Source organism: Paenibacillus sp. PAMC21692, from assembly GCF_014303795.1.
GTDB classification, from domain to species: Bacteria; Bacillota; Bacilli; order Paenibacillales; family Paenibacillaceae; genus Pristimantibacillus; species Pristimantibacillus agaridevorans.
On the sequence record NZ_CP060293.1, the window covers coordinates 8,433,333 to 8,491,003 of the forward strand.

A 57,671-nucleotide genomic window follows, 5' to 3' on the forward strand; every position below is an offset into this window, starting at 1 on the left:
ACGGATCGAGTCCATCGTCCTTACGATCTGGATGGTATCCATGTTCTTCAAGATTACGATCTGCTATTACGCCCTGCTTCTCTCTGCCGGGCAGATTCTGCAATTGCGAAGCTACAAGCCGTTAGCGCTACCCGTCAGCCTCATCATCATCATCCTGTCGATCAGCCTGTTCCCCTCCAGCGTCTCCTTCTGGGAATACGTGGGCGACGAGTGGACGCCAAGCGTCTTCCTCTACGGGTTCGTCATTCCGGCGGTCCTCCTTCTGGTCGCGGCCGCGAAAAAGAAACGGGGCAAGATGCCCGCAGCGGATAAGGGCTGAACACTCCTCGTTAATCGCATAACTTGTCTCCCGCGGACATACAATGTTACGACAAATGCGAAGCGTGGAGGAGGATACGACATTGCATGCTGTTCGAGCGGTAACCGTTTGGGAGGAGCACGCCTTTTGGCTGGAAATTTTGCAGGATCATGCTTATTTTGTCTTCGATTTTACAGCATCGTACGAGAAGACGTGGGTCGAGGAGGCCAAACAATTTATCGGCAGGTTCCAGGTGCTTATCGATCGATTGAACACGCTGCCCAGAGAGGAATCCCATGAGTCCCCCCTTATGATTGCGATAGCGAAGGAAATATGGCCGGTGGCTCAGGGCTATTACCTGTTCGAAGGAAGGCTGCAAAGCCTGCGGATCGACAACCAGGTTCAAGTCGCCCTGTCGCCGACCTTTTTTAACGGCACCCTGAGCGAGAATCAGGAATATTTGCGCCAGTTGACCTTTTACATGCAAGGCAAGCTGCCGGACCGGCTGCCGCTCGTGCAGCTGCTGGATCTGTGGCTGGAGGACCAGCTCGGCCACGCCGTACTGCTCCGCAACGCATTGGACCCCATGGAGCTGGAGGCGATCCGCGAGGCGGACCGGTTTACCGACATCTTTAGAGGGTTCATGGTCCAGAACCAGCAGATCCGGGGTTACTTGCGCTTTGCAAGGCCGGGCATCCAGCGCCAGCAGCTGCTCGCCCATCAGGTAGGGCAGGCCGTGCTCGCCATGAACGCCTTTATCCATAAGGTCGTCAGGCTTTATCAAAACACGGAGCTGATGAACAAGACGACACTGCGCTTCCTGGAGCATCACTTCCCGGAGACGTGTTACTTCATCCGCAAGCTGAGCGAATTCGATCCGGCGCTGCTGGAGCCCGCGAGCAAATGCTCGCTTAAGAAGCCGTCCTTCCGCTAAGGGGGACGGCTTTGCTTTAGCCTTGATCACAAGCGGGTCGTTCCCGCTTTCAGTTGCGCAATGACAATGCCAAGGACAGTGTTGGATTGAACCCCATAATTCCGCATCGGACAAGGTCTTGTATGAAGCCGCTCCAACACCGACGGAATCGTAAATTGCTCCGGCGCGAGGCCATCATTCACCTCGTCCCACTCCAAGGGAGCCGCCACCGTGGCCGCTTCCGTGCCTCTGGCGGAATAGGGGGCTATGATTGTTTTGCCGGGCGCATGCTGAATATAGTCGACGTACAGCCGGCCGCCCCGCTTCTTCTTTAGCCGTTCGATCGTGAACAGCGCCGGGAACTTCTGCACCAAATATTCCGCGACGAATGACGTGAACACTCTTGTGTCGTCGTACGTCAGCGTGTTTGCCGGGCCAAGCGGAATGTGGATCTGGATCCCTTTCCCTCCGGATACTTTGGGATAACCCGTTATGCCGAACCGGTCAAGCACCTGGCGAATTTCGATAGCCGCCCGCACCGCGAGCGCAAACTCCTTGCGGCTTGGCGGATCGAGATCCAGCACGATCTCGAGCGGATTCGTTTCGCCGATGCGCTGGAACGGGACATGGAGCTCGATAACCGCCTGATTGCCAAGCCAGACCAGCGTCGATAGATCGTCGCAGACGATGTAGTTAATCCCTGAGGATTCCGAGGTACGGACAAAAGGCGGTGCGTATGCGGGACAATTTTTCTGATAAAACAACTCCCCCGGCACGCCGTGAGGATACCGAATCGAAGTCAATACTCTATTCTGCAAAAAAGGTAGCAGCCTGGGAGCGATCCGGATGAGATAAGCCGCATAATCCTCCTTGGCGATGCCGGCGGAAGCCCACAATGGCTTCTCCGGGTGCGTCAATCCCGCCTTGGGGAGAAGGTCCGCATTGTCCACGATCAGCTTGCTCCAGGTGCAAGTGTCCGCCTTCTCTCCGAATCGGAAGGAACAAAAAGCGGGATGAACAAGATGAACGACCGCCGATTCAAGACCCATCCCGCCATTGTCGCTAGCTGCAAGTCCGTCGAAACCGAGCTCCACGCAAATCCCCGGCTTGGTCCGAACCAGCGTACCCAAACCGCCGTCCTCCTCCCGATTGTCAAGAATCGTCTTGGCGAGCGTCTCCCTCTCCTCCGGCTTCATCCCTTCCCGAAAGGAACCGACTGCCGTCCATTCTCCATTCCCTTGCAACAACCCTGCTATGAAACTGTCTTGCGACCTGTCGTATCCAAGCACGACGAAGACCCCGCGATAGAGTCCGGCTCCTCGTTTAAAGTGCGCCGTCATCCCCGTTATACTGCCGAGATTTGTCATGACCATCTCCTTCCTCTCTTCGATATAGAGGTTGTTCAAAAAGTTCGTTTTTGATCACGAAGTATGCCAGGAAGCGTACTCGACATCGAATATGGAACGCAAGCGAAACTTCCGGTGCTCACGTAGTTCCACTACGCTCCGCTCCTCAGTTTCTACTTGCATTCCATCTTCTCGGTGCTGAAAACCGAACTTTTTGAACTCGAACATATTGTCTGACGTTATGCAGGCCGAATATACCTTCTCGCCATATGCATGGCATGATTGCCGGAGGTATAATGGAAATGTCTGCAAGGTACGGCATACATATCTTTATAAGTGCTTACATAACGGAGCAACAAGACAGACGGGAGGATTGCCATCATGGCGGAAGCTGCAAAGCCGGGGCTGGGGCTGGGGCTGGCGCTTGAGGGCGGCGGCGCCAAAGGCGCTTATCATATGGGAGTGGCGAAAGCGTACCTAGAGGCGGGCCATACGTTCGACGCGGTAGTCGGCACCTCGATCGGCGCGCTTAACGGAGCGGTCATCGCGCAAGGCGACTTCGAGAACGGCTATCGGCTGTGGGAGCGGCTGGATGCCCGCGCGATTTTCGATATTACCGATGAGGAATACCACCTGCTGATGCGGCGCAGGCTCGACACAAGCGCCTTGCGCCACTTGGCCTCGAGAACCCGGAAACTCATCGCGAGCAGAGGCATGGATACCAGGAAGATGCGGCAATTGATCGCATCCGTTGTCGATGAAAGCCGGCTGAGAGAATCCCCTGCCGACTTCGGGCTGGTAACGGTATCCTTGACGGGCCGCGCTCCGCGCGAGCTCTACAAGGAAGATATACCGCAAGGACAGTTGGCGAACTATTTGATGGCCAGCGCTTCCTTTCCCGGCTTTCAAACAACCGTCATCGACAACGAGGCTTTTATCGACGGGGGGCTGTATGACAACTGTCCGATTAATATGTTGGCTCTTAAAGGCTACAAACAAGTCGTCGCGATCAGGACGCTTGGACTCGGGATTACTCGCAAAGCCCGGTATCCCGGTATGACGGTTACGACCATCTCGCCTTCCGAACCGCTCGGCGGCATGATGAGCTTTAATCCCGAGTCGATACGACGCAGCTTGAACATGGGCTACTACGACGCCATTCGGCAGCTTAGAGGGTTACATGGGAAAACGTATTGCGTCGACATCGGCGGGATAACCGAAGAGATGTGCAAAGAGATGCTCGACTCGCTCCCCGAAGCCAAAGTGTCGGGTGTCGGCCGCATGCTCGGCGTTGGCGGACTTCCGCCTCGGGAATTGTGGAGCAAAAGTATCGTGCCGAGGTTGTCCGGCAGCATGCGGTTGCCGGCGGACGCGTCGTCTCTGGCCTTTATCATCGCTCTGGCAGAGACTTTAGCGACAGCAAAGGATGTGCACAAATACGCCGTCTATTCCTTCGCGGACTGGATTCGTACCGCCATAAGCGGTCCTCTACGGAACACCCGCGGTCTCGGCTTCCGTCAAGTGGAGCTCTGCATGGCCGCGCAGCGTATACTGGAGGCCGTTCGGCTGCCTCTCCTTTCTTAATATGACATAAGGTGACGTATTTGAGGATCTATAATGGGGGTAAGTCAACGAAAGGAGTTACCGCTCATGAAACGAAAAATCATTTTAGATTTAGCAGTTACTTTGGATGGTTTTATTGAAGGAAAAAATGGTGAGGTCGATTGGTGCATCATGGACTCCGAGATGGAGTTTAATCATTTTTTAGATCAAATCGATACCATTTTATATGGAAGAAAAAGCTATGATTTATGGGGTCAATATACGCCGGAAATTGATCATTCGGATTCCGATAAAGAACTTTGGGGATTGTATCATAGCAAAAAAAAATATGTGTTTTCCAGGACGCAAAGGGGCACCGATGATAACGTAATTTTCATAAATGACGGTATTCTTGAAGAAGCAGCTAAATTAAAGAATGAGCCGGGTAAAGACATCTGGCTATATGGCGGAGCAAGTTTGATTACAACTTTCATCAACTTGGGACTTGTCGATGAATTTAGATTATCCGTTCACCCTGTTGTTTTGGGAGAAGGCAAACCGCTGTTTACGGATATAAAACAGAGGTTGAATTTAAAATTGGTTCATACAAGAACGTTCTCCTCGGGCGTCGTACAACTCATTTACCATTCGCTCTTGGAAAATAGAAATCCGTGGTGATGTCTATGAACGGCTATGATATCGTAATTGAAGGAGCGCGCGAGAATAACCTGAAAAACGTGAATGTCCGCATCCCGAAGCAAAAAATCACGATCTTCACCGGTGTCTCGGGATCGGGCAAATCCTCCCTTGTTTTCGACACCATCAGCGCCGAAGCTCAGCGGCAGCTTAACGAGACGTTTTCCGCATTCGTCCGCAATCGGCTGCCCCGTATTAGTAAGCCGGATACCGATCTCATCGAGAACTTGTCTACGGCGGTTGTCATCGATCAGAAAAGACTCGGCGGCAACTCCCGTTCGACGGTCGGCACAATCACGGATATTTATGCCATGCTCCGGCTGCTTTTTTCCAGAATCGGCAAGCCTTCGGTCGGCTCTTCTCATGTCTTCTCGTTTAACGAACCGGCCGGCATGTGCCCGGAATGCTCCGGCGTCGGACAGGTGGTGCGGTTTGGCGTGGAGAAGCTGCTCGACAAGTCCAAATCGCTTAATGAAGGCGCCATCCTGTTCCCCGTCTTTAAAGTGGGAAGCTGGTACTTGAATACGTACACCCATTCCGGCTTGTTCGACAACGACAAGCGGCTTGCCGACTATACGCCGGCAGAATGGGACACTCTCCTAAACGGCAAAGAAAGCAAAATCGTATACCGCACCATAGGCGGCGATATCGAATCGAATTACGAGGGTCTGCTGCCCAAGCTCACCCGCCTGTATTTAAAGCGGGACAGCAGCGAGATATCGGATGCCAAACGCGAAACGGTGGAACGTTTTCTATCATTTAGCGATTGTAACCTTTGCGGGGGAAGCCGGCTTAACCAAGCGGCCTTGGGCTGTCGGATTAACGGATACAACATTGCGGAGTGCGCGGCGATGGAAATCGGCGAGCTCATCCGTATGATTGAAGTCATTCGGGATCCCGTTGCGGGTCCGATGATCGGCGGGATTTTAACCCGGCTGAACCATCTGGTCTCCATCGGACTGGAGTATCTGAGTCTGGACCGGCAGACCGCCACTTTGTCGGGCGGGGAGTCGCAGCGCATCAAGATGGTCCGTCATCTGAGCAGCAGCCTTACCGGCATGATCTACATTTTCGACGAACCGAGCGTGGGGCTGCATCCGCGAGATGTCCATCGTCTCAACGGCATGCTGCGTCAGCTCCGGGACAAAGGCAATACCGTGCTCGTCGTCGAACACGACCGCGAGGTGATCGAAATCGCCGATTACATCATCGATGTCGGACCTCTTGCAGGAACCCGCGGCGGAGAAATCGTCTACGAAGGAGACTTTGCGGGCCTGCTCCGCGCGGATACGCCGACAGGACGGCACTTAAAGCAAAACCTGCCCTTGAAAACTTCAACCAGGACGCCTACGGATTGGATGACCGTAACCAGCGCCAGGCTTCACAATCTGAAGGATGTTACCGTCGATATCCCCGTCGGTGTGCTGACCGTGGTAACGGGCGTAGCCGGCTCGGGCAAAAGTACGTTGATTAACGGAGTCTTCCTGCCATCGCATCCAGAGTCGATTGTCATCGACCAGTCGGCCGTGGGCACATCCATCCGCTCCAATCCGGCCACTTATACGGGAATGATGGACGAGATCCGGCGGCTGTTCGCAGCCTCCAACAAGGTGAGCGCATCATTGTTCAGCTTCAACTCCAAAGGAGCCTGCTCCAATTGTCAGGGTCTCGGGATGATATACACGGATTTGGCCTTTCTCGAGCCGATAAGGACGATTTGCGAAAGCTGCGAGGGCAGGCGGTTCAGCGACGAAGTGCTGGAATATAAGCTGAACGGAAAATCCATCAGCGACATCCTCGCCATGACGGTACGGGAAGCTTTGGAGTTTTTCAGCAGGAAGGAACTGCTCCGTCAATTGCAGACGCTGGAAGATGTGGGGCTCGGCTACGTGACGCTGGGCCAACCTTTAAGCACCTTGTCGGGCGGAGAATGCCAACGCATCAAGCTCGCCGGCGAGCTGCATAAGGAGGGCAATCTCTATGTGATGGACGAGCCGACAACCGGATTGCATATGTACGATATCTCCCGTCTGATGGACATTATGAACCGCCTGGTCGACAGGGGCAACACGGTGGTGGTCATCGAGCACAACCTGGATGTAATCAAGAGGGCCGATTGGATTATTGACATGGGCCCCGAGGGCGGACATCAGGGCGGCCGAATTGTCTTCGAAGGCACTCCTGTCCAGCTTGCCGCTGCCGAGCATTCGATAACGGGGGCGTATTTGCGCAAGTCGGAAGGCGGCCAGGGAGCGTCCTCCTGACGAGGGACATTTCAATGGACCTATTTCCGAAATCGGAAAACAACCCCCTCCCGAGCCTGTGGCCTCATCAAACAGGGTTCCGGAAAAGGATCGGTACAGATCGCTATGTTGGTGGTATACTCGTAACTAGATTATTATCCACTGATCCGATTGGGAGCGATTCGATTGAACATATGGAAGGACTTGCGGACGTTCGCGGACGTACCCGGAGCTCGCGGGTTATTGGGCGCGTTGTTCTGCTATGGCATCGGACTCGGCATACTGGCGCCTATGAATGCCATCTATCTAAGCGAGAACATCGGGCTTGCTAAAGGGCAGATCGTATCGGTATTTGCAATATCCGCCTTGCTCAACCTCATCGTTACGATAACGGTCGGCATCTTTAGCGACAGGATGAGGAGCAAAAAGAGGATTGCCATCGGCGCTGCAATCATCTGCATGATAGGGCTGCTGATGTATATGCGGGCGGATAATTACGCGCAGGCGCTCATCTTCCTGTGCGTGGCATCGGCTCCCTCCGGACTCATTATGGGGCAGCTGTTCGCGCTGGCGCGTAACCACTTCGCACGCCTGGCGCCCACTCTGGTCGAGATGGCGCTTATTTGGCTTCGTTCGTCGATGAGCGTCGGTTTCTTCGCCGGGTTGCTGATCGGAGCCAACCTGTATGTGCTCGCGACGTTTCAAGGGGTCTTATGGGGCAATCTGACCGGATATGCCGCCTTGATGGTTTTGCTTCTGATGCACAAAGAGCTGGGCGCCGAAACGCCGACGGGGGGCAAAAAAGTCGCAGCTCCGAAGGATGGAGAACCTTTTTCTCTCCTCATGCTTCTCGCTATTCTTATGATTGCATGCGCTGACGCCGTGCGTGGACTATACCTGCCGCTCGTCGTAAAAGAGCTGTTCGGCCGCGCCGAATTCGCCTCCTACATCTGGAGCGTACAGGCCATATTCGAGCTGCTGCTTATGACCGTTTCCGGTTACTGGGCGGCGCGTTATGGCACCAAGCGCATTTTAATGCTGGGCGGTTTGTGCGCAATTGCCTGCTACGCCGTCTATCTTGCGGCGCCTCCGCTGGCCTACTTCTTCCTCGTGCAGCCCGTCTATTCGCTGTTCGTCTCCATCAAGTTCGGCGTGGCGATGGGTTATGTGCAGCGCATGTTCCTTGGCCGCAGCGGTTTCGGCGCCAGCCTGTACGAAAGCATCATCCTGATGGCGACGCTGCTCGGCTATGTCCTCCCTCTATTTATCGAAGGATACCATCCGCTGCTGTTCCTGATCCCGACCGCCATTATCGTCGTATCGCTGTTATTGATCGGCTGGTCGATGGCGAAGGAACGCGACCGCAGTTCGGGCATAGGATCGTCGGGAGACACGGCAGTTGCGAAATAGGAGCGTCCTCCGCAAGGACAAGGAAAAGCCGTCGCGATGGTCGCGACGGCTTGTTGGTTGTCCTGGGGGTTGGCGAGTCATGAGTGTTCGACCGTTGCCAGCTTGATCGCAACGGAGGCTCATCCATCGACCATTAGACGCACAGTGGATCTACTGCCGTCAGCCCAGCTTCTGACCGCAGTTGGGACAGAAGTTCGCGCCTTCGTTCTTGGCGCCGCAGTTCGGACAGAAATTCGGCTTCCCCCCGCCGGACGGAGCCGATCCGGAGCCCTGCTGCCCCGATGCGTTGGAACTCCCTTGCTGCCCGGAGCCGCCGCCGTTCCCGCCTTGCTGGCCGCCGTCGCCATTCATGCCCTTCATCATTTCCTTGGCTATATTCATGCCCATCATCATGCCTGCCGCATCGGCCGCCATTCCGCCGCTTTGCAGCTTGCCCGATGAGATCGCGTCGATCATCGACGCCTGCTGGTAGCGGCCCATATCCCCGATCATGCTGTGCGAGGCGTTTTTTGTAATCATCGCCTGGATCTCCGGCGGATAGTTGAAGCTCATCACCTGGAAGCCCGAAATCGTGATGCCGATATCCAGCAGTTCCATGTCGAGATCCTCGCGAATGCCACGCGAGATTTCCGCTGCATTGGCTTGGAGGTTGAACATATCCTTGCCTTCCGTGCTGATCCACTTCATGAGCAGGCTGTCGAGCACGGAGGTAATGCGAAGCTTTACGTCGTCGACGAGATAGCTCTCCCGCACGCCGGCGATTTTATCGATAAACGTCACGTAATCCTTTACCTTGAACACGAACGTGCCATTGGCGCGGATCGGCATGCCGCCCGGCAACTGCGGCGTCGGAATCATGACGGGGTTCTGCGTCCCCCATCTTACCGTAAATTCCTTCGTGTTGACGAACACGACCTCGACCCGCATGCCGCTGTTGAAGCCGAACTTGAAGCCCTTGAGCGTGGAGAGGAACGGAATAATCTGAGAATCGATATTGTAATCGCCTTCGTCCTGGAAGATACCCTCAATTCTGCCATTATGGACGAAGATCGCGTCCTGGCCGGGGCGGATGATCAGCTTGCTCCCCTTTTTGATTTCCTTGTTGCTCCACTTCCAGAATATCATGTCGTCGCGGAACTCTTCCCATTCCACCACGTTTGCGAACTGGTTTTTGAAAAACACCATTATGCCTCATCCTTCCCCTTTTAAAATGATCCTCTACTTCCGCTGTGCGAATGGCCGCCAGACGATCTGCCGCCACCGCCTCCTCCTCCGCCACCACCGCTGCTCGGCTTCGGAATATGCTGCTTCGTTACCGTCGTTCTTATATACTGATCGCGATGGCCGATGACCCCGGAGGATCCGACGTTCTCGTAGGTGCGGCTGTGCACCGTGACTTTTCCTCCCGAGTTCGCCACCATCCGCCAGACGATCAGGAGAGCTACAACACCGGCTGCGCCGACCTGAAACCACCATTTGAACAAAATATTATCGGGATCCACGCCCGGCTTGTAACCCATGTAACGATGCGCCGTTACGATGTAGTCCGAAAACGCTGCGTAATAATCGCCCGCCGACAAATCGGACGTGATCCGGTTCCTGATGCGGTCTAGTCTGCCGTCGTCCAGATAATCCTCGCCCTTGTAAAAGCCCGCCAAATAAACTTCCCTGAACTTCATGTCCATCGTCAAAATGACGGCATTGCCATGGGGCTTGTCGTAGCCGGGAGCCTTGTTGTCGTAGAAGTCTTCCGTCATCTTCATGACATCGGCTCCCGACTCGTTAAGAGAGGTATAGATGATGATGTCGGTCTCCCTTTCGGCACCGTACGTTCTTGCCATCTCCGTAAGCTTGGCCTCCTGCTCCGCGTCAAGCAGTCCCGCTTCGTCGTAAATCAGCGGCTTCCCGTCCTCGGCCGCGTACACGGAGGCCAGCGGAAAGCACAGGAAGAGCATCCCTATGATTGCGACCATCCCCGCGAACGGGGAAAGGCGGTTAAATTGTCTTCCTGTCACCATATTCCGCCTCCCATCGCCAGCTGTATGGCTTTCATGGCCGCGAACCCCGCGAGGAAGATGCCCGCGAACCAGCCGAATATTTTGCCCTTGCTCAGCGGCGGCTTTCCGACGACCTTCCCCGTCTGCCCGTTCATCGCGAAGGTGTATCTTTGTTTATTATAGTCATAATGCACAACCCAAACGGGCAGCAGCGCGTAATCCGCCTTCATCGCGGAAGTCCGGATGTTCTTGTTCTGGTAAGTCAGTACATGGTATGCCTGCATCGTGGACTTGATATACGATTCGATGTAATCGCCAATCTTATGCTTGGCGCGTGGATACAATACGCTGTCGTCGTAATTATATTTCTCCGCGACGTAGCCGGAGAGATAGGGCGCCTTAAATTCCTTTAGCCGATCATAGGGGAACGGCTCCAGCTTGTCCATAAGCTCGTCGTTCATCTTCTCCGAGGCATCCACCGGCACCTTTACGTAATCCAGCACGATGTCCCGGTAGACGTCATAATGCTGCGTCTCCGTATACATGTAGTCGCCGCTTCTATAGGTTCGTACCTTGGTCCCGTGCGCCTGTACCTGGATGCTGCTATGCAGATCGTATAACCAAAAAGGCACGTACATGCCCGTGATGCTCTGGATCCGGTCCGCGGTCATAAAGCCCGGCGGCGTCAAGAGACCGTTCTTGCACCACTTCTTGAACGCCTTTTGCGCCTCTTCCTTGCTAATCGCGAACGGAATGACGATGTCGGGAGACAGCTCTCCCGCCAGCCGATCGCCCAATACGACGTTGGAGCCGCAGAAGCTGCAAGACGTCGCTACCGTCTCCGGCTCCGTGATGAGCACGGCGCCGCAGCTCGTGCAGTGGTATTCGTGCGCCTCGTCTCCGCTAAAAACGGAGTGGCTGTTGGAGCCCGAATAACTCTCGATCTCGTCCTTCCTGCCGCAGCTTTGGCATAGCAGCATGCCGGAGGCGCTATCGAACGCCATCTCGCCCCCGCAATTCGGACACTTATATGCAATGACCGACATTCGTGCCATCACACCCCTTTCCCTTCCCGATTCGCACTGTTGTGCTACCTTTGTTTCCTTAACAAAATCACCCGGACTGGTGGTTAAAAAACCAAAAGCGTCTAGTCACTAGTCAGTAGTCACTAGTCAGTAGTCACTAGTCACCCACCGCCTAACGGACATAAACAACGCTATTCTTCGATTTTTTGGGTTTTCAAAAATCTAACGGACACAGACTACCTTATTGACATTCTCAGAGCGCCATTTGACTCCATTACGACCAAATAGTGTCTTTCCTGTCTGTTAGATTGGGTGAACGTTAAAAATCGGACAAATAGCGTCGCTGGTGTCTGTTAGTTTCGATCGCTCGTATGTGCAAGGTTGTCCTTCAAACGGACAGGAGCGTCGCTATTGTTTATCCACATTCGAAAGGCCTTACCGGCCCAGCTTCTCCTTCAGCTCGGCCAGCTCTTCCTCCGGCTTCGTTTCCTTCGCCTTCTCGTACTGTTCGAATTCTGCGTCTATATCGTAGGCCGCGTCTCTGCGAAGCTCCGCGAGCGCCATCGCCTCGTCATAAGCGCGCTCCGCCTTCTCCTCCAGCTCGTCGAGCATAGACGCTCCCGCTACACCCGCTGTGTCCGCAGCGTTAATCTTTTGCTGCGCTTCCGCAGCGGCAAGCTTGCCTTTGATCGCCGTCCGGCGCGCTTCCAGCAAGTTGATATCCGCGGTCAGCTTTTCCTGCAGCGCCTTCATGTTCGCGGCATTGCCCGCCGCGGTATGGTAAGCGGCTTGCAGCTCGGCTTCCTTGCCAGCCTCCGCCGCCTTCTGTTCCAGAAACTTCATCGCCTGAGCTTCATTGCCCGACTGAACCGACTTCTCCGCGTATCGCTGCAGCTTGGCGATCTCCGCCTTGCATTCGTCGAGCGCCCGCTTGGCCCGGCTTTCCGCAGCCAGAATCGACGCCGTCTCCGCCTTCACCTTGCCCAGCTCGCCATTTACGCTTCGCATATATTCGTCAAGCGACTTCTCTACATTGTCGGAACGCTTAAGCAGCGCATTTACATTACTGGTCATCAAATCCCTGAATCTGGATAGAATCCCCATTTGCCCGCCTCCTTCTGCAACAATTTCCTGATCTTATAGTACCTTATTTTCGGCAAAAAGGATTCATATTTATGACTCGTTGCGACCTGCAGCTCTTGCAAAATGTCGAACAGCCCCTCCTCGGCTCCCAAGGAAGGGCTGTTCGGTGTAGTTAATGACAAGCCACTTTGCACGGCTTCTGAATGTTCTTCGCTCTTCAATATCCTCGGCTCATGAGTTGTTCCTTCACCAGCCTGGCGGCCTCGGCAACCGTACCGGCTTCGATGATCGTCGTCGGTCCGCTATACTGGCTCATTGCGTGCTCGTAGCGTGGATCGTAATAATGCTCCAGTAGCAGCCGGACGGCTGCTTCGTATTGATCGGCTTCCAGACATGCCGCAATTTCCTTGGCAACCGGTGTATGAATGTGGCGGCGTATGCGCTGAAAGCCTTGAATCAGCTCCTGCTTATGCTCCAGCGGACGGTAATCCTCGACGATATGACGTACGCGTTCTTCTATAGGCAGACGAATCAGCAGCTGCTCGCCTTGCTCCTTCTTCCTCACGATAAAATCCGGAATGACCGCCTTGCCGATTCGCTTGCTCTCCCCTTCAATCAGGACGTATGGGGACTGCCCGAGCTGCAGCAAGTCGGCAACAAGCAGCGACTCGAACGTCTTCTGATTATGGGATGCCATCCCTACATGTCCGAAGATAGAACCGCGATGTCCGGCCATTCTTTCCAAGTCAAGGACGGGATAGCCCTCCTCCGCGAGCTGGCGGAGAATAGCCGTCTTGCCCGTTCCGGTATTGCCAAGCAAGACAATCGGAGAAGCAGCCAGCTCCATATTCTCCAGCGTCTCCACGACCCACTTGCGGTAAGCGCGGAAGCCTCCCGTCAGCCTATGAACACGTATGCCCATCAAGGAGAGAACCGTTGCCGTCGTCTTGCTGCGCATGCCGCCTCGCCAGCAGAATACGACCTTCTGTCCCGGAATCTCGCGGAACTGCTTAATAAAATCAGGCAGCTTGGCCGATACCAGCTCCAGCCCGCGGTCCATCGCCGCCTGAACGCTGACCTGCTTGTAGGTTGTGCCGACCTCCGCGCGTTCCGCGTCGTCGAAGAGCGGAATGTTGAGACTGCCCGGAATCGTCGCTTCGGCGAATTCGGATGGCGAACGCGCGTCGATAGTGACGACCGTCTTGCTCTGCCGCATCTTTAATAGCTCGTCTATGCTCATATCCTGAAACAACGATACCGTCTCCTTGCCGTATGGTTTCTCGCTTTATCTGACCTCGATGCGTCCGGGATGCTCATCCGTCGCGCCGCCGATGATGGCAGCCTCCACGCCGGACTGCTTCAGCTTATCCAATAGCTCTTCCGCTTGTTCTCCGGCTACGGAGATGAGCAGGCCCCCCGAGGTAACGGCATCGCACAGGATCCATTGCCCGATCTCGTCCAAGGTATCCGCGAAGTCGATGGAATCCTTGACATGGGCAAAATTGTTCTTCGTGCCTCCGGGCACGAAGCCCGACTCCGCCAGCTCTCTGACTCTCGGCAGGACGGGGACATCGGCAGCGTTCACCCGTATCCCCACTCCGCTGCCTTTGGCCATCTCCAGCGCATGTCCCATCAGGCCGAAACCCGTTACGTCCGTGCAAGCATGCACGTCGAACGGCTCCATGATTTCCGCGGCCGTCTTGTTGAGCGTCGCCATGACCTCCGTCACACGACGAACTTCATCCGCACTAAGCTTGTCCTTTTTGATGGACGTCGTCAGGATGCCTACGCCGATCGGCTTGGTCAGGATCAGCTTGTCGCCGGGAAGCGCTCCCGCATTGGTCCGCACCTTGTCCGGGTGTACAAGGCCCGTGACGGCAAGTCCGAACTTTGGCTCGGCATCGTCGATGGAATGTCCCCCTACGAGCGTAATGCCCGCCTCCCGAGTCTTGTCCCCGGCTCCCCGAAGAATTTCGGCAAGAATGGATTTGTCCAGCGTCTTGATCGGAAAGGCGACAATATTAAGCGCCGTCAGCGGTTTGCCGCCCATGGCATATATATCGCTGATCGCATTGGCCGCGGCCACCTGGCCGAAAGAATACGGATCGTCGACGATCGGCGTAAAAAAGTCCACCGTCTGCACAAGCGCCAGCTCGTCGCTTAGCTTGTAAACGCCGGCGTCGTCGCTCGTATCGATACCGACCAGCAGATTGGGGTTCGGTATAGAGGCCGGCAAGGCGCGAAGGACTTGGGAGAGCTCTCCGGGTCCGATTTTGCACCCGCAGCCTCCTTTGGTTGAGTAGGAAGTCAGTTTGACCGGTTCCGTGTTCATGGCGTAGTTCCTTTCCATAGGGATCGTTAGTGTTATATTAATGAATTATGTTCATGATAAACGATACGGCTCGGAAATTCTAACTCTCCGCCGCCAGATCGATCTCCCGATTAGCAGTGCGATACTTGATGTAATGCCGGTTCCAGATTTGCGTTGCCGTCACAATCGTTGTTTCTCCGTCCTTCTCGAAAAAATAGCCGGACCCTTCTTGGCCTGCATAGGTCCAGCCTTCCTCATGCATTTTTTCCTTAAGGAGCTCTCGGTGGCCCTTCGCTTTGGATACGTACTCTCCGTCCCCGTTCATGGGTAGGATTGCTCCTTCGGCAGATCGCAGCCGATACATGAGTCCGGCATTGTCTAGTCCAACCTTATTGAGGAGAAGACCTGCCGCGAGCAGAAGCAACAACGCGGCAACCGCTATCGTCCATAAAGTCCACTTCCAAACAGCTTTCTGCAATGTCATCTCTCCTCTTTCCTTTGTTGGATGCAGACGCTCACACTTTGGACGGACGTTTGGGTACCGAAAGGCATTGGCTTATATGTTTTCAATCTGCCAATCGATCTCCCCGCGGCCGCTCGCGCGAAGAAATTCATTGGCCCGAGAGAACGGCTTGCTGCCGAAGAAACCCCGGTGCGCCGACAACGGGCTTGGATGCGGCGAGCGAAGCTGCAGATGATGCCGGTTGGTGATGAACTCCGCCTTTTTCTGGGCATGGCTGCCCCATAGCAGGAACACGACGGGCTTGTCCTTCTCGTTGATGGTCTGTATCACCCGATCCGTGAAATGCTCCCAGCCTTGCCCCTTATGCGAATTGGCTTCGTGCGCCCGCACCGTCATGACCGTGTTTAGCAGAAGCACGCCCTGCTGCGCCCACTTGATCAGGTAGCCGTTATTGGGAATGTAGCAGCCCAGATCCTCGCGCAGCTCTTTGTACATGTTCAGCAGCGACGGCGGCGTGCCGATCCCTTCCTTTACGGAGAAACTGAGACCGTGCGCCTGGCCTGGCCCGTGATAAGGATCTTGCCCCAGGATCACGACCTTCGTATCGGCAAGCGACGTGTAATGAAGCGAGTTATAAATATCGTATTTGTCCGGGTATACCGCTCCCCTGCTATATTCATCAACTAGAAAATCTCTCAGCTTCAAATAGTAGGGCTGCTCGAACTCCCCCTCCAGCTTTTCCGCCCAATCATTCTTCAAGATGGCCATAATGAGCGTCATCCTCCCCCGCGTTTTCAATCTAAAACTATTATACATGATTCGCAATATTTGATAACGACCGGCACGGGCACTCCTTCGACATTAGTCAACCCATAAAGTTGTCCCGCTCCACCTTTGCCACTCGCAAGCCGAATTGTTGGTACCACTCCGCCTTGCCCTTGTCCTGAGCGACTTGATGCAGAGAGTGGTTTTTCCAAGCTTCAATGGCTTCAAGCGTCGCCCAATAAGAGACAGTGATCCCAAAGCCGTCGCCGCCTCGAGCGCTTTCCACGCCAAGGAACCCCTCCTGCTGAGATGCCAGCTCCACCATCTTGTCCCCCATGGCTCCATACCCTTTGTTATCCCCATCCGACATCTGCGAGGTGAACACAACGGCGTAATACGGCGGTTCAGGTGTTCGAGCGATTGTCATTCGTTAGCACTCTCCTTAGTCATTCTTCTCTATCGCTAGTGTACCAGATTGTAGCGGATAATGAGGCCTCTGTCTTGAGGCTCCTGATAATTTGAGGATGAATGGAAATAGGACGCCTACATTAAAGGCATCCTTTAACCTGCTGCATATTGCTATACAATCGCCTTCTTGGCCGCCGGTACCATAGACGGAGGCAGCTCTTCCTTCAGCCGCCAGACGAAACTGATTGGCTTGTTGCCTTCATGACTCACGTATTCCGCTTCTCCCAGGAAAGTGAACGGACTTGTAAACCCGCCCTCTTCCTTGTATTCCCGAACGAATAACAGGATGCGAGACGCACGTTCCCTGTGATGAATATACCGCTGTGCCGTCTTCGACTCTTCTGATGTACGACTCTGCGTCTGCCAATGGAACAACGTCTCATTAATGGCGTAATCCTCATATTGCGTCGATGGGGAGAAGTCCTTGTCCGACTTGTTTAGAGTGATAAGGAAAATGTCGGTTGACTTGCTCTCAAAATATTTGACCCCTTCGCGGAAGCTAGGAGCCGCTTCATCATTCCAATAGCCGAAAGCAGCCATCACCTGGTCCAGCGTATAACGGCAATGCACATAAAGCGGTAGAGCGTAAGACAAGCCGTGCGGTTTGTTGACAAAATCGATATTGGAAAGATTATAGTGCAGGATTGCCATTACTTCTTCTCGGAATGGAACGCATGAAAAGATTTGTAGAAGCGCATCCCGAACTCCCGCATACCCCTGCTTTTGGGGCTCCGTCCTGTAAAAAGTATAATAAAACATAGTAAGCATGAGCTGCTCTTCTTCGGACTGCGCTAGCCGGCTTGTTGCCAAGTAATCGATTAGAAAACGCAGTAGTCTAGGTTCATTGAGCTGTAATAACGCCGGGATACGCTTCGTCAAATATTCGCCTGCTTCCCAGAGATACGGCTCCTTTAATCCCGCTTCCACCAATAGACGTTGGAAGCTTCTCCGCCCCGTTCTTCCGCCATAGAAATCCTGTAAGGTTAGCCCATAATGAACAACGAAATTTTCTAGCGTCACGGGTAAACCCGTATCTGCCTCGAAGTATTTGAGTCGATTCACAAGGCTTCTTCGGTTTACGGACATACTCTTAAGATTGCGCAATATGTAATGTTTAGCCTGCTTTTCGAGCTGAATAAAGCTGCCTCGCGGCAAACTTGAAAACCCATTCTCCACATAATGTTGAACGGAATGTTTCGTCCTTCCAAGCAAAGCACGGAATTTCTCCTGAAAATTGTATTCCTGATGGGCCTGTCCTATAAAATCCAGTACGGTGAGGCATTCCTTGCCCTCATGCAAGCGGAGTCCACGTCCAAGCTGTTGAAGGAATACGGTCAAGCTTTCCGTCGGGCGGAGAAACAATATCGTATTTACAGCGGGAATATCAACGCCTTCATTGTACAAATCAACGACGAAAATCATGCGTATCTCGCCTTGCTCCAGCTTCCTCTTGGCTGATTGTCTCTCCGTATCGCTAGATCCGCTGTATAGGGATATGCTTGGTATGCCGGCCTCGCAAAAGACGGTTGCCATATACCGTGCGTGATCAATGCCAACACAGAATCCCAGCCCTTTGAGAGCGTCCATGTCCGTCGAGTACTTGCGCAGGCTGTTTAGAATTTGTACGGCACGAATCTTATTATGCGTATACAAATTTTCTAACTCGTTTAAATCGTATCCGCGTCTCGACCAACGCACTTGCGTCAAATCAACCGCATCCGTCACCCCAAAATAATGGAAAGGACTCAATAACTTCCGATCGATTGCATCCGTAAGCCGAATTTCGGCCGCGATGCGGTTGTCAAAATAACCAAACACGTCCTTGCCATCCATGCGTTCGGGCGTCGCCGTTAAACCCAGCAAAATACGAGGACGATAATGGCCCAGCAATTTTTGGTAGGACGGCGCAGCCGCATGGTGAAATTCGTCAACTACGATGTAATCGTAATAGTCCGGTGTCGTTCGCTCCGTAAGTTGCATCGAATTCAAACTCTGAATACTAATAAACAGACGATCCAGGCTCTGAGCTTGATGATTGCCAACTTGAAGTTCGCCAAAGTTCAAATCCTTTAAGATATAGCGAAACGCATCTCGGCTTTGCTTCAGAATTTCTTCGCGATGCGCAACGAACAGCAGCTTCGCATTTGGGTGATTTTGTGCAAATTTTTTGAAGTCGAACGCCGATACGACCGTCTTTCCGACGCCAGTCGCCGCCACAACCAAATTGCGTGTCCGTCCATGCAACGTTCGCTGTGCCTCTAATTTCTCCAGGATCTCCTTTTGGTAGTCGTAAGGATGGATCTCGAACGGAAATGAAAGTCCCTCCTCATCCTTGGCCGACTTTCCCTTGCGCAGCGCTAGCAACAGCATCTCCTCGTCAGTTTCATCGGTTGGGTCGAAGAGCTTGAACGCCCGATCGTTCCAATAGCTTGCGAATGTGGCATCAATCTTGTTTAGCACGTCGTAGGAATCCTTCTCCGTCACCTTCAAATTCCATTCCAGTCCGCTGGTAAGCGCCGGATTGGACAAATTGGACGAACCGACGTATGCCGTCGTAAAGCCGGTATCCCTCTTAAAAACGTAGGCTTTAGCATGCAGCCGAGTACGATCGGTGTCGTATGAAATTTTGATTTCTGTATTCGGCAGTTTGCTGAGCTCCTGAATTGCTTTGTAGTCAGTAGCTTCCATATACGTTGTTGTAATGACGCGTAGCTTTCCGCCTCTTGTCGTGAACTGCTCCAGTTGCTCCATTAAACAACGAAGCCCGCTCCACTTGATGAAGGACACGATCCAGTCGATACGGTCCGACGTCAAAATTTCCTGTTTTAACTCGTGAAGCATGTTCGGCTCCGCATGCGCGCCGGTAAATAATGAACTTTGGGACAGCGGCGTCGCTGGCCGAATCACCTTCTCGTCTTTGAATGCACGAATGTGATTCATCCTGGAGTAAATATGCGTCAGCACTTCTCCCTGCTCGTCCAGCTTCAGCGCTTCGGCTTCCTCTGCTCCGAGACTTTCCTTCAAAGACGCGATAACATCATTGCATGTCCGCACCTGTGCCAATATTGCCTCTTCGTCCTGTGTCCCTGCCTGTTCCCTCACCAGCTTGAGCGCTCTGCGAGTGACAAGCCCGATGTAGCTGGATAACATTTTCCGAGCTTCTTCGCTGTCCAGCTTCTCCTTTCCAATAACGAACTCAGAGGCATTTAGCCGAAGCAGTTGCTCCGATGTCAAACCGTTGATGACTTGTTCGTATAGGCCTTCTTTCATGAGTAGAGGTACGCCTCCTAGTTCTTTTGGAATTGCTGCATATAGAAAAAGAGCAACTTCTAAGGTTACTCCTCTTACTTTTTTAGCTTATATTCATCGAGGCTCCCCAGATACCTGCGCCCATTTCTCTCGTGGCTTAGGTTCTTCTCTCGAAGTGTAAAAATAATCCATATTCCCGATGTGGCTGTTCTCGATGTAATTCATAGAAAGCGTTTTATGGCAACTGCCCAATCCATTGTCCCGACTTCGTCGCAGAGCAAATAAAACAAGTCGCCGAAGGAGCGAGTGTCGCCGATGCTGTGAAGCGAGTAGAATGTATCAAAGACTTCAATGTCCAACGGATCACGTAAATACGAATTACCTCTCCCACTGAAAGGGAAAGGTCGGTTGTCAAAAAATCAAGCCATTCGTTTTTTCAAACGATGACGTACTAACACGAAGTGAACCGGAATGCCTAGTACCAGTTCGTTCTGAATGCTGCGGAGAATACCTAGTTTTGTGCTCACAACAAGTGACGCCGCAGTGTATAACTCATTTTATGATAGTTTTGGCCTTGGACGAGAAAACGTTCGTTTCCATTTTGACCAGACTGATTACATTGCTACTCAGCCCCCTAATGAACTTGGACAGTCCCCCCCCCTTACTTCAATACATTAATATGGAGGCGGAGGGGAACGAGATGAAGAAGACACAGTATGATCTTAATTTCAAGAAGATGGTAATTGCCAAGGGTAAGAAGATTGGCAATATGACCGCAGTAGCAAGGCAACAAGAGCTTGATCCGAAGATGGTACCCCGTTGTGCCAGAGAACTGAACAACCGTAAGGATCTGGATCAATTGGACGGGAGCAGCATCAAGCAAGCGAAATTTGTGCCGATCGCAGAAGACTACGCGGAGCTTGCGAAAGAGAATGAGAAGCTCAAGAAGTTCTATGCAGAGCAAACCTTGGAGAGAGAGAACTTCTAGACCTGCTAAAAAAACGAACCCGCACTTGCGGATAAAATAGAGATTGCCCAGAAGTTTATCGTTTTGGGTCATAACATCCGTTTTGTGCTGCGTGTGCAGGAGGTGGAATGCTCCACGTATTATGCACATGTGAGTAAGGACAGCCCCGTCAAGAGACAGTACACAGGGGCGGTCGCCCTGAAACTGGTTTATCTTATAAAAAGGACGGCAAGCCCATCAGTGATGAGCAGATATGCGAATGGATCATGGAGTTCTTGGCAGGCGAGTTTGGGCTCAGGTAAAGAGTTACGTTTCAGAAAGAGATCAAATTTGTCATACGTAAAGCTTCGTCTCTGGCTTCTGCGGTTCACCCATTTAAATAGCGCTTTGGTAATCTGAAATTTGTATACCGACAGTGCTCGGCTATTGTCGGTTATCCCGTAAAGCGGTAATGCCCGCCGAATTCTGTCGGTTCCCACGTGCCTTGTTCCATGACCCCGGCTTTCAGAAAACGCCAGATTAGCCTTTGAATATTAGAGTATGCTATTCTCTCTCCAAGAAATTTCTTGAGCTATGTGTGGTTGACATTCGTGAATAAGCTACGGATGTCGGCATCCACGATATAGCTGGTTTTCCCATACTCAATGATGCGATTTAATGCTTTCAGGGCGTCATGACAACTTCGTTTCGGTCGAAAACCATAGGATAGGTCAAGAAAATCCTGTTCGTAGATGGCCTGTAAAATCTTATTCAGTCCCAATTGCACGATTTTTCTTCATAAGAAGGAATGCCGAGCGGTCTTTTGCACTTTTCATCTTTGGGTAAATAAGTTTTTCTTACGGGTTGCGGCCGGTAACTTTTCCTCTGTAGCCGTTTCACCAGGCTCTTGATATTTGATTCCTGATTTCTCTCATATGATGCCTTCGTGACTTGATCGGCACTGGTTGCTTTGTTGCCATCCAGTTGATGGCATTGCGTCAGCAGTTCCTCATTCAAGAGATGATAAAGCCATGTGAATTACTCTTTTGGCTTTTCTTTTGCAATCTCTGCTATTCTGGCTAGTTTTTTTTGCACTTTTGACCTACTCCTGTGCGTAGAAAATGTGTCCCTAGCAAGATCGGTGATATGTCACTGCCTTCCCTCTGCCGACTTTACTCGGCTTCCTCGGAAGTACGCAGTGAATGAGTAGGGAACACTCCTAAATTATCCAGAAAACTCTTGTTCAATTTTTTGCAAAAGATATGAGAATTCTTGCGATATACCTGGTATCCATTCTACTTTTAATCTTCCAGTGATATTCGAAAGGTCGCCTTTAGGCTTTTCTTTCTTTAGATGTGGATTCTCTTCTAGAATATATTTAATAAACTCTGATAACGAATTAGATATAATTTTTCCTTTTATTGCATATTTAAAAAGATATAAAGGTTCTGTTGATGAAAGTATACTACTTAATTCATTATCGTAACCTACTATAATTTTTTCTACAGATGTAGTGTCTAATCCTACTTGACTTAATTGTTGATCAATATAACCCGAAATCCTTTCAAGCGCATTCTCAATACCTAAATGTTGCATCCTCATCATGGAAGATGGTTTTTCACGTAGGATTTTAAGGACCTTTTCAAGTTGCACTTCAGAGAGCACAGGACTTCTGTAATTTATTTCCCGTAAAATGCATAACTGAATAAAAGGTTTACAATATTCTTCAATTTTATGTAAACAATGAAGAATTTCCTCGTAAACTTCTAACTGGGAATAATTACATGCATTTTTAATAATTATTCTTAGTAAAGTATCTTCAAATAGATAATTCTCTAGTTCATAGTAGTCATAATACATTACTCGGGGATTCGAATGCTTTTCCCTTAAAAAAAAGTCATAATCCCTATCTAGTAAGCAAATAACATTGCGTTTTTCTTGTTCTAGCCGTTCAAATAATTTGATTGCATTTCTCTTGCCTGCAACTTTACTACTCCCATCAATTTCTTCATCATTTGCCTTTAACAACCTGAAAGTTTTTTTCACTTCTTTTCCCTTATACAAGTAGTAACTATTAATAACTTCAACGTCATCTGGCCCTTCAAGTAAAAGAAGTTTATCCTTACCAAAAAAGCTTTTCGTAAATATGGTCTCAGTCACAACTGCCTTTGCACTTTCTTTAAGTGCACTTCCTCTTCTAATATTCATCAATATCACCTAATTGCCAAATGTAATCTTCATAATCGCTATTGGCGATATATGGAGAATGTGTCGCCAGTAAAATATTTGCCTCTGATAGACTTTTTAATGTATTAAGTAATTTAATTTGCCATGAAATATGTAAAGATAGTTCAGGTTCATCAATGATAATTACTGGCTTATAAAGTCCATTATTCTGTGACAAAGCCACATAGGATAGCAATGTGATTAGCTGCTTTTCTCCAGTAGATAACTCTTTAAATTGTCTAGATAGTTTTAAATTATAATTATCAAATGTAAGGTTTATTTTATTCTTGAAGAATTTATACAAATTATTCTTCAAATACTCATACGGTTCAAGTTGTTTATTTACTTTTTTCATATGGTTATCGTAGAGATTTATGAGTCTCAAAACCAATTTATTATTTTCTCCAATTGAGAATAGACTATTTAAAACTGTATCTTTATCATCCACGTCTATTTCCGAATTTGTAGAAAAATCAAAAGTAAACTTTAACCTTTTAGATATCTCTACTAACTTTCGTTGTTTTTCAAAATACTGTCGAATTTCATTTTCCTTAATTTCTGAAATCCCCAATTGTCGTGATAAATCAATTAATTGAGCAGGTGCTTTTTCGTAGAGAGAACCATTCGCTTGTGTGCTCTCTTTTTTTTCATACGTGCTTTTTATCATTTCTTCAATGAAGGTCTTTAGCACCTTATCTAAACCCTCTGAATTTAACTTTCTGCATGTGTCTGAATAGGATTTATATAAATGATCTATATCATTGTCTGTAACCCCTACAACACGGCGATCATTTGGAAAATTGCTAAGAGTCTTATTAATTTCAGATAAATCGACATCTTCTTTGATTGGGTAATTTTGCTCTATTAACTGTAATATATCACTATCAATTCTTCGATATGTAGGGAAATAGATGACATTATCTTTTAAAATTCGGATAAAACCCAGTTTTTTGTATTTAACTATTAGCTCCGTTAGACTTGTAATTACTTCCATATTAAAAGGGTTCTTATCTTCTTTGTCTGAATCCTGTTGTAATTTCGGTTGAAGAAGCTCATAGGTATAGTCAAAAAACCAGTTCCCTTTACTGATTTTTATGGTGTATTTGTCGCCGCTATTAAGAAAATAACTAACAAACAGAGTATCTATTGCTTTTTTTTGGACTTGAATTTTATAAACTAGCTGAGATTTATTTTTCTTATCAAAATTTTTTACATCTAGTTCCAATATGATATTCTTAAATATTGATTTAACAATTGTTTCAAAGTCACCCTGTAGAATATTAAAGATCAAATTCAATAGAGTTGTTTTGCCTGCCCCATTATCTCCTGTTAATATAGTGAGTCCCGCAGAAAAATCTATATCAATTGGATTATCTGACTCGTAAAAACCTTGAACAAGTAACTTTTTCAACAATAATATTCACCCTTTAGTTGGATTTTTACCTTTAATAATATATCAAATTTTACAAATATGTAAATAGTAAAACAAGGTATAATGTGACTTTGATAGACAGCCCCTTATTTGGTTCAATTAAAAATCGACATTATCACCGTTACATAGAACCATATCATAGATAATATTTTTCCAGATGAATGATCAATATGGACCTTTAACCCCCCCGCCGCTCAAAATGATAATGCAACCGATACAAACAAATATCCTTCGTCCACTGATATAGAGTCTCCGTATCCTCTGGACGAGTAGGCGGCTCGATCATCAAAGCAAATAAGCCATTCTCGAAAGACGTCATGCTTCCCCGAGCGCCAGACCATTTGGACATGGGCATCTCCGCAATAAGATCGCTTACCCCTGCCTCGTTATAGCTCCACAGTCGCTTAGCCTTTTGATCCGAGAAGTCGATTCGCTTCCGATATTCTTTGCCAGTCAAGTATTGATGGAAGAATGGAGCCGCCTCGGATGGCGTAATTACCTTCATCCACTCCCTCGCCCCACGCTCAAGCATGGCAAGCAACACAACCATCTTGTAGCTCTTGGCCATCGCGGTCTTCTCAACATCCTTGAGCCAAGCCTCATATTGCTGAAATAATCCTTGCTCGCGCTCCGTCAATTCGTTAGCCCAATGCAAAAAGCCGATGTAACTACCGAATTCGCTAGCATATTCACGGCTATTGGCACGACCATGCAGATGAAGCTCCAAATAAGTCGGAGTCCGGCCAAGCTCATGCTTTAATTGTCGGTAGGTTCCCAACAGATACTCTCTTCGCGGAAGCTTCTTGCGGCTGATCTCCGCCAACAGGTCTATGACTTGTATATCCAGCTTCAGCTCGCATTCGCCAGGGAGGGCCGCCGTTACTGCCACCTTGCCAGAACTCGACGTCTCGAACTTCTCTTCGAATAGTCGCTTTTTCAAGTCGGCATTGCGATAATTACCGATCAAATCAATAATATGACAATGGCTTTTGTTATCCGATAGTCGAAGCCCGCGTCCTACTTGCTGCGTGAACACCGTCAGAGACTCCGTCGGTCTAACGAATAATAACGTGTCGACGCTTGGGATATCTACGCCTTCATTAAACAAATCCACAGTGAAAATGATATGCAGCCTGCCCTTCGACAGGCCGTCAATCGCTTCGCTTCTCGTCATTCCAACGGTCCCCGAATGCAAGCTGACGGTCGAAACTCCCCGTTCCTGAAAATAATCAGCCAGGTAATCTGCCTGTCGGATGGATGAACAGAAGGCAATTGTGCGCGTGAGCTTATGCTCCTCCCATGCTTCGTAGATGCGGTAAGCCATAGAATCTCGCAATTGTAACGCTGCCAGTTGCTCCTCGTCATAGTGAGAACCTAACCAACGAACCTGCGAATAGTCCGTACTATCGTAGACTCCAAAGTAGCGAAACGGCGATAGCCAACCTCTTCTAATCGCTTCCAGGAAATGAATTTGATAAGCCACGTTGCCATCGCATAACGCGTATACATCCTTGCCATCCATTCGGTCTGGCGTGGCAGTAATGCCGAGCGTAAACTTCGGCACAAAATAGTCCATAACCGAACGATAAGATACGGCCGCCGCATGATGAAATTCATCCACGACAATGAGATCGAAAGCATCCGCCCTAAAGCTTTCCCGGCGCCTTCTCATCCCTAATGTGTAAATCGATGCAAATATACAATCAGCATCTGCTTCCTTATGGACACCGTTATAAAACCCAAAGCTCCTATCCGGCAAAATACGCGAAAATGAGGCCTTGGCTTGATGCAAAATTTCCTCCCGATGCGCGACAAATAATACACGTTTGAATCGCTTCGCGAGAAATCCGGCAAGATAGGTTTTACCAAGTCCGGTGGCCATTACTACCATAGCCTTCCCGTAACCCTCCTCCAAGGTTCGATCCAGGCCCTCTAACGCCTCTAGCTGCGCGAATCTTGGGGTAATGGCAACCTCCGAGTTTGCTGTTTCCCGTTCCATTGCCTCGCCGATTTCATCCGATCGATAATCCTCTTCCTCCATTCGCTCGACGAGTTTCGTTAACTCGGGACTCTCGCGATGACGGAACAGATATTCCTCTTCATAGCTTGTGATGGAATGCTCGTTCAGCGGCATGGTCGATTCATGATAGAAGTTCTGCATGAACTTATCTAGCGCGACTTGGAAGGTGTAAGGCTCCGCCTTGGCGTTCATCGCCAGATTCCACTCCATGCCCATCTTCATCGCCGACATGGAAAAATTAGAAGAGCCCACGATGAGCAAGCCTTCGCCAAGCTCATAATCGAATAGATAAGCTTTCGGATGAAAGGATGTCCCCATGCTTCGCCACAACCTGGCTTCTAACCGTTCGTCAATGCCGCACAATAGCCGAAGACCTTCCGGTTGCGTTACGAACAGGTAGTCTCCCGCCAGCACCTTCACTTCTGCTCCACGTTCAATCGCGCTCTTCAGATGAGGTGCCAGTAAACGTACTCCCGACTGCATAATGAAAGAAGTCATAATATAAATGCCGGCGGCATGCTGCATATTAGCGATTAATTCATCGCCTAGGTTTTTCGTAATCAGCCTGACGTTAAGCTTCGTCGTCGACATCGATCAGATGCACCCGCTCCCGGAAGCCGCCTCGTTTTTTGGCCTTTTGCCTGCGAAGCTCCTCTCCTTCCTCCACGCTGTATCCGTGTGCGGCAGTCAGAGCTCTAATCACCTCAAGAACGTCTGCCAGTTCCTCCAAAGCTTCATTGGGATTTTTGGCGCCTAGATATTCGTTCACTTCTTCCATCAGCTTCGTATTTAGTTCTTGTAGATACTCCTCGTCGTTCAGTATACGAGTCCGGCATGTCTTGCCCGTCTCCTCGATGATTTGCGGAATACGATCTCGAACGAGTTTATTGTAAGTTGGCATCTGGATCACCTCTTCCTGTATGAATTATATCGGTCTAGTTTGTCTGCAAGAAGGATACTTTGAGCAACCCATGAACTCCGCGCCTTGCTTGCTCTTGCGTCTTACCATTGGGGCGCCGCATGAACAGGTAATAGCAGATGCAGCAGCTATCTCTTTTCTTGCTGACGCTACCTCTCTCTTAGCCGTTGTGGGCTTCGATTGAACAGCTATTTTCTTACCTGGTTGCCATTTCCCCCAAGTCTTCAGCTTCTGCTCAACAATAGCACCATGCCAATAGTCGACTTTAAATTTATCTGCTTCGTCTTTTGCAGGAGAAGTCAGATCAGACGTTGTCACAAGTAGAGAAAGGATGCAGTCATGGTTGCGTTTTGCCGCTACCAACTCACGTACTGTCTGTACGGGTACCTTATTTCGCTCAGAATAACATTTAGCTTGAACAGCCGTCTTCTCACCGCGTCGATCCGTGATGACCAAGTCTACTCCACCATCATTGCCTCCAACGCCGACTTCCTTTACTGCATAGCCTTGATCGATGAAATACATGGCCAGTAACCTTTCAAACTCGGCGCCGGAGAGATCCTCCAACTTCGTAGCCAAAATCACTTCATCTGTCCTTATCTGTTTGGAAGTCCGATGAGCTACCGAGCTTGCCCTTTGTGTCTTCGACTGAGACTTTCGTATCGTTTTAGCAGCGCGTCTCTTTCTAATCCAAATAAGACCAACGATTTCAGACAGAATAACGGACCCCAACAAAATTCCAAAGAAAAATCCCCAATGCAGCCCTGGTATGTTGAAATAAAGAGCTAGTCCTCCAAGAATAAAGAGACCTCTTAATAGGTAAGCAATCTGGTTTCCCTCAGATTTATATGTTCTAGCCATAATTTCCTCCTACAGGCTCGTTAGAATAGTTTCGAATAGTTTTGGGACGTATACAAAGACTGCGATTCCCACGAATATTATTAACATAGCGATAATTGCAGTGAGAATTACCATCGAACCAGCTTGAGACTTTTTGAATGTTTGGACCTGATTCTGCGGCGGACTATAAGACCGATTAGCATATCTCCTTCTCTGATCGGAAGGTCTATGGTTTATCGAAGCAGGAGCTCCTAACATATCTACAAGATACCGTGCAGCTTTGGATGGCGTTGTCTCCGAGCGATCAGCCGCTTTATCCGCGAATGTGTTGTTATCCGTGTGACCGATGCCAACAATAACAGGAATTTGAGAATCATATATGGCTTTGACAACATTAGATTCGTTAAACACATTAAAATCGTTCTCATTCCCTCCACCACGAACTATCATGATGACGTCATACCCTCCTCCAGCCGCAGAAACAATTCCTTCTGCAATTACACTGCTATCATTTAGCTTTACTGGAATCAGTTCGCAAGCAATTCCTCGGTGCTGCTTAAAAACTTCCTGAACGTCTCTAATCACCTGTGATTGTTGTGATGTAACCAAAGCTACTTTGCATTTCTCTTTACCGCGCAAACGACTAAAATCATCTTTGTATTTGTCCAGGTAACCCTTTTCAATAATTTCGTTCGCTACTTGTTTCTTGGCCTCAAGCTTCATATTAGCGCCCTGTAAAACAGCATGCGATACTCTAAATTGAAAAAAACCGAAATTAGGTGAAGAAGATACCTCAAAGGAACCGCTGAATTCATAGAAATGTTTAACCTCTAATGTGGTGGCTATCTCAACTGGTACGACTAGCTGCAACTCCGAATCGTCGTCCCCAACCGATCTTATATACTGGCAACCACCATATACTTTTGAATTTATATGACTAACCTCAGCTAGTATAGCGAATTCCCTATTCTTAATCTCAGAACTCGCAGTTCTTTTCACAACCTGAAGTATATCCTTATATGCTTCAGTTAACGACATCACCTTAATCTGAGTACTCTGAACCATTACACTAAGCCTCCCGTGTGACTTTTGAATTAGTTATATACTTTTTCGACACAGGATTTCCTAATCCTTCCTATGAAATGGAAAAGGTTGTGATTAAGCCACAAACAGGCTACTACAATCGAGCAGGCCCATGCGCAATTGCATGGGCCTCTCCCAGAATCAGAACGTTCGGGTCATCACATCCGGATTATATTTCTTTTCCTATGCCTATCAATCGATAAACGATAGGTAATTCAACATTCTGTTCAAAATAACTGCAGCCTCGGCACGAGTCGCGTTCTGCTGCGGTCTGAAGTTCTCGGATTGGGCCGCCTCCAATAAACCAGCTTCCACGCCCTGAAGGATTGCCGGCTTCGCCCATCCGGATATTTGTTTGCCGTCCGCGAATGGAATTTCTTTCGAACCGTCCACGTTTATTTCTCCATCGGCGAACGCAACAGCTCTGGCAATCATGACGACCATCTCTTCGCGCTTAATTGTAGCGTTCGGATCAAAGAGTGTGCTGCTCTTGCCGTTGATAATGCCGGCCTGTACGGCTGCATTGACGGAAGGAGCAAACCACAATGTTTCCTTAACGTCGTTAAATCGCGATACGCCGCCTTTGGCCTCCAGCCCTAACGCTCTGGTCAGCAGTGCGGCAAACTCCGCTCGAGTAATGGATCTGTCCGGCGAGAAGGTGGATGCGCTCGTTCCCTTGATCAACAGCGCGGACGCGAGCGTCTCGATCTCTTCTTGCGCCTCATGATTCTGAATATCCGCGAATGTCGTCTTCTTAGCTTGCACGACTCCGTATACGCTGGCATGAGGTGCGGCTATCACTATCGTAGTTACTCCGTCCTCTACTCTAAGCGTGGCAGGTATAAACTGCGCTTCGCCGGTCTTCGGATCGATAATAACGCCAAGCAGCCGCTGGTTGCCGCCCGCTTCGGAAACAACGATCGTCCTGGTTACATAGGTCCTGCCGAAGTTGGTCACATGAACCGTCTTGCCTCCCGCTTCCGCGGTTACGCTATAATCGACGATGCTTACAAATGTTAATCCCTGCGTTTTCCCCTGTGCCCTTATGACTTCCTCCTCGGCTTTGGAAGGGGCGGATATAGACACGGTGATCGTAACTTTATCGATGCTTTGGCCGGTTTGCCGCACTAGACTCGCGTAGTCGAGAGCATTAAGCGGCAGATCTAAGCTCGCTTGCTCTGTTCGGAAAGAAATAACGCCGTCCTTGTCCTTGTTAGAAATTGTGTTTAAAGGTCCGGCAGGCAGCTGAAAGCTCGTCGTACCGTCCGTGCCGCTCGCCTTCAGAACAACCCTCTTGGAGCTTTCACCTGTTATCGCTTTAAAAGCCTGCTCCAACTCCGTTGCTTCTACCGTTATCGTCGTGTTCTTCGTTCCATCTGCAGTTGTCGACGTCTTTATATTATCCTCATTAAACTTCAGATGAACGCCCTCGTCGTCGATTATGAGATCCGTTTCTTCCACCGGCACGCCTGCGCCTGCACCTGCGCCGCCGCCGCCGCCGGCGCCTCCACCTCCGCCAGCACCGCCTCCAGATCCTCCGCCACCTGGGCCTCCGCCGGGATTGCCGCCGGGAGGATTGCTTCCTCCACCGCCTCCACCACCTCCACTGCCTCCGCCGTTGCCAGGACCAGGCGGCATGCTTACTGTAATGACGAAAGCATCCGACACGGAACTGCCGGAGCTGTCCGTTGCGGTCACGGTCACAGTCGACGTTCCCGCGACCAACGGGTTGACGACGATCAGACTTCCGTTCGTGATCGCGGACGCTACGCTCGGCACGCTTGAGCTAACGGAATAGGTCAGCGTGTCGCCTGCATCCGGATCCGAAAATACGGATGCGGCCTGTATGCTGATTGATGATCCGCCAATCGTTGCCGACCTGTCCGCAATCGGGTTCGTTACGACCGGCCTTCGGTTCGACGTCTCTTGCGTGGTGACTAGGAAGATGTGGCTGACCGAATGACGATTGCCATCGTTCGCGGTTACACGGATGGAGGCCGTTCCGCCTGCCAACATCTTCACCGTCAACGTCTGGCCTGCGACCTTGACCGCGGCTACCTCCCTGGCGTTCGAGCTCGCAGAGAACCTCAGCGGATCTCCGTCCGGATCGATGAATACTTTGGATAATGGAATAACCATTTCCTGATCCACACTCGTCGCTGTTTGATTCGGGATAGGATTGTCGACTTTCGCAGCCTGATTCTCGGGTCTAACCGTCACCGCGAAGCTTATATCCGTTTGGTGGCCTCGCCCGTCGTTCGCCGTTAATGTCACGACTGCGGTGCCTACAGACACGGGATTAATCATTAACGTGCTTCCGTTAACGCTTGCTTTAGCTATTCCCGGTGCATCCGATTGTGCCGAGTAGATCAAAACATCCCCATCCGGATCCTTGAACGCATTCGCGAGAGGTACACTAAGGTTGGCTCCCAAGTAGGAGATCTGCCCTGCCACTCCCTTCGCAATGATCGGGGCCTGATTAAGCGGCGGGGCTATCGTCACGTAGAAGCGGTCCTGTACGTAATGTCCCCATCCGTCATGCGCGTTCACCAGAATTTCCACCCTGCCGGCTTGCAACGGTTTGACGGTAAGCTGATCATCCACGTGCGAGACTGTGGCAAGCTTCGTATCCAGCGAATAAACTTCGTATACAAATCTATCGTTCGCATCCTGGTCGGCAAATGTACCGGCCATCTGCACGACGATATCCCCCCCGCCAGCAATCGCGGTCTTGTCGGCAATCGGTCTGACAAGAGTTGGCGCATGCGTCTCCGAAGACAAGGTATATGTGGGCAGTGCTATGGATTCTCCCGCATCCATTCCGCCGATGGTGACAAGCTGGAATTTATAGAATGTATTCGGCGACAAACCTGTAATGGAGGCGTTTGTGCTGGTCCCATCAAGCGGAGAGACGACCGCCGACGGAACCCAGAATGATTCATTATGATCCGTTGTTTGGAAGAGCTGGAATCCGGTTGCATCGCTCAGAGCCGGCCACTCAAAGGAAGCCGTCGTCTCGGTGATGTCCGTCATCCGCAATGCCGATTTCATATCAATGACCATATCGTTTTTGTAATAATTCGCAATCTGATACTCATAACTGTTTAAGAATGCGCTATCGAGGAAACGAATCGAGAAGTCGTTCACATCATTGCGATTGGCGCTATGTACAACCTCTCCGTAAAAAAACAGCCGCAGCTTATTGCCCACGAGCATGGATTGCGGCCTTAAACCTTCCGGTACCGGAGACACGACTGCCTTGCCTGTACGTAAGAAATCTTCTCCTTGCTCTCCCACGAACGTATCATTGTGGAGCGTGATTGAGACGCCTCCCCCAATCTGCCCGATATCCACGTCAACTTCGTAAAAGTTACGGCCGGGATAGTCCCACTCGTAGGTCAAATAAGGAGCATGATTATAAACGAATATATACCACTCCACGTTTGTCCCGCCGGAAGAAACGATGTAATGAAGCTGACGGAATCCATTGGTGAATTCCGACTCCACGAATGTTAGCACAGCTCCCGGGGATACTTGGATGACCGGCGAGAACGCGTCCGGCGAGGAAGCGTTGACGTAAACTTCGTTCGAATTCGTGTCAATCCAGACCGACGAGGCTCCCTCTCCCTGCACGGATGTAATATCATGCTTCGTACCGTAGGGCAGGCCGACTGCACCCCAGGCATCTTTCACCTTTTGAACAATGCCTTGCGTGCCTGCATGAACAGAGGCATAATCTTCTGCCGCCGATACGAACGCGTCGCGCGCATCCTCGAAGTTCGAAGTCGGCATCAGGCGGTTCGTCAGCACATCATAACTTAATTGACCCAATATTTCTTTGCCGTTTAGTCCGATCGAATCGATGCCCGTTGTGGTTAAATAAGCTGCACGATTCGGGATACCGCTATTAATGTGGACGCCGCCTTCGTCGTACGATCGGCTAAGGTATTCAAAGTCGTTCATCGAGGCCGGCTGCTGGAAATGCCCGGGGTTCGCCATATCGCGGACAGGAGCCCCCGTATCCTCCCCGATGATCCAGTCGTTCGAAGAATTCTCGAAGTCCATCTGAATCAACGCGCCGAAAATATCCGAGAACGATTCATTTAACGCTCCCGATTGATGGCGATATTCCAGATCGGACGTATATTGCGTAATTCCGTGTACGAACTCGTGACCGATGACATCCAGCGCGCAAGTGTAGCAGCTGCCGTCCCCATAGATCATCATGGCCCCGTTCCATAATGCATTATCATAAGCTTCCGGAACTCCGTCGTCATCCGAATCTTCCATGTAATGCACAAGTGAGAGGATGTCCATGCCTCGCCCGTCTATGCTGTTCCGATTATGTTTCTGCAGGAAATATTCGTAAACGACCCCGCTATAGAAGTGGGCATTCACTTCATCCGGATCGATAAAAGCAACGTCCGATTCCGGCGTTGTCACCGGAGGTCCCCAATCGCCCGCGTCGAATGTGACGATCGCCCCCGTCTCCTCTTCGTACATCTCACGGGACCGATCTTCCAGTATGTAAATATCGTTGTCCGTGATTGTGTCGTCATGATCGTCCAACACGACATTTAACTGTTTTTCCGTATTGTTCTCATCTACTCCCGTTATCAAAGCCGGCACTGTAATTCCGGCCATTCGATCGTAGCTGTCGATGATCTCTCCGCTGAACGCGTCAACTTAAGCGATCCAATGACCGGCCTTGGGAGCGACAAAGCTCAGCTCGGTTTCGTACACCAGGTAGCTTTTGCCTTGAAACGGATAGATCATCAGGGTTGACTCAGGCGAATTCGCCAGCGGTCGGCCGTCGATGGAATCATCCAACTGGAATTCAAAGCCAAGCGCGTTTTCCAAATGCGCTTGCAGCGAGGCAATCGCATCCTCGGATGAAAGCTTCGGATTCAAGGTTTTGGGTATTTCCGGAATCGGTGCTTCCGCCAGCTCATTGCGGATTTCCGTCACTCTTTTGGACTTGTTCAGATGAATCCTGATGTATTTGCCGTACACGGGCACCCCGTCTACTTGAAGCTGATACAAGTAATGCGTCCGTCCCTCGGAATCTATCGACTTTTGTTTCATAGTCAACTCTTTCGCCGGATCGGAGACGCCTATCGATCTTTTATTCGAAGACAGGTATTGCAGAACGGATTGATCGTTCACCAGAGGAGCAGACAGCTCTCCCTTGATGTTTGTCTGAAGCTGATCGCCGTTCTCGTTAATTGACTGCGCGAATGACAATTCGTTAGCCGCGGCCAACTGCCCGACGCATAAACCGATTATTAATTGCAGGGAAATTATAGTGCGCAATGCTTTTTTACCTCTGATCTTCGAACGCTTCAACAAGGTTGCCTCCCGCAAAATAGAGTGAATGAACGAAAGAAATAAATACCATTTTTTCAAATTTCATTTTATATTCTCTCATATTTCAGGGACTTTTGATATAGTTAATTAGGAGAAAATGACCAATTTCCAGAACCTTCTTCCCTATTGATATGATGTTAATTCTGAGCACGCCCACATAGCAAAAAGCGGCCTGTACAGGTAATAAACCGGTCACGATCCTATTCTTTCTTGTCGCCACAAGTGTCGATACTGTCATGCAGGGCTATTGGCGAAACTGGCTAATATTTTTGATAAAAAAACAGTCAATTCCTGATAAAATTTGGTAAGCTGAGTTTAGGGATACCAGCGAGCGAAGACATCGCAGAGACGGCCGTGTTGTCGGTTCACAATACTTACCGAGGGAGGAAATGAGTATGTCGGAACTTGAGGAAAACAAAGAGGAACAAATGCTAAAGGGCATTACCGGTATGACTTGTATTTACGTACCAGTAAATGATGTTTACGAGTCTATTAAATGGTACCAAAAGAATTTAGGGTACCAACCTTCTAACAACGAGCTTGTTGAGCCTGGGATGGTGACGGCGGTTATGAATTTTCCCGATCGGAACGGAAATCTTCCCTTACCAGGTTTAAGGCAAGTTGTACCCGCATTGTTCCTTCACAAATCGGACGAGGAAGGCGGTAGATTACGGTTTTCCTGGTCATTGGACAGCGGAAAACCCCATGCAATAGCCTGTTTTATTACACCGCGAATCGAGGAGTTATATAACCGTTTCAGGGAAAACGGAGTAAATATTTTAGGAGAACGGGTGGCAAGCGGACCAAACATAACGTTCGCCGATCCTGACGGTAACGTATGGGAAGTTTGGCAACCATAATCGATCAGACAGACTCTAATACGCTTACGGAAAACGATAGTTGAACAAAGCTACCTGGTCTATTTATTTTTTTCTACGATTTTACCATCAACGATAAGCTCAGTCGGTATGCTATGAATAGTCGTAACAGTTGCTTTTATATCTTTTTTTGTTGCAGGCAGCAGTTCTTCCTTTTTCAACACGCTGAGTTGACCATCAGGCTCCAAAATAGCAAATTCAACTTCTTCAGGTGAAAAGACATCCTTGTTCCGCAGCATCATGCTTAAATCATCTTGTCAGTGAAGAAACAGACAGTACGGAGAAACGTATCACAAATAGCGCAAAATAAGAGGCTGTCTCTTCATTATGCAAAGGTGAAATTGCGGGCAAGAGTCCGGTAAGAAATGAACGGGATCAACTGTAACGGAACTGCAAGGCGTTATTTCAGCAAAAAGCGGCACTTTGCAAATCTAATGGAACTGACAGCCCTTATGATGGGCAAAAGTCCGCGTTTTGCCTGGATTTCTCACGAATAACGTCGCAGAGTTCCATTAGATTTCAAAATCATGCCAAACGATCCATATAAGGGCCCACATTTCCGTTAACAGGTTGGCGATGATGGATTGCGGCTTCATTTCCAGTTTTGCGCACAATGAATCAACGACCTCAATAAATCTCTTCAGGAGTTCCTCAGGGAACTCATCACATGCCGGATTGGATATTAACCGGACTTCTTTTTGGGTTTCGGTTCATCATGAATGACGGCGTAGTCTACGATATTCCCGTAATGATCCGCTTCGATCGTGCAGCAGCTTAACATGAGCTCAATTAGTCTGTCTGATTACTTCAATTAGAGCCTTCCTGCTCAAGTTCCGATAAATCTGTTGTCGTAACCGCCGGTTTCTTTTTAACATAATGCGTGGAGTAGCCTCTCTCTATCGAAACTTCTCCCGACTTGGAGAATCGCAAGGGCTTCTTCGGCCCTTTTCCCCACCGTGTATAGTTTCTTATGACTGCCTGAAGCCCCATTTCACTTGCCGTCTTACGATAAACGCTCATAATAAAACTTAATTGCGACAAGCTGCCCTGCATCAATCGCTCCAGATAAGGCACCTTCCCGGCTCGCCATTCTTGTACAAGTTTTGGATTTAGCTTATCCATACGGATAAAAAGCTCAATCGGACTAGCTTCCTGCTTCTCGTGAATCATTGAATGAACAAGCTGCTTCACCTTGGCTTGCAATTGCTGTCTGTTCATGTATTCTAGCAACCCTTTCTGCACAATGCTTCTTCATTTCGCCCTCATATAATCTCTCGATAGTGTTCATACAACTTCATGAATTCACTAGGTGTAGGGATGGATAATTCTTTCTGGTACAGATCCTTTACGTGTTCATAGTGCCGAGCAAGCGCTGCTGAGTCGCCTAGCTTCCCATAGGCTTCAAGCAGCAGCAGGTGCGTTTCCTCATCCCATTCGCTTCGGGACACGAGTTTTTTGATGAGGCGGGCTGCTTGCTCGCTTTCTTGGTGCTGAAGCAGCCATCGGCCGATCTGTTTAGCAAAACGTATGTATAATTCGTGCAAACGGATTTGCTCGGTAGTTGCCCATGCGTAGGAACGCTCATCGAATAACTCTCCGGTATACAAACGTTCGCATGCTAATGCCGCTTCAATATTCCCGGCACTCAGCGTGCCAAATCGGGACACTTGATCTTCGAACATCACGAAGTCCGCTTCGATCGGGTCAAGGAGCAACCAGTATTGTTCAAGCGAGTTGGCAATAATGTGTTTATGCCCGGACGCATGCAAAGATTTGCGAAGTTGATAGACAGTCGTGTTGATATAGATTGCGGCATTTTTTATTGGCATGTCCGGGTATATGTACTCGATGATGCGGCTTTTGGAAACAGGACTGCCTCTATGCATCAGGAGATAAGCAAACAGTTCCATGCTTTTCCTGGAGATCCATTTTACAGGTTCGCCCTGCTCGTTCTTGACCTCGAATCCTCCCAGGGCTCGCACCGTCAGTTTGCTGACAGGGACATCGGCAACGGAGGACTTTTCCCCGATTCTCGCTGCCGCCCGGGCAATCGTCTGTTCCAGACGGGACTGGGAAACCGGCTTGATCATATAATCCAGAGGGTAACTGTCGAACGAATCGATAGCGTACTCCTTATGCGAGGTTACGAATACGATGTCCAGCTCGCGATGCGCGGAACGCAGTCCGCGGGCAACCTCCAGGCCGTTATCCTGGCCGAGGTTGATGTCGATAAATACAAGATCAATGACCTCGTTCCGGATTTGTTCCATGGCATCCGCAGGGTGCTGATAGCAGCCGGCCACTTCCACGTCATGAATCCGGGATAACATTCCATTCATCACGAGATGCATGGCCTTCTCGTCATCTATGACAATAACTCTCATCGCAAATCCCCATCCTCGAGAACAATTGTAAATTTGCTTCCAACGCCTGGTTTACTGTGCACCTTAAGCTGGCCGCCGCTCATTCGCAGAAAATGCTGGCTTACGAGCAAACCCATCCCCGTTCCCTTTTCGCCGGCGGTTCCTTTGGTGGAGGAGAACCGGGTTTCATCGAAGAGTTGACGAATTTGCTCCTCGTTCATCCCTACGCCGTCATCTTGCACCGAGATTTCCGTCTTGCCCCCGAAGGATGTTGCGCTTACGGAAATAACTCCACCCGGCTTGGAAAATTTAATCGCGTTGGACAGCAGGTTGCGGATGACCAGAACAAGCGCTTCGCGATCGGCGCTGACCCGCATGTCCTCATTCACGTCGACGCGCAGTAGCAATTGTTTGGCCTCGCAGTTCGGCACAAGCAGCCGACATGCTTCCTCGACGACCTCGTGTATTATTAGCGATTCAGGTTGAAGGAAGATTCCCTCCTTCTGACCGCGAAACCACTCCAGAAGATTTTCGACCATCGCATACGTGTTGCGAACTTGTTCGCTTAATGTACGAATAATCTCGGATTCCGCTGGATGCAAGTTTTGTTTGTTTGTATCCAGTAATTCCACCAGATTGACCTGTAAGGCCAACGGATCGCGAATGTCGTGAGATACGGCCGTCAAAAGCTGGTCCTTCATCTGGTTAAGGCGGGCGACTTGCTCCAGTGCCTGCTGCTTCTCCGTAATGTCGATGATGATGGAGATCGTTCCCAGCTTGCGCTTCCGATGGGAAAAGAATGGGTAAACATTCACGATATACGATTTTGGCTCGAAATCCGCAGGGCTGCTGATTTCAATGCGTCTTTCTTCCATGCGCGAGCAAGCGGACAGCCAGTCCGGCCAAGCCGCCAATACTTCCCCCATATGACGACCCAGTACGGGACGGTCCGTCTTCCCTATGACCAGTTCGGAGGCGAATCTATTGCTATCGATAACGTTGCCGTTTGTATTGATAATAAGCATTCCCTCATGCATCGTTTCGACCACGATATTTCTGGCCATCGGAACACTCGAAAAAAGCTTGTATCGCATAATAATCCAGAACATGACGATGCCGCAAATCCCGCTATAAACGGAAACGGGAAGTAGCCACGGCAACAGGTTCGGCCTAACGAGCTTCAGGATTTCTACCAATAACGGAATACTCCCGAACAGGAGAAGCCACATGCCCGATTTGCGTATTTCGGGACGGGCGCCAAGCATATAGCGCACCAATGCGAATATACAACCCGCTATAATCGCATAGCACAATAGGTTAAACGCAAGGGAATAAGGAGTTTTGGTCGTGACCAAATGTCCGTTAACCAATTCTTGCGTGCTGTTGATCACATGCCAATAGGAATCGGTCCATATGACGAACGGCCAGCAGGCAAATAAAGCAATAAGGAGCCACTTCCAGCGCAGCCACTTGTCCATGCCGACCAGATCCAGCACAAAAAGAACCATCAGGGGGACCATAAACACAAGCGCCGTTTGCTCCAAATTTCTGAAAACAATCTTGGAGGCCAGATCGGCGGAGCTTATTTCCAGAATAACGCCTCCGGCATAAACCACTCGGCACCCCAGCACCCAAACAAAAAAACGAACGCCGCGTTCACGGCGATAAACGATGGCATACATAAACAGGATGCATATCAGCATCGCCGAAAAAATGATAGTAATGGTAGATGGCTGCCCTATCACGTCCATAATCGGTAAAGATACTCCTTCGCCATAGCATACTTCGATTATACTGCATTAAGGCTGTCTTTCATAATTTTGTCATAGGGTAAATGGTATGATAGAGGATGACAATCAAAGTGAAAAAGATTAAAGAAGAGAAGCAGGAGGTACATGATGAGGAATTGGAAAAAACGAAGCGTGACGGTTTTTCTTGCGTTCATGTTAATGTTTGGAGCTTATCCAGGACTGTTTGTGTCCGGAGGCATATCCTACGCGGCGCCAGGGGACTTTGAAATTGGAGACGGAACGTCGGAAGCCCCTTTTCAAATTGAGTCGGCAGAACAGCTGAGCGGAATAAGGAACCATCCGGACAGCCACTTTGTGTTGATGAATGATATCGACATGAGCGCTTACAACGCAAGCACGGAATGGGTGCCAATCGGGGATTCTACGAGTCCATTCACAGGGACATTGGATGGACAGCATTTTACAATTACGAATTTATTGATAGATCGTCGCGCAGTTGATGAGCCTGCAGGATTGTTTGGCGTGGTCGGTGCAAACGGCCAAATCCGGAATCTGGTCATCGAAGATGCTGAAGTTAGAGGGGGAAACAATACAGGCATATTGGCAGGAGCAGTTGACGGGGCGGTTATTGATCGCGTCGGCGTTGCAGGGATCGTATACGGTGAGTATGCGGTAGGCGGTCTGGTTGGTTATTTGGGCGTTGATAGTAATGTATCCAACAGCTATGCGGCAGGCTATGTGGAAGGCCGAGGGGGAGCAGAGGAGGTTGAAGAAGTAAAAGTAGAAGGAGGAGTAGGCGGCCTGGTCGGCACGAACTCCGCAAGCTCGGTGACGGATAGCCATGCCAGCAGCACTGTCAAAGGTACGAGAGAGGTCGGCGGTCTGGTCGGATGGAATACGTCAACTGTCGTCCGAAGCCACTCGACAGGAGACGTCACCGGACAGAGAGAAGTAGGCGGCTTGGTCGGGGCTAATGAGGATAACGGAACGATAATGAACAGCAGCGCCTCCGGCGATGTCGTCGGCGAAAGAGATTTAGGCGGTTTGGCCGGCATTAATCAAGATGGCGCGGATATAGCCGTTAGCCACGCCACTGGCAACGTGGTTGGCAATATTGCCGGCAACGTCGTTGGCACTAAATATGTAGGCGGTCTGGTAGGCGCCAATGTTGACGCGACTCTATCCACCAGCTATGCTTCCGGCAATGTGAATGGCGATGAACACACCGGCGGGTTAGTCGGGTTGATACAAGGCTCCACGATTACGAGCAGCTATGCTACAGGCACGATCACGGGATCGTTATATACCGGCGGCTTCGCGGGAGCGGCCCTGGACTCGGAGCTCCTCAATAATCATGCTACGGGCAATGTTATTGGATCCCAGATTGCAGGCGGTCTGGTCGGTTTAAACGATAATGGGAATATATCCTTCAGTTATGCTACAGGCCATGCCTCCGGTCAGCTTGATGTCGGCGGCTTGGTTGGCGAACTGGAAGACGCTGTCGTCTCCGCCAGCTTTGCCGTCGGGAATGTGGAAGGCTGCAATGATATAGGCGGATTGATAGGAGATAGCGACGATGCGCTTGTCAGCAATAGCTATGCAACAGGCGCGGTAACGGGCATTGTCGACTCGACCGTATGCATTTACGGCGCGTACGGCGATTCCATTGGGGGATTGGTTGGAGATAATAAAAACGCGACCATCGAAAACAGCTTTGCGATCGGGCGCGTAACAGGCCTTGTATCCGTCGGCGGTTTGGCCGGCATTAATGAAGACGGGGGCATTACCCGCAGTTACTATGACATGGAAACTTCGGGACAATCGGATACGAATGGGCAAGGCCTGACCTCCGAGGAAATGAAGGATGGATCGAACTACGAGGGCTGGAACTTCGATAATACCCTTTGGACCATTCAGTGGCCCCATCATAATGGCTACCCCTATTTGAGCACCATTCAAGCTTTTATCACCTATGTTGGGAACGGCACGGATCACGGAAGCGAACAGTATCGGAGCTACTCCTACCATTTCGAATCGCAAGTGGACATTCTGGAGAAGAGCGCGGACTGGACGAAAAGCGGGTACCTCTTTCAGGGATGGAATACGGCTGCGGATGGCAGCGGCGAAACTTATCAAGCCCAAGATACCGTCACATTGACTCGCGATATGGTCTTGTACGCCATTTGGAGACAGTCCGCCCCTCCTCAGCCCCAGCCACAGCTTTCGGATAACGCGAATCTCTCGGTTCTGACCGTTACAAGCGCCGACGAAGAACTGGCATTAACGCCGACATTCGCGGCTGGCACGACCAGCTATCAAACGGAAACGAAGGCTGACGAGGTCACGATCAAGGCGATTCCTTCGGATGCGAATGCCTCTGTTTCCATCAATAAAGTTAATCTTGCCGGAAGCAAGACGATCGCTCTTGACGAGGGAAACAATGAGTTTGAAATTGCGGTTAGAGCCGAGAGCGGCACGGTCAAGATCTATAAACTTTCAATTCAACGTCTGCCAGAGATTGAAGAATTGCCGCCGGAGGTGCCGGCTTGTACATTCCGTGATATCAAGGGTCATTGGGCAGAATCTCTCATTTGCGAAGCCTTGCATATTGGAATTGTAGAAGGCCCATCGGAGACAATATTCCAGCCTCAAAAAAATATTACCCGCGTCGAGTTTGCGGCTATGCTGCTTCGTACGCTGGAAATCGATTCCGCGCCTGCGGGAAGCGAGCTGACCTTTATCGATCGGGATCAAATTCCCGCCTGGGCGACAGATGTAATTGGCGCAGCGCTCAAGAACGGCATCTTGCAGGGATATCCGGACCAGACGCTTCGACCGATGCAGATGGTGAGCCGTTCGGAGATGGTTGTCATGATGGCAAGGGCATTAAAGTGGGATTTGGAGCCGGGAGACACCTCTTTTGCAGATGATGCGGAAATTCCTGCATGGGCCAAAGGTTACGTCCAAGGCGCCGCAGAGAGGGAACTGGTGACCGGACGCGACGGCAACCGGTTCAGCCCCATGCATCCCGCCACAAGGGCGGAAGCGACTACGTTGTTATTGCGTCTATGGCATAATCTTGCAACCGATGCAAACTGATATCTGAAACCTGATTATCATCTCTTCTCATCCTAAAAGATAGCAAAAACCCGACCTCATCTGGTCGGGTTTTGTTGCTATTTCACTCCAAAAGAAACCCTGCCATCCTCCACCGTAGCCAATCCGCGATCCACCGCAACTTGAATGCCGTTCCTAACCGCCTTGTCCAGCGCGGCTCCGGTTCTGGCATAGCCCAGCAGCTTTACCGTTTCTCGGACAAGATCATCCGTAGAGAGGCTACCATGGGTAAAAAGAATTTCATGGACGGCGTTCGCGACCTCCTCGGGAGGCAGATCCTCCGCGCTCCTCCGGTCGGAGTCGTTCTCGCTAATCCGGTAGACGCCATATTGCGAGGGATCGATATCCTTCGGCCAATAGTAGATGCTATCTTCCCAAGCCGTAGATTGGAAAGGCAGCGAAGACAGCAAGCTCTCCAGATGGCGCTCGATCCGCGCTCCGGACCGGGTCATTCCCCAAGCTTGGATGACTCGGCGAGTCAGCAGCGATCGGCTGATGGGGCCCTCTCCTTCGATGACACTCGCGAGCTGTTGTTTCACAAGCCTGCTGGAGGAGATGATATAGAACTCTTCGGATGACTTGGAGGCGATCTGCTCCAGATTTACGGGCTGATACGAGGTGCGCCATCTGCTGGCCGGCGGCGAATCAAGCGCTTGTTGCGCTACCTCCACTCTCTCTACTGAACCCGCTGACTCTGGAGAAGAGGACTGAGCAGTCTCGTCGTCCGAATTGCCCGGAGGGTTCCCGGCGTTTGCCGAATTCGACACCTGATTCGCTGCAGTTGCCGCAGCCTTACGCTCCTTCGCCGCTTCCACCGAAGCGATGATGCGCTGAATCTCCTTCTCCGGGTTATCCAACCAATCCATGGCCCATACCCGATGGATGCTCCAGCCCAGTTGACGCAGCACTTGGCCGCGCAGCACTTCCCTGTCTCTTGCCGTCTTGCCCGTCCTATAGCCGTTGCCATCGCATAATACCGCGAGCAGATACGTATCCGGCTGAGTCGGATCGACGACGGCCAGATCCATCCGGTAGCCGGAGGTGCCGACGTGGAGATCGACCTTGTAGCCTTCCTTCTTTAACGATTCCGCAATTTCCGTCTCTATGCCTTGTATCCGGTGATTCACTTCTTCCAGACCCACGCCAAGCGCGGACGTCCCCTTCTCCGCATATTCCAGAAATGAGCGGAGCGCCGCTACTCCTTCCGCACGGGTCCGGGACACATCCAGTTGATCCGCGCGCAGCGTGGAAAACACATGCATCTCGTGGCGCGCCCGGGAGACGGCAACGTTAAGCCTGCGCCAGCCGCCGTCGCGGTTCAGCGGTCCGAAGTTCAGGACGACCTTGCCGGTGGCGTCGGGGCCGTATCCGATGGAGAAAAGGATGACATCGCGTTCGTCTCCCTGCACGTTCTCCAGATTTTTGATAAAAATCGGCTCGTACAGCTTGGCTGCCGCAGTCTCCAGCTCGGGATCGCGCCGGTACGCTTCGTCCAACATATCCTCGATCAGCGTCTGCTGGATGGAGTTAAAGGTGACGACTCCGATGCTGCGATTGCTTAACACGGGATCCTTTAGTCGGCGAGCAATCTCTTGCACGACGGCCTCCGCTTCGGCGCGGTTCTGCTTCGTCTTCCCTCTGTCGTAGAACCCTCCGACGGGATGCCACTTCACGCTGGATTGTCTCTCCATTGGAGACGGGAAGGTCAATAATTTATTCTCGTAGAAATGTCGATTGCTAAACGCGATCAAGCTCTCATGCCGGCTTCGGTAATGCCAAAGCAGATGGTCCTGCGGCATGCCAAGCGCCAAACAGTCCTCCAGGATGCTCTCCAGATCCTCCGGTACGATGACTTCGTCGCTCTCTTCGCCGCTGGTGCCGGAGAAGAAGCTGGTCGGCGGCAACTGCTTGGGATCGCCGACGACGATGACATTTTTGCCTCTCGCCATCGCCCCGACGGCCTCGCTGGTAGGCAACTGCGACGCTTCGTCGAAGACGACAAGATCGAACGGCGCGTACTTCGGATCCAGATATTGCGCTACGGACATCGGACTCATGAGTACGCACGGACATAGCCGATTAAGCAGATTCGGAATTTGCTCGAACAGCTTGCGCAGGGACAAGCCTCTGCCCCCGCTGCGAATAGCCCTGAGCAGGATGCCCGCTTCCGAGCTGGAGGCGGCCTGATTGCCGATCGACGGGATATTCGCAGCCAGACGGGCCGCGATCTCTTCTCTCGTCAATTGCTCGAACGTCTCCATCGTTTCCTGGAACGACTTGATCTTCTCCTCGAACAATCGCCCGGAAAACGAAGCCAGCCCCGGATCATTCTCCAGAATATACGCGATGGCTGCTTTGTTCCAAGCTTGCTCAAAGGCCGCTTGCAGCTCATCGTGGCGCAATTGTCCGCTCTCATAGGCCGTTACAACCGATGACAAGCCTGCCGATAAGGCACGATCGCGTACTTGCCTCCATGTGCACCAATCCCTCAGCGCTCCTACATGCTCTAGCCATGTTTGAGCCTTTGAAGCCCGGTACTCGAACCACGGCTGCTCTCCGCGTTTGCCGTCCATGGCCTCCAGATCCAACTGCAGCAAGGAGGCGAGCCCCTTTTCCTGCTGCTGGAACTCCTCATAGCTGGCCGTATACTTTGTTAAAATATGCCCGTGCTTCCCGTCGAACACGCTCTTGCCCGCAGCATAAGCATCCGCAAGCCGTACTCTCGCCATCTTCGCCGCGGGCGCTTCCTGGTACAGCTGCAGCAGCTTCTCGTTCAGCGCCAGTATCCAGACATGGACCGCTTGAACGGCCTCCCAATCCGCATCTCCGCCATTCCAAAGCGGACCAAGCAGAGATGCGACGGCGGGTTCCATCGAGGTCAACTCTGCCGATTCCGTCTGATATGCGATAATCTGCTCCAGAAGCCCCTCCGTCTCGTTTTTCTGAAGCGCTGCTCCAGCATTTGCTTTGCCTCTAAGCAGCTTGAATATCCGATTCTGTTTCAGCAGTCTTGGCAAGAACCAGCTGAGCTGGGCTTTCTTCCACTCCTGCAGGGCGGTGCCGGCGTCATAGGTCAACACTTCCGCCGCAAATAGCGCCAATAGCTTCTGCTTCGCTTCATCTCTGGCCCTGCCATGCCGGATCGCCCGAAGTACTACAGTGCCGGCGGCTTCCAGATCGGTTTCGCGAAGCAGACCGACAGAAATAACCGGAGGCGCAGCCATTAATTCGCGGACGACATGCCAGGTATGCAACAGCACCGGAGAAGAAGGTCCTCCAGCAGGAGGGGCAAGCAACGCGCATACTTCTTCATAAGCCCGCTTCACACCTGTAGTAGCAGCTTTGTAGGCTGCAAGAACCTCTTCCGTCCCCGTCCGCAGCTGAGGATGATAGGTCAACACTGCTGCATCCGACCAGGCATGGCCATGAGGATGGCCTGTCGCTTCGCCGGCAACGGCAAGCTCTCGAACGAGGTCGCTCCACGCCATATACGAATCCTTGTCCAAGCTGCCAACAACACTAGGCTCCAAAGTAATCACGGACGGGGCAGTCTTAACCAATCCATAACGACTAATGGCTTCATACAACGAAGAGCCGAAGCCGTATGGCTTATGCAAGGACTCGACATGGCTATTCAGCTCCCGCCTCGATGCCGCGAGCCGATCCGCCAGTCTTCGCCATTCCTCTGGAGACGAAGTCCGCGCCGTCTCTAGCGTTCGGCGCAGCTGCTCAAGCACTGCTTTCTTGGTGCTCTTGTTGGAGTGAAGCTCCAGACAGAACGGGCCGAGTCCGATGCTCTCGAGCCTGCTCTGCACGACGCTGAGCGCCGCCATCTTCTCCGCCACGAACAAGACCGTCTTGCCGCCGGCCAACGCCGATGCGATCATATTTGTAATCGTCTGCGACTTGCCCGTGCCCGGCGGACCGTGGAGCACGAAGCTTCGGCCGCTGCCTGCCGCGCTAACCGCGGAGATCTGCGAAGAATCCGCGCTGATGGGAAGCAGCAATTGATCCGGCGGGAACAGCTCGTCCAGCTTAGAAGGCTCGGGAAAAGTATCCGTCTGCTCCCATTCCATGCGGCCCGCCATGAGACTGGCGACGACTTTGTTTTTGGCGAGCTCGTCCGAACGGCTGCGTATATCGTTCCACATGACGAAGCGGCTGAACGAGAACAAACCAAGGATCGCGGACTCCACAATATCCCACCGGGGCATATTCATAATGACATGCCGGATCGTCGTAAAGATACCGCCCAGATCGATGCCCTTCTCATCCCTTGGAAGAGGATCCAGACCGCCGATGTGGCTGCCGAAATCCTGTCTGAGCATCTCCAGCAGCGTAATGTTGATCTGAGGCTCCTCGTCTCGCGCCCTGAGAATAAATCCGGCTCTCGAGGATTTGCGGACGATCTCGACCGGCACGAGCACAATCGGAGCGTACCTGGGCAGCTCGCTGGCTGTAGACTCGTACCATTGCAACAGCCCCAGGGCCAGATAAAGCGTGTTCGCCCCATTCTCCTCGATCGAGAGCTTGGCCGAACGGTAGAGGTGAACGGTTTTGTCCGCGAGCTCACGTTCATTTACATCCCCGCGCAGGCGCTTATGCTGAAATTCTTCGTAGATCAACGCGCCGAGTGGATGATCCTTGCTAACGCTGCGGAACAACTCTGCGCTCCTTATCGGATTATCCCAATCCGACGGTCTGGGCAGCAATTGAAACTCCTGCCCTTCTGCCAACGCGTCTTCAAGCTCACCCAGTCGCGGTTGAAGAAGCGGCAGCGCCGACTTGGTGAAACGGAAGTTAAGCAGCGTATTGCGCAGCGTCAGGTCGAGCAGCTTGCGCTCCCACTGCTTCTGCTTCGTCATCGCTATGGCGGAGACCTCGACCGGCCGTTCGAGAATGGCCAATTCCGTCGGCGCTTCCCCCGTCACTCGATAATTAGCGTCCTTTTTCTCCTCTACGATCTCGAACCCGGTCGCCGTCTGAATTCGGATCGGAAGCGGCCGGATCGAGCTGGCGCGAGCACGCTTAACGTCAACGAAGCCGAAGAACAGCTCCGGGGCATTAAGATGATTGGCTGCCGTCTTTTCCGCCTCTTGATAGGAAGCTCGGCTGCCCTCGCACATCATGGTGCACTCCGCCAAGCTGATCTCATGCACGCCGGCCGCAAGCCGCTTCGTAAGCAGCGAGCTGTCATCCTGTACGCTCTCCGAAAAGGATTCCTGGATGAGCCAAACGCCCGCGAACGCATGTCCCTCGGTGAACACGACCAGCGGATGCAGACCGATCGCCTCCAGACAAGCGGCGAACAGCAAGGTCAGATCCAGGCAACTGCCCATTCCGTTGCCCGCAACGGCATCCGGCAGTCTGACGCGCTGACCAACCTCCTCGAAGCTTGCCGGAGGGACGATATAAGTGGCTTGCATGTCTTGAATCGCCGAATAAACCGCGGCTGCCTGATGGCGAACCCGATTGGGATTGTTGCTCTGATAAGCGTCGAATGCGGAGCTCCCCGTCCACTTTTCCAGATAAGGCGCCGCTTCTCGTATCACCCGCGCCGTGATCGGATGATTGGGCATAACGAACGCAGCTATCATCTCCGGCATGACAGCAAGTCCGGCCCATTGATCGTAGGCCAGCACCGACAGAGGCGAACTGTCCCTGTAGACGACATCCTCCCCGCATGTTACCTCCAGCGTAAGAGTACCTGCGAGTCTCTCCGTTAGACTCGCCAGGAAAACGCCCGATACCTCGATAGACACCGTGCTGATATCTATCGTCTGCCCTGGCAGAATGACATCAATCGATTTTGTCCATACGCTGGCGAATTCAGGCTCGCTAGCAACGGTCAACCGTACGGCATGCAAGCTGCTGTCCGAATGATTGCCGAGCGAGATCCACTGTACGATTGGTACGTAATTTTGTTGCATGGCATAGTTCACTACATCGTGTCGCATCCACTCGCATGTCAGCCCTCTGTCGACAACAATCTCCATTTTGCAGCCCCTGCCTCTCCGTAATAACGCTCTTCCTGTCATTATAGCGCAGGCGGTATTCTATTCCCACAAAATATGAGCTTGCAATAGAGTCAAGCATGGTATGGACATAGCGCCATTCTCCCAGACGCTCTATTTACATCATCGGCCAATGGCGTGTCCAGCATACACAACTCTTGCACAGTTGATCCTGCATTAATATCGAAGTGCTTGCGATAAACCCGGATTAAAAAAAACACCCCGCAAGGACTTGTCGTCCCGCTTGGGTGTGCTTCTGCATCTATAATCAGCCAGCCGTAAGACGATTAAAAAAGTCAGGAATGAACAGGCTGACCTCCGGTACATAAGTAATTAATACTTGAATCACTAACAAGATAATCAACTTGGGCCAAATAAACGGAAGCATCTGCGGTACCTTAATCTTGGCAATAGAAGATGTAACAAACAAACATACACCTACAGGCGGAGTAATCTGCCCGATCGATACGTTAACCGCCATCACGACGCCTAAATGCACGGGATCAATACCTGCTGCCAAAGCTAATGGCAAAAACAATGGCGTAAAGATCATCAGCGCGCTAATCGCATCTATAAAGGTTCCGGCAATAAGTAGAATAACATTCATGAGAAGCAGCAGCATAAAAGGATTTTCGGCAAACGGTCCCAGCAGCTCGATCAGTTGGTCCGGAATACGATGATAGGATAACAACCATGTAAACAAGGAAGCCGACCCAATTAATAAAATGATGGCTGCGGATATTTTGGAGGTTGTAAGCAAAATATCAAGGACATCCTTAAGTTTAAGCTCCTTATATACAAAGATGGCAATAATAAGAGAATAGATGATCGCAATAACCCCGGACTCCGTCGCCGTAAACAAACCGGATAAAATGCCTCCAACCATAATTGTGGGCATTAACAAGGCCAAAAACGCATCCTTTAACCCCGTCGCGACTTCCTTGCCCGTAGCGCGCGTTTCTCTTCCTTTATAGTTCATTTTTTTGCCGATATAATAACAATACCCGAGCAGCCCAAGCCCGATTAAGACACCCGGCATAACTCCCGCCATAAACAGATCGGCGATGGATGCATTGGCCATTACGCCATACAGCACCATAAAGATGCTTGGCGGAATGATGGGACCTAATATAGCAGAGGTCGCTACTAAACTCGATGAAAAGCCTATATCGTAGCCTTCTTTTTTCATAACCGGAATTAACATGCCGCCGATTGCCGCTGCAGTTGCGATTGCACTGCCGGTAACGGCGGAAAAAAACATGCTCGCCAGAACGACAACCATGGCTAACCCTGCCGGGAAATGCCCGACCAACGTTTGGGCAAACCGAATTAATCTCGCTGAAATTCCGCCCTTGGACATAATTTCTCCTGCCATGATAAACAGGGGAATCGCAATTAACGAGAAGCTGTCTATCCCTCGAAAAATTCTGCGCGGCACATTTATGAGTAAATCAGGATCGGTAAACAAAATCGCTAATATAGAAGTAAAACCTAATGCATACGCAATCGGAACTCCGATGAAAAACAAAAGAAACATTACCAGGATTAAATAGATCATTTTCTCATCAAGTCCTTCACAGTGTAATAAAGCATACACAGACCGCTAATGGGAATAGCCATATATACATAAGCAACTTGCAACGGGAGAAATCCTACCGTTTGGCCCGATTGGAAATTATCGCGGATCAGCAGAATACCGTAATAAATAAAAACGAAAAGAAAAGCAAAAATCACAATAAACTCAATCATTTTAAATAACTTTCGAATGGAAGAAGGAAAGTTTTCTACCAAATCAATTTTTAAATGCTCTTTATGTTTAACCGCTAAGGCTGCGCCGAATAAAACAAACCATACGAAGCTGATCATCAATACTTCCTGAGACCATGAAAAGGAAAGGTCAAACAAGAATCTGCACATGACTTGTATCGCTGTAATCAGAACCGCAATCAACAGAAATGAACAGGTTAGAAACTCCAGCGTATAGCTTAAGAAATGTAGTTTGTTTTTCACTGTAAACTTCCTTTCTTAGGAAACGATTGGGCAGAGTAAGCAGCAAGGCTCACTCTGCCCAAAATTAGCGGTTATTGAATATTGCCGATACGCTCGACAAGCTCTGCCGGAACTTGATCGGAAAGCACGTCCTTGACTTCTTTGGTTAGTTCGCGGAACGCATCGATATTAGGCTCGGTAACAATGACGCCTTCTGCTTTAATCTCTTCGATAATATTTTTGTCAATCTCGGCAAGCTGCTCGCGTTGGAACAACTGCGCTTCTTTAAATGCATCCTCTACTACTTTTTGTTGTTCGGCCGACAAGCTTTTCCATGCCTTGTTGCTCATCGCGACCGCTGCCGGAGAATAAGTGTGACCCGTTAAGGATAAATACTTTTGTACTTCATAGAACTTCATGGAGTAAATCGTATTCAAAGGATTTTCCTGGCCATCTACGACGCCTTGGTCCATCGCGGAATATAATTCGTTAAACCCAAGCGGAGTGCCGTTGGCTTTTAAAACGGCCATGTGGGCATCCCATACTTTGGACGGTTGAACTCTAATCTTGAGGCCTGCCATATCTTCGGGGTTGCTGATCTCTACTTTATTATTGGTAAAATGGCGGAAACCGATTTCCCAAAATCCAAGGAACTTCATCCCTTTATCGTTTGCTTTTCCGATCAGCTCTTGTCCAATTTCTCCGTCCAGCGTTTTATACACATGATCCAGGTTGCGGAACAAATAAGGGATACCGAATACATTCATCTCGGGGACAATGTTGGCAAAGGAACTGTCCGCGACAACTGCCGTAATATCCAACGTCCCGTCCATGACTTGTTCAACCGTTTCATTTTCGTTGCCAAGCACGCCATTGTTGTAGATATCCACCTTTACCGCTCCGTCCGTTTTCGCTTCGACGATTTCTTTGAATTTATCCGCCGCAATTTGGTATTGATGCGTTGTAGAACCTACGTGGGCAATTTTTAAAGTAATGGCCCCTGCTTCCGAAGAATTGCCGCCTTTGTCATTGCTGCCGCATGCCGCTAAAAACACGGCCATCACTAGCATAATTAAGGTAAGTCGGTTTGTATTTTTCATTCCTCTACCACTCCTTGTTTTTTAATCAATAGATGTAACCAGATCCTTAATCCAAGGCAAACCTGATACTGGCGAAATTAGAACCTCCGAATCCGCAATTGCGCGGATGCTGCATAAGTACCCGGCTTTGTTATCCACTACAGCCATACATTCCCTGCACGCATTGGCGGAACGGCACGAATATCTAACGGCGATCGATGGATCTTTAAATTCCCTTAGCCACAAGATCGCATCCAATAAACTCATGCCCTCTTTGTAAGGAACTTCAAACCTTTCCGTACGCATACCGGTCTGAGTATCGCCGCGTACCACATTTAAAGTGATCAGCGCCACTTCACTTCACTCCCTTTACTTTAGGTTACACGCTGGATATGCGATGAGAATGAAGTTCCCAAGCGCCATCCCTGTGCCGTTTATATTGAATACTAACGGGCTGCTCATACGGCTGCTCGTAATCCAGTCGAACATGGGCTCCACGCGTTTCCTTCCTCAAAAGCGCTCCCTCAACAATGGCTTCGCCAAGCATAATCATATGAAGCAGCTCTACCTTTTCAACGAAGCCCAGTACATAAGCCGAAGATTTCGCAAGGGCCGTGCGGATAACCCTGTCCCGCAGCGCGGCCAGCTGTTGGCGGGCAGCGACAAGCTTCTCTTCCGTTCGCAGCGGGCCGGCACCCTCCCACATCACCTTTTGAAGCTCGTGCTTAATGGCAAGCATGGAACCTTCGTCCTGAGCAACCTGACGTGGATGCCACAAATCCTCTAATCTTGCGAATTCCTCTTCTACTCTCTCATCGCTCCAGGTCACCGAGGTTTGGAGCCTTGCTGCCTGCTCCCCGGCAATACGCCCCGATACAAAAGCTTCCGTAAGCGCATTTCCGGACAAGCGATTGGCTCCGTGCATACCATTAATCAATTCGCCGCACGCAAACAGCCCCTCAATCGTCGTTTCCATTTGCGTATTTATTTTAATGCCGCCCATCGTAAAGTGAGCCATTGGAGCAACTTCCACCAAATCTTTTGTCAGATCAATCCCCTGCCTGCTCAATAGATCAATCGTCGATCCAAAGGCCTCTTTCAGCTTGGCCTCCGGTACCATCCTGAAATCCAAATAAGCTCCGCCATGCGGCGTACCCCTGCCCTCTTTCACCTCGCTAAATATAGCAAAGGAAGTTTGGTCGCGTGCCGCCGTATATACACCGGAAGTCTCGTTATTGTAACGATCCATAAATTCTTCTTGCAGACCGTTTAACAAACGACCGCCGAGTTTATACCGAAAGGGGTCCCACATAATAGGGTCAATCCCGACAAGCGGGGGATGCAAATGGGCGATAGGGAAAAATTGCACCATCTCCATATCACGCAGCTCGGCGCCCGCTTCTGCCGCAAGCACGAAACCGTCCCCCGTCATATTCGCCGAGGCGCTATTGCGCTCGTAGATCTCGGTAAGGCCGCCCGTTGCCAAAATAATCGCTTTAGCATCAATTTTGACGGGCTGCAGCTGCTCGATGGAGAAGCCGATCGCGCCAACGGCTCGTCCATCTTCTACAACGATTTTTGTAATCATCATATTTTTGATGCGCTCGATCGCTTTATCCTTCCAGATGGCTCTTCGCAGTCCGGCAGAAGTTGCTCCGCCCGTATTTAGTATATCTACATAAACACAGCGTCTTCGCGAGTGACCTGGTGCCACTACTTGAGATCGGATACCTTCGGCTGTACGAGCCCACTTTACGCCATAACCTTCCAGTTCATTAATTAATTCCGGTCCGCGATCGACAATCGTTCTAACAATATCAGGATCGGCCATGCCCCGACTGCCTTTCATAGTATCCTCGAAGTGAATATCGGGATGGTCCTCCTCAGCCTCTCCCAATGCGACGGCTACAGTCATTTGGGCAAGCACAGTCGCACCGCCGCGCCCAATAATGCTTTTATCCGCTAGCACAACCCTTGATCCTTTGTCTGCCGCCGCTTTCGCCGCCACCATGCCGGCTGCGCCAGAGCCAATGACTAACACATCCGTCTGCACGTATAAGGGTTTCATCGTACAACCTTCCTTTCTGCTATGTAGCGACTATTATTTTTGTAATGCTTGTACAGTTATGCCGGCTGCGGTTAGCGCCTGATTAATGGTCCTTGCAAACTCCAGCGCACGGATACCGTCACCGTGAATACATATCGTCTCGGCTTCAATATCGATATCAACCTGCTGCCTTGTAAGGACCTTTCCTTCCTTAACCATGCGAATTACTTGTGCCAGCGCTTGTTGTTCGTCCGTAATCATGGCGTCAGGTTCCCTTCTGGACGTCAGCGTTCCATCGGATTGATAGGTACGATCCGAAAATACTTCGCTTCCCGTACGCAGACCGATACGCTTGCCCGCTTTCAGCAGCTCTCCTCCTGCCAAACCAAACAAAATTAATTCGGGATTTACTTTATACACGGCTTCTGCAACAGCCTCGGCCAATTTGGCATTGGTGGCTGCCATATTGTATAGCTCGCCATGAGCCTTTACGTGCTGGAGCTTCCCGCCTTCCGATTGAACAAAACCTCCAAGAGCGCCAATTTGATAGACAACAATGTCATAGGCTTCTTGCGGAGATATATCCATCTTTCTACGTCCAAATCCGATTAAATCCTGCAGTCCGGGATGAGCTCCAATCGAAACGTTGTTTGCTATGGCCAGTTTGACCGTTTTCCTCATCGTCCCCGCATCCCCCGCATGGAAGCCGCAAGCAATATTGGCCGAAGTGATAAATGGCAATATTTCTTCGTCATAACCCAGCCGATAGGCCCCAAAGCTTTCGCCCATGTCGCAGTTTAAATCAATAACCTTCATATCCATCCTCCTCTATCAGATCGTGAACAACCTCTATAAGCTGTACATTTTAATCGTTGTTTGCAGTTGAAGCAGGCTCAGGTCCATAATCATTTTTAATCTTTGCGCTTCCTTTATATCAATAAGCTCAAACCTGATTGGATTGCCGATTTGAGCTTGTGCCAGCAGCGGCAAGTCTGCCGAAATGACCTGTGCGATTTTAGGATATCCCCCCGTTGTTTGACGATCGGCCATGAGCACAATGGGATTGCCGTCAGATGGAACCTGCACCGTCCCCATTACAACCGGCTCTGAAAGAAGTTCTCTTGCTTCCTTTAATTGCAGAGCGGCTCCTTTTAACCTATATCCCATACGGTCAGACTGGGGCTCAACTACAAATGGCTCTTGAAACAAGCATTGAAGGCTCTCTGGCTTAAAAAACTCAAACTGGCTCCCCGGCAAAACCCTTAACACGGGCTGTAAGGAATACCGAGGAAGCAGCTCATCCGACACTTTCCATGAAACGGATGCGAAGGAATCGCCCTTCTTGTTCTCTCGCTTCAATTTGTCGATTATTTTTGCGGATCGTTCGTTCGGGGGACGGATTTGCAATACATCGTTTGCTTTCAGCATTCTTCCTTCTAATCCGCCTATTTGCGCCCTCAAATAAGTAGAATAGGAATTCATCGGCTTAGGAAGCTTAAATCCGCCTGCAACCGCGATATAAGCGCGCATCCCTTGCTTCGCGGATCCCATGTGTAACGTTTGTCCAGCTTCTATCCATACAGGCCTCCATAGCGGAAGCTCCTCCCCGTCAATCATTGGTTTGAATGCAGCTCCGCAAATCGCAATGAGAGCGGCATGCTCAAAATATAAAGTTGGCCCGACAACGGTAATTTCCAGACTCGCTTCGGCTTCCTCGTTGCCAACTAATATATTTGCGACGCGATACGCTAATGTATCCATCGCTCCGCCAGCAACAACGCCAAATTTTTGGTATCCGAATCTTCCTATATCCTGTATCGTTGTCAGGACGCCAGGTTTAATCACATAAATGCCCATTCTATATCCGACTCCATTGGTCATACTCTATTGGTGATATTGGATAGAAACGAATCCTGTTGCCGGCCTTCAATAATGTAGGAGGATTTTTATCCGGCAAGAACAACGAAACCGGCGTTCGTCCGATTAATTGCCAGCCACCCGGCGTTGAAATGGGATAAATGCCTGTCTGTTCGCCCGCAATCCCCACCGTCCCGCTTGGGATGACTAGACGGGGCGTTTGTTTCCGCGGTGCGGAAATCCGTTCATCCATCCCGCCCAAATAAGGAAATCCCGGCGCAAAACCAAGCATGTATACCAGATAATCGCGACTGCAATGAATCTGGATAACCTCTGTTGTACTCATTCCGTTTTGCGCAGCTACAAATTCCAAATCGGGACCAAACTCTCCCCCGTAGCAAACCGGAATTTCCACCAGCGCAGGTTCCGCGGCCGCCGTATGCTGCACTTGTTGCAAAGCACTTTCCAGCCACTTGCTTACAATCTCATAGGGAGAAAGGTCAAGCTCGGGATCGGCTTCCGGATCAGCCTCCGCCCTCTGCAGCATCCCCATATACACCTGCAAGGGCTCATAAACGATCGTCACCGAAGTATAGGCTGGAATATATTCGATCATGCCGTAAAACGAGTGCTGTTCCAGATAATGCGACAGCATCATGACCCGTTGATGAGTGGCCTCATCCACCTGATTTCCCAAACTAACCATTATCGCGCTATCCCCAAGCGAAGCCATTTCGTAATTCGTAATCTTCGCGACCATAACATCCCCTATTTCAATTCATGATAAATCGACTAGTTCAGTGTTCCGAATTACGGAACTGTTGTTCCGTAAAGCAATCTCATATATATCGATAATTATAGTCGGATTTAAACGAAAATCAATCATTTTTTTCCTTCCGTTATACGGTTAGCCATTTTCCGTGTATACTGGTAATCGACACATTCGCCCATCACTGCTTGAAGCAGCTTAAAATATGGAGGATTTTATGAGTATTCCTACCGTTTCGAACCATAAAAACAAAACAGTCGTACGTTCTATGGATCTGCTCCATTTATTTTTGCATCACGAACAATTGACGATCAGCGATATGGTTAAATTGTCCAACATGCCTAAAACAACCGTACATCGCATGATCGGCTCTTTGGAGGATATGGGTTTATTAGAAAAAGACCATGAAGGAAAATATAGGCTGGGATTGTTGTTTTTACAATTTGGTCATCTAGTGAGCGAGCGGCTGGACATTCGAAAAAGCGCCTTGCCAATCATGCATAAACTGAGCAGCGACGTTAAAGAAGCCGTCCATTTAGCTATACGAAACGGCAATGAAGCCATCTATATCGAAAAGCTGGATACGGACCAGCCTGTAAGACTATTTACGAAAATCGGAAGAAGGGCTCCTTTATATGCGGGAGCTTCGTCGCGGATTATTCTTGCTCATTTAGAGGCCGAGGAAAGAGAGCACTATTTAAATACAATAGAGCTTAGGCCCGTCGGAGAGGGAACGATTACGAATAAGGAGCAGCTTCGAGATATTCTAAATCACTCCAGAGAAGTCGGCTATAGCTTTAGTCGGGCCGAGCTGGAAAACTATACGGCCGAGTTAGGCGCTCCGATCTTCGATTATTCCGGTAAAATAATTGCAGCTATAAGCATCGCAGGTCTCGAGATCAAATTTGAGGAGCAGCACTTGCCAGGGCTTATCCAAAAGCTTAAACAAGCGGCACTGGAAATATCGCTTCAGCTAGGTTTTCAGCTTTCGCATAACGGCAATAGATGAGGAGATCTGTACATGGCATAGCTCAAAATCGGCCTCTCTGCACATTTGTGCATTTATCCCCAATTTCTTAAGCAAATAGAGCTCCTGCACAGCAAATTGTACGAAAATACACAATTTATCGCTTCATATCGTCGTTCGGGACCTCTTTGAACCAAA

At 50.3% G+C, this 57,671-nt stretch carries 43 protein-coding genes (1 of these 43 only partly in view); 10 read left to right on the forward strand and 33 right to left on the reverse strand.

From position 1 onward, the window contains the following. Positions 1-319, forward strand: the final stretch of a protein-coding gene (locus tag H7F31_RS33370) for a GerAB/ArcD/ProY family transporter (RefSeq protein ID WP_187102374.1). It extends 794 nt beyond the left edge of the window; only the last 319 of its 1,113 coding nucleotides appear in the window; its start codon lies beyond the left edge, outside the window; its stop codon occupies positions 317-319. An 82-nt stretch (positions 320-401) separates the two neighbouring features. Then, positions 402-1,232, forward strand: a complete 831-nt coding sequence (locus tag H7F31_RS33375; protein WP_261800235.1) for a DUF2935 domain-containing protein — start codon at positions 402-404, stop codon at positions 1,230-1,232. A gap of 26 nt (positions 1,233-1,258) precedes the next feature. Here the strand turns inward: H7F31_RS33375 and ligD are convergent, their stop codons facing one another. After that, on the reverse strand, positions 1,259-2,584 hold the full coding sequence (gene ligD, locus H7F31_RS33380; RefSeq protein ID WP_261800236.1) for a non-homologous end-joining DNA ligase: 1,326 nt from the start codon (positions 2,582-2,584) through the stop codon (positions 1,259-1,261). Between the two features lie 354 nt (positions 2,585-2,938). On the opposite strand from ligD, the gene H7F31_RS33385 reads away from it, so the two are divergent. From H7F31_RS33385 to H7F31_RS33400, 4 genes are all read left to right on the forward strand, one after another. Next, a complete protein-coding gene (locus H7F31_RS33385; RefSeq protein ID WP_187102375.1) occupies positions 2,939-4,141 on the forward strand; it encodes a patatin-like phospholipase family protein in 1,203 nt (400 codons plus the stop codon). Between the two features lie 66 nt (positions 4,142-4,207). Next, positions 4,208-4,777 carry a dihydrofolate reductase family protein gene (locus H7F31_RS33390; protein WP_187102376.1) on the forward strand — a complete coding sequence of 190 codons (570 nt, stop codon included), beginning with the start codon at positions 4,208-4,210 and terminating at the stop codon, positions 4,775-4,777. Between the two features lie 5 nt (positions 4,778-4,782). Continuing rightward, positions 4,783-7,059, forward strand: coding sequence for an ATP-binding cassette domain-containing protein (locus tag H7F31_RS33395; protein ID WP_397373560.1), 2,277 nt, complete (start codon positions 4,783-4,785; stop codon positions 7,057-7,059). Between the two features lie 165 nt (positions 7,060-7,224). Continuing rightward, on the forward strand, positions 7,225-8,448 hold the full coding sequence (locus tag H7F31_RS33400) for an MFS transporter (RefSeq protein ID WP_187102377.1): 1,224 nt from the start codon (positions 7,225-7,227) through the stop codon (positions 8,446-8,448). Positions 8,449-8,607: 159 nt separating this feature from the next. On the opposite strand, the gene H7F31_RS33405 is transcribed toward H7F31_RS33400, so the two are convergent. From H7F31_RS33405 to H7F31_RS33450, 10 genes are all read right to left on the reverse strand, one after another. Continuing rightward, positions 8,608-9,633, reverse strand: coding sequence for an SPFH domain-containing protein (locus H7F31_RS33405; protein ID WP_187102378.1), 1,026 nt, complete (start codon positions 9,631-9,633; stop codon positions 8,608-8,610). A 20-nt stretch (positions 9,634-9,653) separates the two neighbouring features. Then, positions 9,654-10,466, reverse strand: coding sequence for a TPM domain-containing protein (locus H7F31_RS33410; RefSeq protein WP_187102379.1), 813 nt, complete (start codon positions 10,464-10,466; stop codon positions 9,654-9,656). Continuing rightward, on the reverse strand, positions 10,460-11,491 hold the full coding sequence (locus H7F31_RS33415; RefSeq protein ID WP_187105680.1) for a TFIIB-type zinc ribbon-containing protein: 1,032 nt from the start codon (positions 11,489-11,491) through the stop codon (positions 10,460-10,462). Before H7F31_RS33415 ends, H7F31_RS33410 begins: the two co-directional genes overlap by 7 nt. A 414-nt stretch (positions 11,492-11,905) precedes the next feature. After that, on the reverse strand, positions 11,906-12,574 hold the full coding sequence (locus tag H7F31_RS33420) for a PspA/IM30 family protein (protein WP_187102380.1): 669 nt from the start codon (positions 12,572-12,574) through the stop codon (positions 11,906-11,908). Positions 12,575-12,770: 196 nt separating this feature from the next. Next, the gene (gene mnmH, locus H7F31_RS33425; RefSeq protein WP_187102381.1) at positions 12,771-13,805 is read right to left on the reverse strand and encodes a tRNA 2-selenouridine(34) synthase MnmH; all 1,035 of its coding nucleotides are present in this window, start codon (positions 13,803-13,805) and stop codon (positions 12,771-12,773) included. Positions 13,806-13,838: 33 nt separating this feature from the next. Next, a complete protein-coding gene (gene selD / locus H7F31_RS33430) occupies positions 13,839-14,885 on the reverse strand; it encodes a selenide, water dikinase SelD (protein WP_187102382.1) in 1,047 nt (348 codons plus the stop codon). 79 nt (positions 14,886-14,964) lie between these two features. Beyond that, entirely contained in the window at positions 14,965-15,342 is a 378-nt protein-coding gene (locus tag H7F31_RS33435) for a hypothetical protein (RefSeq protein WP_187102383.1), read from the reverse strand. A 78-nt stretch (positions 15,343-15,420) separates the two neighbouring features. After that, positions 15,421-16,095, reverse strand: coding sequence for a uracil-DNA glycosylase (locus tag H7F31_RS33440; protein WP_187102384.1), 675 nt, complete (start codon positions 16,093-16,095; stop codon positions 15,421-15,423). Between the two features lie 97 nt (positions 16,096-16,192). Beyond that, positions 16,193-16,519, reverse strand: a complete 327-nt coding sequence (locus H7F31_RS33445) for an antibiotic biosynthesis monooxygenase family protein (protein ID WP_187102385.1) — start codon at positions 16,517-16,519, stop codon at positions 16,193-16,195. A gap of 152 nt (positions 16,520-16,671) precedes the next feature. Then, positions 16,672-19,830, reverse strand: a complete 3,159-nt coding sequence (locus H7F31_RS33450) for a DEAD/DEAH box helicase (protein ID WP_187102386.1) — start codon at positions 19,828-19,830, stop codon at positions 16,672-16,674. A 679-nt stretch (positions 19,831-20,509) separates the two neighbouring features. Here H7F31_RS33450 and H7F31_RS33455 point away from each other — a divergent pair. Further along, positions 20,510-20,797, forward strand: a complete 288-nt coding sequence (locus tag H7F31_RS33455; protein WP_187102387.1) for a hypothetical protein — start codon at positions 20,510-20,512, stop codon at positions 20,795-20,797. Between the two features lie 550 nt (positions 20,798-21,347). On the opposite strand, the gene H7F31_RS34445 is transcribed toward H7F31_RS33455, so the two are convergent. From H7F31_RS34445 to H7F31_RS33500, 9 genes are all read right to left on the reverse strand, one after another. After that, positions 21,348-21,542, reverse strand: a complete 195-nt coding sequence (locus H7F31_RS34445; RefSeq protein ID WP_261800237.1) for a reverse transcriptase domain-containing protein — start codon at positions 21,540-21,542, stop codon at positions 21,348-21,350. A 437-nt stretch (positions 21,543-21,979) separates the two neighbouring features. Further along, a complete protein-coding gene (locus H7F31_RS33465) occupies positions 21,980-22,963 on the reverse strand; it encodes a DUF4435 domain-containing protein (RefSeq protein ID WP_187102388.1) in 984 nt (327 codons plus the stop codon). Further along, positions 22,953-24,395, reverse strand: a complete 1,443-nt coding sequence (locus tag H7F31_RS33470; protein ID WP_187102389.1) for an AAA family ATPase — start codon at positions 24,393-24,395, stop codon at positions 22,953-22,955. The genes H7F31_RS33465 and H7F31_RS33470 overlap by 11 nt, the downstream gene beginning before the upstream one ends. Positions 24,396-24,591: 196 nt before the next feature. Beyond that, positions 24,592-27,024 carry a DEAD/DEAH box helicase family protein gene (locus H7F31_RS33475; RefSeq protein WP_187102390.1) on the reverse strand — a complete coding sequence of 811 codons (2,433 nt, stop codon included), beginning with the start codon at positions 27,022-27,024 and terminating at the stop codon, positions 24,592-24,594. After that, positions 27,005-27,334, reverse strand: coding sequence for a nucleoside triphosphate pyrophosphohydrolase (locus H7F31_RS33480; RefSeq protein WP_187102391.1), 330 nt, complete (start codon positions 27,332-27,334; stop codon positions 27,005-27,007). Before H7F31_RS33480 ends, H7F31_RS33475 begins: the two co-directional genes overlap by 20 nt. A gap of 24 nt (positions 27,335-27,358) precedes the next feature. After that, positions 27,359-28,213: a restriction endonuclease gene (locus H7F31_RS33485; protein ID WP_187102392.1), complete on the reverse strand. Its 855-nt coding sequence runs from the start codon at positions 28,211-28,213 to the stop codon at positions 27,359-27,361. Between the two features lie 9 nt (positions 28,214-28,222). Next, a complete protein-coding gene (locus H7F31_RS33490; RefSeq protein WP_187102393.1) occupies positions 28,223-29,257 on the reverse strand; it encodes an exodeoxyribonuclease VII large subunit in 1,035 nt (344 codons plus the stop codon). A 210-nt stretch (positions 29,258-29,467) separates the two neighbouring features. Next, positions 29,468-33,919, reverse strand: coding sequence for a M4 family metallopeptidase (locus tag H7F31_RS33495; RefSeq protein ID WP_187102394.1), 4,452 nt, complete (start codon positions 33,917-33,919; stop codon positions 29,468-29,470). A gap of 42 nt (positions 33,920-33,961) precedes the next feature. Next, entirely contained in the window at positions 33,962-34,621 is a 660-nt protein-coding gene (locus H7F31_RS33500; RefSeq protein WP_187102395.1) for a hypothetical protein, read from the reverse strand. A gap of 416 nt (positions 34,622-35,037) precedes the next feature. Here H7F31_RS33500 and H7F31_RS33505 point away from each other — a divergent pair, with 416 nt between their 5' ends. Beyond that, positions 35,038-35,502: a VOC family protein gene (locus tag H7F31_RS33505; protein WP_187102396.1), complete on the forward strand. Its 465-nt coding sequence runs from the start codon at positions 35,038-35,040 to the stop codon at positions 35,500-35,502. 59 nt (positions 35,503-35,561) lie between these two features. Here H7F31_RS33505 and H7F31_RS33510 read toward each other — a convergent pair whose 3' ends face one another. The 4 genes from H7F31_RS33510 to H7F31_RS33525 form a co-directional block, all read right to left on the reverse strand. Continuing rightward, positions 35,562-35,762: a DUF421 domain-containing protein gene (locus H7F31_RS33510; RefSeq protein WP_261800238.1), complete on the reverse strand. Its 201-nt coding sequence runs from the start codon at positions 35,760-35,762 to the stop codon at positions 35,562-35,564. A 565-nt stretch (positions 35,763-36,327) separates the two neighbouring features. Then, on the reverse strand, positions 36,328-36,738 hold the full coding sequence (locus H7F31_RS33515; protein ID WP_187102397.1) for a hypothetical protein: 411 nt from the start codon (positions 36,736-36,738) through the stop codon (positions 36,328-36,330). 44 nt (positions 36,739-36,782) lie between these two features. Next, the gene (locus H7F31_RS33520) at positions 36,783-37,904 is read right to left on the reverse strand and encodes a response regulator (RefSeq protein ID WP_187102398.1); all 1,122 of its coding nucleotides are present in this window, start codon (positions 37,902-37,904) and stop codon (positions 36,783-36,785) included. Further along, on the reverse strand, positions 37,901-39,634 hold the full coding sequence (locus H7F31_RS33525; protein ID WP_187102399.1) for a sensor histidine kinase: 1,734 nt from the start codon (positions 39,632-39,634) through the stop codon (positions 37,901-37,903). The genes H7F31_RS33520 and H7F31_RS33525 overlap by 4 nt, the downstream gene beginning before the upstream one ends. A gap of 147 nt (positions 39,635-39,781) precedes the next feature. Here H7F31_RS33525 and H7F31_RS33530 point away from each other — a divergent pair, with 147 nt between their 5' ends. Further along, complete coding sequence (locus tag H7F31_RS33530; RefSeq protein ID WP_187102400.1) at positions 39,782-42,733, forward strand: GLUG motif-containing protein; 2,952 nt, start codon at positions 39,782-39,784, stop codon at positions 42,731-42,733. Between the two features lie 77 nt (positions 42,734-42,810). On the opposite strand, the gene H7F31_RS33535 is transcribed toward H7F31_RS33530, so the two are convergent. From H7F31_RS33535 to pxpB, 9 genes are all read right to left on the reverse strand, one after another. Next, positions 42,811-48,747, reverse strand: a complete 5,937-nt coding sequence (locus H7F31_RS33535; protein WP_187102401.1) for an anti-phage protein ProA — start codon at positions 48,745-48,747, stop codon at positions 42,811-42,813. A 286-nt stretch (positions 48,748-49,033) separates the two neighbouring features. Continuing rightward, complete coding sequence (locus H7F31_RS33540; RefSeq protein ID WP_187102402.1) at positions 49,034-50,323, reverse strand: TRAP transporter large permease; 1,290 nt, start codon at positions 50,321-50,323, stop codon at positions 49,034-49,036. Next, positions 50,320-50,775, reverse strand: coding sequence for a TRAP transporter small permease (locus H7F31_RS33545; RefSeq protein ID WP_087567451.1), 456 nt, complete (start codon positions 50,773-50,775; stop codon positions 50,320-50,322). Before H7F31_RS33545 ends, H7F31_RS33540 begins: the two co-directional genes overlap by 4 nt. Positions 50,776-50,846: 71 nt before the next feature. Further along, positions 50,847-51,854, reverse strand: coding sequence for a TRAP transporter substrate-binding protein (locus tag H7F31_RS33550; RefSeq protein WP_187102403.1), 1,008 nt, complete (start codon positions 51,852-51,854; stop codon positions 50,847-50,849). Between the two features lie 21 nt (positions 51,855-51,875). Then, on the reverse strand, positions 51,876-52,187 hold the full coding sequence (locus tag H7F31_RS33555) for a 2Fe-2S iron-sulfur cluster-binding protein (protein WP_187102404.1): 312 nt from the start codon (positions 52,185-52,187) through the stop codon (positions 51,876-51,878). Positions 52,188-52,212: 25 nt separating this feature from the next. Beyond that, a complete protein-coding gene (locus H7F31_RS33560; protein WP_187102405.1) occupies positions 52,213-53,901 on the reverse strand; it encodes an FAD-binding protein in 1,689 nt (562 codons plus the stop codon). A 33-nt stretch (positions 53,902-53,934) separates the two neighbouring features. After that, the gene (locus tag H7F31_RS33565; RefSeq protein ID WP_187102406.1) at positions 53,935-54,696 is read right to left on the reverse strand and encodes a LamB/YcsF family protein; all 762 of its coding nucleotides are present in this window, start codon (positions 54,694-54,696) and stop codon (positions 53,935-53,937) included. 33 nt (positions 54,697-54,729) lie between these two features. Beyond that, complete coding sequence (locus H7F31_RS33570; RefSeq protein ID WP_187102407.1) at positions 54,730-55,737, reverse strand: 5-oxoprolinase subunit C family protein; 1,008 nt, start codon at positions 55,735-55,737, stop codon at positions 54,730-54,732. Between the two features lies 1 nt (position 55,738). Beyond that, the gene (pxpB, locus tag H7F31_RS33575) at positions 55,739-56,497 is read right to left on the reverse strand and encodes a 5-oxoprolinase subunit PxpB (RefSeq protein WP_187102408.1); all 759 of its coding nucleotides are present in this window, start codon (positions 56,495-56,497) and stop codon (positions 55,739-55,741) included. A 226-nt stretch (positions 56,498-56,723) separates the two neighbouring features. On the opposite strand from pxpB, the gene H7F31_RS33580 reads away from it, so the two are divergent. Further along, on the forward strand, positions 56,724-57,515 hold the full coding sequence (locus H7F31_RS33580) for an IclR family transcriptional regulator (RefSeq protein ID WP_187102409.1): 792 nt from the start codon (positions 56,724-56,726) through the stop codon (positions 57,513-57,515). Positions 57,516-57,671 lie beyond the last annotated feature (156 nt).

Excerpts from the sequence above, each read along its gene's own strand:
- H7F31_RS33490 (WP_187102393.1), bottom strand. The coding sequence starts at position 29,257 with ATGGTTCAGAGTACTCAGATTAAGGTGATGTCGTTAACTGAAGCATAT.
- H7F31_RS33480 (WP_187102391.1), bottom strand. The coding sequence starts at position 27,334 with ATGCCAACTTACAATAAACTCGTTCGAGATCGTATTCCGCAAATCATC.
- ligD (WP_261800236.1), bottom strand. The coding sequence starts at position 2,584 with ATGGTCATGACAAATCTCGGCAGTATAACGGGGATGACGGCGCACTTT.
- H7F31_RS33390 (WP_187102376.1), top strand. The coding sequence starts at position 4,208 with ATGAAACGAAAAATCATTTTAGATTTAGCAGTTACTTTGGATGGTTTT.
- H7F31_RS33580 (WP_187102409.1), top strand. The coding sequence starts at position 56,724 with ATGAGTATTCCTACCGTTTCGAACCATAAAAACAAAACAGTCGTACGT.
- H7F31_RS33505 (WP_187102396.1), top strand. The coding sequence starts at position 35,038 with ATGTCGGAACTTGAGGAAAACAAAGAGGAACAAATGCTAAAGGGCATT.
- H7F31_RS33535 (WP_187102401.1), bottom strand. The coding sequence starts at position 48,747 with ATGGAGATTGTTGTCGACAGAGGGCTGACATGCGAGTGGATGCGACAC.
- H7F31_RS33420 (WP_187102380.1), bottom strand. The coding sequence starts at position 12,574 with ATGGGGATTCTATCCAGATTCAGGGATTTGATGACCAGTAATGTAAAT.
- H7F31_RS33410 (WP_187102379.1), bottom strand. The coding sequence starts at position 10,466 with ATGGTGACAGGAAGACAATTTAACCGCCTTTCCCCGTTCGCGGGGATG.
- H7F31_RS33445 (WP_187102385.1), bottom strand. The coding sequence starts at position 16,519 with ATGACAATCGCTCGAACACCTGAACCGCCGTATTACGCCGTTGTGTTC.
- H7F31_RS33385 (WP_187102375.1), top strand. The coding sequence starts at position 2,939 with ATGGCGGAAGCTGCAAAGCCGGGGCTGGGGCTGGGGCTGGCGCTTGAG.
- H7F31_RS33560 (WP_187102405.1), bottom strand. The coding sequence starts at position 53,901 with ATGAAACCCTTATACGTGCAGACGGATGTGTTAGTCATTGGCTCTGGC.
- H7F31_RS33520 (WP_187102398.1), bottom strand. The coding sequence starts at position 37,904 with ATGAGAGTTATTGTCATAGATGACGAGAAGGCCATGCATCTCGTGATG.
- H7F31_RS33510 (WP_261800238.1), bottom strand. The coding sequence starts at position 35,762 with ATGATGCTGCGGAACAAGGATGTCTTTTCACCTGAAGAAGTTGAATTT.
- H7F31_RS33550 (WP_187102403.1), bottom strand. The coding sequence starts at position 51,854 with ATGAAAAATACAAACCGACTTACCTTAATTATGCTAGTGATGGCCGTG.
- H7F31_RS33440 (WP_187102384.1), bottom strand. The coding sequence starts at position 16,095 with ATGGCCATCTTGAAGAATGATTGGGCGGAAAAGCTGGAGGGGGAGTTC.
- H7F31_RS33485 (WP_187102392.1), bottom strand. The coding sequence starts at position 28,213 with ATGGCTAGAACATATAAATCTGAGGGAAACCAGATTGCTTACCTATTA.
- H7F31_RS33475 (WP_187102390.1), bottom strand. The coding sequence starts at position 27,024 with ATGTCGACGACGAAGCTTAACGTCAGGCTGATTACGAAAAACCTAGGC.
- H7F31_RS33455 (WP_187102387.1), top strand. The coding sequence starts at position 20,510 with ATGAAGAAGACACAGTATGATCTTAATTTCAAGAAGATGGTAATTGCC.
- H7F31_RS33525 (WP_187102399.1), bottom strand. The coding sequence starts at position 39,634 with ATGGACGTGATAGGGCAGCCATCTACCATTACTATCATTTTTTCGGCG.
- H7F31_RS33515 (WP_187102397.1), bottom strand. The coding sequence starts at position 36,738 with ATGAACAGACAGCAATTGCAAGCCAAGGTGAAGCAGCTTGTTCATTCA.
- H7F31_RS33450 (WP_187102386.1), bottom strand. The coding sequence starts at position 19,830 with ATGAAAGAAGGCCTATACGAACAAGTCATCAACGGTTTGACATCGGAG.
- H7F31_RS33465 (WP_187102388.1), bottom strand. The coding sequence starts at position 22,963 with ATGAATATTAGAAGAGGAAGTGCACTTAAAGAAAGTGCAAAGGCAGTT.
- pxpB (WP_187102408.1), bottom strand. The coding sequence starts at position 56,497 with ATGGTCGCGAAGATTACGAATTACGAAATGGCTTCGCTTGGGGATAGC.
- H7F31_RS33570 (WP_187102407.1), bottom strand. The coding sequence starts at position 55,737 with ATGGGCATTTATGTGATTAAACCTGGCGTCCTGACAACGATACAGGAT.
- H7F31_RS33530 (WP_187102400.1), top strand. The coding sequence starts at position 39,782 with ATGAGGAATTGGAAAAAACGAAGCGTGACGGTTTTTCTTGCGTTCATG.
- H7F31_RS33495 (WP_187102394.1), bottom strand. The coding sequence starts at position 33,919 with ATGGCCGGAATTACAGTGCCGGCTTTGATAACGGGAGTAGATGAGAAC.
- H7F31_RS33395 (WP_397373560.1), top strand. The coding sequence starts at position 4,783 with ATGAACGGCTATGATATCGTAATTGAAGGAGCGCGCGAGAATAACCTG.
- H7F31_RS33540 (WP_187102402.1), bottom strand. The coding sequence starts at position 50,323 with ATGATCTATTTAATCCTGGTAATGTTTCTTTTGTTTTTCATCGGAGTT.
- selD (WP_187102382.1), bottom strand. The coding sequence starts at position 14,885 with ATGAACACGGAACCGGTCAAACTGACTTCCTACTCAACCAAAGGAGGC.
- H7F31_RS33405 (WP_187102378.1), bottom strand. The coding sequence starts at position 9,633 with ATGGTGTTTTTCAAAAACCAGTTCGCAAACGTGGTGGAATGGGAAGAG.
- H7F31_RS33565 (WP_187102406.1), bottom strand. The coding sequence starts at position 54,696 with ATGAAGGTTATTGATTTAAACTGCGACATGGGCGAAAGCTTTGGGGCC.
- H7F31_RS33415 (WP_187105680.1), bottom strand. The coding sequence starts at position 11,491 with ATGTCGGTCATTGCATATAAGTGTCCGAATTGCGGGGGCGAGATGGCG.